Source organism: Wolbachia endosymbiont of Litomosoides brasiliensis, assembly GCF_013366805.1.
Taxonomy (GTDB): Bacteria; Pseudomonadota; Alphaproteobacteria; order Rickettsiales; family Anaplasmataceae; genus Wolbachia.
In genome coordinates this window covers 1-53405 of the sequence record NZ_WQMO01000006.1, presented here as the reverse complement: position 1 = coordinate 53405, position 53405 = coordinate 1, and the positions used below count along the sequence as shown (strand labels likewise).

General features: G+C 34.1%; 43 protein-coding genes, 1 tRNA gene and 7 pseudogenes. 18 read left to right on the top strand and 33 right to left on the bottom strand.

Annotation, left to right across the window (positions count from 1 at the left end):
* Positions 1-45: 45 nt before the first annotated feature.
* From GO684_RS05740 to ubiE, 7 genes and pseudogenes are all read right to left on the bottom strand, one after another.
* Positions 46-226, bottom strand: a pseudogene (locus tag GO684_RS05740) (IS630-like element ISWpi10 family transposase); the annotation flags it as partial.
* A 146-nt stretch (positions 227-372) separates the two neighbouring features.
* Entirely contained in the window at positions 373-537 is a 165-nt protein-coding gene (locus GO684_RS02105; RefSeq protein WP_175938487.1) for a hypothetical protein, read from the bottom strand.
* A 435-nt stretch (positions 538-972) separates the two neighbouring features.
* On the bottom strand, positions 973-2679 hold the full coding sequence (locus tag GO684_RS02100; protein ID WP_175938484.1) for an ABC transporter ATP-binding protein: 1707 nt from the start codon (positions 2677-2679) through the stop codon (positions 973-975).
* A 142-nt stretch (positions 2680-2821) separates the two neighbouring features.
* Positions 2822-3058 (bottom strand): FtsW/RodA/SpoVE family cell cycle protein, encoded by a 237-nt coding sequence (locus GO684_RS05545; protein ID WP_255419646.1) that lies wholly within the window; start codon positions 3056-3058, stop codon positions 2822-2824.
* An 8-nt stretch (positions 3059-3066) separates the two neighbouring features.
* Complete coding sequence (locus tag GO684_RS05540) at positions 3067-3201, bottom strand: FtsW/RodA/SpoVE family cell cycle protein (protein WP_255419645.1); 135 nt, start codon at positions 3199-3201, stop codon at positions 3067-3069.
* Positions 3202-3454: 253 nt separating this feature from the next.
* Positions 3455-3649, bottom strand: coding sequence for an FtsW/RodA/SpoVE family cell cycle protein (locus GO684_RS05160; protein WP_246228200.1), 195 nt, complete (start codon positions 3647-3649; stop codon positions 3455-3457).
* 150 nt (positions 3650-3799) lie between these two features.
* Positions 3800-4498 carry a bifunctional demethylmenaquinone methyltransferase/2-methoxy-6-polyprenyl-1,4-benzoquinol methylase UbiE gene (gene ubiE, locus GO684_RS02090; protein WP_175938482.1) on the bottom strand — a complete coding sequence of 233 codons (699 nt, stop codon included), beginning with the start codon at positions 4496-4498 and terminating at the stop codon, positions 3800-3802.
* Positions 4499-5015: 517 nt separating this feature from the next.
* Here ubiE and GO684_RS02085 point away from each other — a divergent pair.
* Positions 5016-6221: a Bcr/CflA family efflux MFS transporter gene (locus GO684_RS02085; RefSeq protein ID WP_458695320.1), complete on the top strand. Its 1206-nt coding sequence runs from the start codon at positions 5016-5018 to the stop codon at positions 6219-6221.
* Positions 6222-6893: 672 nt separating this feature from the next.
* Here the strand turns inward: GO684_RS02085 and GO684_RS02080 are convergent.
* The gene (locus GO684_RS02080; RefSeq protein WP_175938480.1) at positions 6894-7043 is read right to left on the bottom strand and encodes a hypothetical protein; all 150 of its coding nucleotides are present in this window, start codon (positions 7041-7043) and stop codon (positions 6894-6896) included.
* Between the two features lie 418 nt (positions 7044-7461).
* Positions 7462-8814, bottom strand: coding sequence for an alanine:cation symporter family protein (locus tag GO684_RS02075; protein ID WP_175938478.1), 1353 nt, complete (start codon positions 8812-8814; stop codon positions 7462-7464).
* Positions 8815-10193: 1379 nt separating this feature from the next.
* Between GO684_RS02075 and GO684_RS02070 the strand changes: the two genes are divergently transcribed.
* On the top strand, positions 10194-10355 hold the full coding sequence (locus GO684_RS02070) for a hypothetical protein (protein WP_175938476.1): 162 nt from the start codon (positions 10194-10196) through the stop codon (positions 10353-10355).
* 424 nt (positions 10356-10779) lie between these two features.
* Positions 10780-11391: a hypothetical protein gene (locus GO684_RS02065; RefSeq protein ID WP_175938474.1), complete on the top strand. Its 612-nt coding sequence runs from the start codon at positions 10780-10782 to the stop codon at positions 11389-11391.
* Positions 11392-11543: 152 nt separating this feature from the next.
* On the opposite strand, the gene metG is transcribed toward GO684_RS02065, so the two are convergent.
* Entirely contained in the window at positions 11544-13166 is a 1623-nt protein-coding gene (gene metG / locus GO684_RS02060) for a methionine--tRNA ligase (RefSeq protein WP_175938472.1), read from the bottom strand.
* 620 nt (positions 13167-13786) lie between these two features.
* Positions 13787-14962 (bottom strand): bifunctional 2-polyprenyl-6-hydroxyphenol methylase/3-demethylubiquinol 3-O-methyltransferase UbiG, encoded by a 1176-nt coding sequence (gene ubiG, locus GO684_RS02055; protein ID WP_175938470.1) that lies wholly within the window; start codon positions 14960-14962, stop codon positions 13787-13789.
* Positions 14963-15137: 175 nt separating this feature from the next.
* On the opposite strand from ubiG, the gene dnaG reads away from it, so the two are divergent.
* From dnaG to GO684_RS02040, 4 genes and pseudogenes are all read left to right on the top strand, one after another.
* The gene (gene dnaG, locus GO684_RS02050) at positions 15138-16898 is read left to right on the top strand and encodes a DNA primase (RefSeq protein WP_175938468.1); all 1761 of its coding nucleotides are present in this window, start codon (positions 15138-15140) and stop codon (positions 16896-16898) included.
* Positions 16899-17386: 488 nt separating this feature from the next.
* A pseudogene (locus GO684_RS06130) lies at positions 17387-17596 on the top strand (IS630-like element ISWpi10 family transposase); the annotation flags it as partial.
* Positions 17597-17813: 217 nt separating this feature from the next.
* A complete protein-coding gene (locus GO684_RS02045; RefSeq protein WP_175938466.1) occupies positions 17814-18239 on the top strand; it encodes a hypothetical protein in 426 nt (141 codons plus the stop codon).
* A complete protein-coding gene (locus GO684_RS02040) occupies positions 18166-20166 on the top strand; it encodes a hypothetical protein (RefSeq protein ID WP_218939036.1) in 2001 nt (666 codons plus the stop codon). Before GO684_RS02045 ends, GO684_RS02040 begins: the two co-directional genes overlap by 74 nt.
* Here the strand turns inward: GO684_RS02040 and GO684_RS02035 are convergent.
* From GO684_RS02035 to yidC, 5 genes are all read right to left on the bottom strand, one after another.
* Positions 20158-20754, bottom strand: a complete 597-nt coding sequence (locus GO684_RS02035) for a Maf family nucleotide pyrophosphatase (protein ID WP_175938464.1) — start codon at positions 20752-20754, stop codon at positions 20158-20160. The two genes, GO684_RS02040 and GO684_RS02035, sit on opposite strands and share 9 nt — an antisense overlap.
* The gene (infA, locus tag GO684_RS02030) at positions 20732-20995 is read right to left on the bottom strand and encodes a translation initiation factor IF-1 (RefSeq protein WP_175938462.1); all 264 of its coding nucleotides are present in this window, start codon (positions 20993-20995) and stop codon (positions 20732-20734) included. The genes GO684_RS02035 and infA overlap by 23 nt, the downstream gene beginning before the upstream one ends.
* A 134-nt stretch (positions 20996-21129) precedes the next feature.
* Entirely contained in the window at positions 21130-21612 is a 483-nt protein-coding gene (gene nusB / locus GO684_RS02025) for a transcription antitermination factor NusB (protein WP_175938495.1), read from the bottom strand.
* Positions 21612-22040, bottom strand: a complete 429-nt coding sequence (locus GO684_RS02020; RefSeq protein WP_175938460.1) for a 6,7-dimethyl-8-ribityllumazine synthase — start codon at positions 22038-22040, stop codon at positions 21612-21614. Before GO684_RS02020 ends, nusB begins: the two co-directional genes overlap by 1 nt.
* Positions 22018-23736: a membrane protein insertase YidC gene (gene yidC / locus GO684_RS02015; protein WP_175938458.1), complete on the bottom strand. Its 1719-nt coding sequence runs from the start codon at positions 23734-23736 to the stop codon at positions 22018-22020. Before yidC ends, GO684_RS02020 begins: the two co-directional genes overlap by 23 nt.
* A gap of 133 nt (positions 23737-23869) precedes the next feature.
* Between yidC and GO684_RS02010 the strand changes: the two are divergent.
* A pseudogene (locus tag GO684_RS02010) lies at positions 23870-24552 on the top strand (transposase); the annotation flags it as partial.
* Between the two features lie 70 nt (positions 24553-24622).
* Here GO684_RS02010 and secF read toward each other — a convergent pair.
* Positions 24623-25525: a protein translocase subunit SecF gene (secF, locus tag GO684_RS02005; protein ID WP_175938456.1), complete on the bottom strand. Its 903-nt coding sequence runs from the start codon at positions 25523-25525 to the stop codon at positions 24623-24625.
* A gap of 175 nt (positions 25526-25700) precedes the next feature.
* Between secF and GO684_RS05990 the strand changes: the two genes are divergently transcribed.
* A complete protein-coding gene (locus GO684_RS05990; protein WP_410543308.1) occupies positions 25701-25862 on the top strand; it encodes a hypothetical protein in 162 nt (53 codons plus the stop codon).
* A gap of 212 nt (positions 25863-26074) precedes the next feature.
* Here the strand turns inward: GO684_RS05990 and GO684_RS05985 are convergent, their stop codons facing one another.
* The 12 genes and pseudogenes from GO684_RS05985 to GO684_RS01950 form a co-directional block, all read right to left on the bottom strand.
* Positions 26075-26404 carry a hypothetical protein gene (locus GO684_RS05985; RefSeq protein WP_410543307.1) on the bottom strand — a complete coding sequence of 110 codons (330 nt, stop codon included), beginning with the start codon at positions 26402-26404 and terminating at the stop codon, positions 26075-26077.
* A gap of 129 nt (positions 26405-26533) precedes the next feature.
* Entirely contained in the window at positions 26534-28549 is a 2016-nt protein-coding gene (locus GO684_RS01995) for a heme lyase CcmF/NrfE family subunit (protein ID WP_175938454.1), read from the bottom strand.
* 877 nt (positions 28550-29426) lie between these two features.
* Positions 29427-29628: pseudogene (locus GO684_RS06125) on the bottom strand (hypothetical protein); the annotation flags it as partial.
* Positions 29629-29906: 278 nt separating this feature from the next.
* Positions 29907-30746 (bottom strand): peptide chain release factor N(5)-glutamine methyltransferase, encoded by an 840-nt coding sequence (prmC, locus tag GO684_RS01990; protein ID WP_175938452.1) that lies wholly within the window; start codon positions 30744-30746, stop codon positions 29907-29909.
* 197 nt (positions 30747-30943) lie between these two features.
* Positions 30944-31748 (bottom strand): annotated as a pseudogene (locus GO684_RS01985) (winged helix-turn-helix domain-containing protein).
* Between the two features lie 110 nt (positions 31749-31858).
* The gene (locus GO684_RS01980) at positions 31859-33955 is read right to left on the bottom strand and encodes a type IV secretory system conjugative DNA transfer family protein (RefSeq protein ID WP_175938450.1); all 2097 of its coding nucleotides are present in this window, start codon (positions 33953-33955) and stop codon (positions 31859-31861) included.
* Positions 33956-33984: 29 nt separating this feature from the next.
* Positions 33985-34977, bottom strand: a complete 993-nt coding sequence (virB11, locus tag GO684_RS01975; protein ID WP_175938448.1) for a P-type DNA transfer ATPase VirB11 — start codon at positions 34975-34977, stop codon at positions 33985-33987.
* Position 34978: 1 nt separating this feature from the next.
* Entirely contained in the window at positions 34979-36478 is a 1500-nt protein-coding gene (locus GO684_RS01970) for a TraB/TrbI/VirB10 family type IV secretion system protein (RefSeq protein ID WP_175938446.1), read from the bottom strand.
* Between the two features lie 16 nt (positions 36479-36494).
* Positions 36495-37301 (bottom strand): P-type conjugative transfer protein VirB9, encoded by an 807-nt coding sequence (gene virB9, locus GO684_RS01965; protein ID WP_175938493.1) that lies wholly within the window; start codon positions 37299-37301, stop codon positions 36495-36497.
* The gene (locus GO684_RS01960; RefSeq protein ID WP_175938443.1) at positions 37288-37971 is read right to left on the bottom strand and encodes a VirB8 family type IV secretion system protein; all 684 of its coding nucleotides are present in this window, start codon (positions 37969-37971) and stop codon (positions 37288-37290) included. The genes virB9 and GO684_RS01960 overlap by 14 nt, the downstream gene beginning before the upstream one ends.
* Positions 37972-38044: 73 nt before the next feature.
* Positions 38045-39127 (bottom strand): GTP cyclohydrolase II, encoded by a 1083-nt coding sequence (locus GO684_RS01955; RefSeq protein ID WP_175938491.1) that lies wholly within the window; start codon positions 39125-39127, stop codon positions 38045-38047.
* A gap of 30 nt (positions 39128-39157) precedes the next feature.
* A tRNA-Leu gene (locus GO684_RS01950) sits at positions 39158-39245 on the bottom strand.
* A 189-nt stretch (positions 39246-39434) separates the two neighbouring features.
* On the opposite strand from GO684_RS01950, the gene GO684_RS01945 reads away from it, so the two are divergent.
* Entirely contained in the window at positions 39435-40688 is a 1254-nt protein-coding gene (locus GO684_RS01945) for a metallophosphoesterase family protein (RefSeq protein WP_175938441.1), read from the top strand.
* 19 nt (positions 40689-40707) lie between these two features.
* Here the strand turns inward: GO684_RS01945 and dnaA are convergent, their stop codons facing one another.
* A complete protein-coding gene (dnaA, locus tag GO684_RS01940) occupies positions 40708-42090 on the bottom strand; it encodes a chromosomal replication initiator protein DnaA (protein WP_175938440.1) in 1383 nt (460 codons plus the stop codon).
* A 309-nt stretch (positions 42091-42399) separates the two neighbouring features.
* Here dnaA and GO684_RS01935 point away from each other — a divergent pair, with 309 nt between their 5' ends.
* Positions 42400-43128: a type I glutamate--ammonia ligase gene (locus GO684_RS01935; RefSeq protein ID WP_175938438.1), complete on the top strand. Its 729-nt coding sequence runs from the start codon at positions 42400-42402 to the stop codon at positions 43126-43128.
* A gap of 247 nt (positions 43129-43375) precedes the next feature.
* Positions 43376-44168 (top strand): annotated as a pseudogene (locus GO684_RS01930) (transposase).
* Between the two features lie 1218 nt (positions 44169-45386).
* On the opposite strand, the gene GO684_RS01925 reads toward GO684_RS01930, so the two are convergent.
* Complete coding sequence (locus tag GO684_RS01925; RefSeq protein ID WP_175938489.1) at positions 45387-46694, bottom strand: adenylosuccinate synthase; 1308 nt, start codon at positions 46692-46694, stop codon at positions 45387-45389.
* Positions 46695-47447: 753 nt separating this feature from the next.
* On the opposite strand from GO684_RS01925, the gene GO684_RS01920 reads away from it, so the two are divergent.
* Positions 47448-47690: a hypothetical protein gene (locus GO684_RS01920; RefSeq protein ID WP_175938436.1), complete on the top strand. Its 243-nt coding sequence runs from the start codon at positions 47448-47450 to the stop codon at positions 47688-47690.
* Positions 47691-47846: 156 nt separating this feature from the next.
* On the opposite strand, the gene GO684_RS01915 is transcribed toward GO684_RS01920, so the two are convergent.
* Both GO684_RS01915 and GO684_RS05535 read right to left on the bottom strand, forming a co-directional pair.
* The gene (locus GO684_RS01915) at positions 47847-47996 is read right to left on the bottom strand and encodes a hypothetical protein (protein ID WP_175938434.1); all 150 of its coding nucleotides are present in this window, start codon (positions 47994-47996) and stop codon (positions 47847-47849) included.
* Positions 47997-48373: 377 nt separating this feature from the next.
* Complete coding sequence (locus GO684_RS05535; RefSeq protein WP_255419644.1) at positions 48374-48496, bottom strand: hypothetical protein; 123 nt, start codon at positions 48494-48496, stop codon at positions 48374-48376.
* A 194-nt stretch (positions 48497-48690) separates the two neighbouring features.
* Between GO684_RS05535 and atpG the strand changes: the two genes are divergently transcribed.
* The 5 genes and pseudogenes from atpG to GO684_RS01890 all read left to right on the top strand — a co-directional run.
* Positions 48691-49563, top strand: coding sequence for an ATP synthase F1 subunit gamma (gene atpG / locus GO684_RS01910; protein WP_175938432.1), 873 nt, complete (start codon positions 48691-48693; stop codon positions 49561-49563).
* A gap of 17 nt (positions 49564-49580) precedes the next feature.
* Positions 49581-50915, top strand: coding sequence for a TldD/PmbA family protein (locus GO684_RS01905; RefSeq protein ID WP_175938430.1), 1335 nt, complete (start codon positions 49581-49583; stop codon positions 50913-50915).
* 174 nt (positions 50916-51089) lie between these two features.
* The gene (locus GO684_RS01900; protein ID WP_175938428.1) at positions 51090-51344 is read left to right on the top strand and encodes a cold-shock protein; all 255 of its coding nucleotides are present in this window, start codon (positions 51090-51092) and stop codon (positions 51342-51344) included.
* 43 nt (positions 51345-51387) lie between these two features.
* Complete coding sequence (locus tag GO684_RS01895; protein WP_175938426.1) at positions 51388-52614, top strand: DEAD/DEAH box helicase; 1227 nt, start codon at positions 51388-51390, stop codon at positions 52612-52614.
* A 555-nt stretch (positions 52615-53169) separates the two neighbouring features.
* Positions 53170-53405, top strand: a pseudogene (locus tag GO684_RS01890) (hypothetical protein); the annotation flags it as partial.

Sequence of the window (53405 nt, the reverse complement as noted above, 5' to 3'; positions counted from 1 at the left end):
AGTGAACAATTTTTCTCCTCTTGCAAATTTTAGATGCTTCATTCATGAAGTTGGTGCTGTTCTTGAAATGCAACATACTTTTGCTATGGCTGTTGTGCTGCACTTTTTTACTGCAATTGCAGCATTTAGTTTTTTTGCAACATTATGCGTCATTTTACATTTCCTTCAGCATCTCTTTCGCTGATTTCACAACTTTTTCATCCAATAATTTTGATTTCAACGCTATTTTACTCACTTCAGCATGGCTTTTTCCCACTATTATCTACCTGTTCCTTGCATAGTAGAAATTGGTATTAGGACACAGGCTAAAGTAAAATTAGGCAGACAAAATTTTTATCTCTACAGCACAGTTAATCCTAGAAACGGAAAGGGTCACAGTTTATTTGCACTGAATATTAAAATTGACTGCAGGAATATATCTCTTAAACAAATGTCCACAATATTAAGAACACGAGAAGCCTTTTGCGTAATAAAGTCTATAATACAATTGCTTTGCTTGAGAGCGCCTTGTGCAAATTTATCACCTCTCTTTCCCACTCCTCAATTAAATAATTCTACAATGCCACTTATTTAACCTATTAACAATGAAAATCGGTGCAAATTGTTTAAAGCAATCTCTTAGTAAAGAAGTCCTAATACATCGCAAGGGTTGTGATATGTACCATAGTAGTTATAACATGAGTTAAAATGATTATGACATGAGTTAAGAGTACTAAGGTGTGTATGTAGAACAAGAAGGTGTACACATTGGAAAAACTGAGGCTGATAAATGAGAAGCCATACATTGTTGTTATAGTAAAAAACCGTGAGCATAAATCATGACATGCCCTTTAAAAAATAATATCAAGTTATTATAAGTTAAAATAGTTAGGAATTTGATGGCTTTATTCTAAGTTTAGTACATCTATCCAATTGACAGCAGTATGATTTGAATTTTTTTGTTTTGCATGGCACTTTAACAGGTCATGCCTACTATATTTTCGTTAACTTCGCATACAATCCATCTTTACTCATTAAAGAATCATGAGTTCCCACTTCTTCTACCTTTCCATGATTAATTACTATAATCCTATCAGTTTTGAGTGCGGTTGACAGCCTATGCGTAATCATGATTGTTGTTCTGTTTTGCATTAGTTTACTTAGTGCCTTTTGCACAAGGTTTTCACTCTTGTAATCAAGAGCAGAGGTTGCTTCATCCAGTATTAAAATCTGGGGATTTTTTAGTATGGCCCTTGCTATTATAAGGCGTTGTTTTTGTCCTTCAGAAAGTTTTAATCCTCTTTTTCCTACAAATGTGTCAAATTTATCAGGTAGCTTTTCAATAAATTCCATCGCATAAGCACTGATAGCTGCTTGCTTCACTTCCTCATATTCAGCATCTGGTTTGCCATATAGTATATTCTCCAGTATTGAACACGAAAATATCATATGATCCTGTGGCACCAAACCAAACAATGATCTAAGATTACTTAAAGCAATTAATTTAATGTTACACCCATCAATAGTGACGCTGCCTTTGCTTGGATCATGGAAACGGAGTAGAAGCTTTAAAATAGTGCTCTTACCACTACCGGATGGGCCAACGATCGATACTGCTTGGCCCGTCTCTATAGAAAATGACACATTATCTAGCACTGGCTTATCAGGTCGAGATTCATAAAAGAATGTTACGCTATTAAAGGAAATTCCTTTCTGAACACCACAAATTTTTACAGGATCATCGATATCCATTATGGAGCTTTTCATATTTTTAAGTTCAAACAAACGCTCTACTATTCCAAAGCCCCGCTGTAGGTCACTGATGTTATCGCTCAAATTGTTTACAGCTCCTGCTGCAAGTGCTGAATAAAACACAAACGAAGATAGTTCTCCAATGGTTATATTATTACTTAAGACTTCTTTAATACCGAAAAAGAGCAAAACTACCAATGAGCCTATCACACACGCTATAACCAAGGTCACTAAAATAGCACGCAAGAATACTAATTTCACGTATGACCTTGACACTGAATCTAGATGCTCTTTAAAACGGATTTTTTCATTTTCTTCCAATACAAATGATTTGATAGTTACTATAGACCTAAAATTTTCTTCGCTAAATGATGCAAGCTCACTTAGCTTATTCTGAGCAAAGCATGCATAATTGCGCACTTTCCTCCCGAGTGAAGTCATGATAATGAGTAGTATTGGTATTATTGCAGCGGCATATGCGGTTAAATGCAGGTTTGTATATAGTAGCATGGCAACACTACCAATCAAAATTACAGAATTTCGTAATATGGTTAGTAAGCTGCTATTCATTATCGATTGCAGCACAGAGGTATCGGTAATTAGTGCTGAGATGACATCTTGAACACCTGTATTCTCAAAAAAACTTGGTTGCAAATCAGCAATATTTCCATATAAGTCATATCTTATTCTCGCAATAACTTTCTCGCTGCCAATTCCAATGAAATACAATCTAATAAACGCAGTGAGAGAAATGACTAAAACTATGAACATAGTAACTAATAGCTTGGTGGTAAAATTGTGTTCTGTACCAGAATCAATTATGTTACTCAAGCCTCTACCAAAAAGGAGAATTGTTAAAGCTGAAGATAAAACAGCAATAAAAGCTATGATAAAATAATGCAGATTAGGTTTTATGTAATAAAATAATTGCCTGATATTAGATCGCATCTTATTTTGAAGTTTCTGAAGTTAAGTATATGAGTTTTGGTTTTAGGAGAAAGAGGAAAGGTATAGTATAAAGGAACTAGTTTATAGTGTGTCTTTTAAAGAAAGACGCTTACGAAGATTTAATGTGATAGCCTGGTTCCTACTAAAAGACAGCATTATGCCAAGTGCGATGCTTAAAGACATAAAGAGAAGAACCACCGTAGCTAAGTAGAGGTAAAGTTATGCTAGTGGTTGGAAAAACGCTCAACGTTACCCCTATGTTTATTACAAATTGTGTAATAAATTGAATTGAGACACTCAAAATCACCAGCAGATTAAATAGTTCATTTTCTCTATATGCAATATAAAGCAAGCGAGCAGAAATGATGCCAAATAACATCAATGTGATCAAATAATAATCAAACCAAATTCCTCCGCTAAAACAGAAAATACAAAATCTGTGTGATAATCAGGGAGAAAGATCTTTATACTGCCTTTACCAGGCCTAACACCAGTTAACTGACCTTTTTTGAATTCTCCCAATGATTTTATAACTTGAAAATTATCATGCTGTGTAAAGTTATAAATCCTTTATTTCATATGTGGAAAACATAAGCAGGCTGTTGTAATTCCAGTTACGACTATTCCCGCTATACATAGAAAGTATAAAAGTGGTACACATGCAACAAACATTTGACCAATGAAAGAATACACTAAAAGTACAGACATACTGAAATCAGGTTGTAAAAGTAACAACATGAAGATTAGTATAAATATTATAATTGATATGTATATCTTAAGCTTTATTCCACACAAACTCAAAAGGTTGAACTGAAATTTTAATAATATGCAACCAACGTTTTATGCCTTTTGTCTCTATACCAAGTATTAATACGCCTACCATTAAAATAATAAATAAAGTAAGACTTGCAAACGAGAGGTTAAGTATGGTTTTTGTATTGAGAAAAGAAAATGTCACTAAGGTAATCAATGATAGAACTATATAAAGTAATCTTGTGGCAAAGAAAGACGCTGTGCAATTACAGGGCTTGCCGAATAGACAAGAATGAAGCTTATAGTTAATAAAAAACTACTGGAAGGATAAGATAATAATCCAGCGTCCTACACCAAAGTTTAATATTCATTTTGTTCCAGTATGTAATGCCACTATTCCATAGCTTATATTATGAAATTCAACATTCTTAAAGCCCACCTCTTCAATTTCCATTTTGAATTCAGCCTGAGCTGGAAACTCTCTGATGCTCCTCACTAAATACTCATAAGAGCTCTTGTCTCTAGCAACTATGTTGCCAATTTTAGGAATTACTTTGAATAAATATAAGTCATAAAGTTTGGCAAACATCTCGTTTTGATAGTGCATAGGAGCAAATTCCAAGCAGATAAATTGTCCATTGTTTTTTAGTACTCTATATATCTCACTTAAAGCTTTTTTACGATCGGAAACGTTTCGAATACCGAAAGCTATTGTGCAATAATCAAACTCAGAGTTTTCAAATGGCAAACTTTCCGCATTTGCATGCACCCAATTAAAATTAAGCTGATTTGAGTTTATAGCTTTGTCACGTCCTCTACTTAGCATGTTTTTATTTATGTCACATACTGTAACCTGAACACTCGGCTCTCTTCTTACTATTCTCATTGCTATGTCTCCGGTTCCCCCAGCTACATCTAGAACCTTAGATCTTTTTGTAAAATGCACGCTATTTACTACCTTATCCTTCCATAGTCTGTGTATTCCCAGGCTCATTATATCATTCATGATGTCGTAATAATTTGCCACAGAATCAAAAACCTTCTTGACTAATTGTGATTTATTCATACCCCTCTCAATCTTTATTAGATATTACATAAAGTTGTTGAACCTTATCACAAAAATATATCCAGTATCCTATTACTAGAATACCTCCTTGATTTTTAATCACATCTTGCAATATCATATTCAGTTTTGCACCATCTATTATAAAATTCAAGTATACCTAAAATCTCTGTTGAAATAGGTAAAAATTCCTTATAATTGACCCAGGTAAACCTTGATGAACCACTATACTATAGCTTAAGGGCCACAGAAAGAAGAGTTAATGGCTATCCGTGTTATATACATGTAAGCACTATAAAACATTAGATATATCTTTATATACCCGCTTTTTCATATTACTTTTCAACTTAGGCTTTCTTGTTAAGCTCAAAAAAAACTCGACCACTGAAGCTGGAACCTAGAAAAAAAGAATCAGTGTTAGCCACTTGAATAAGAGGGATCTTGAACCAGGTGGTTAAATTAATGTACTAATAAAGAAAATACATTATAATAAAACTTCTGTAGCTCAGCGAATCATTAAGTGGCAATAGTTCTTCCACAGAATATCATCTCTCTTATCATGATACTTTCTGTAGCAATTGTCGATATGGCAACTGACCTGTACTCAGTTGCACTACCAAGTATTGCCAATTACTTCAAGGTAGGAGGCCATGTGGTACAACTTACAATTAGTTTAAATTTAGTTGGATTTGCGATGTCTGGGTTGATTTATGGCCCATTATCGGACTATTATGGTAGGCGTCCGATAATGCTGATTGGTATGACAATTTTTACTTTAGCAAGCATTGCTTGTTACATAGCTGATAACATTGTGCTCTTAATACTAATTCGCTTCATACAAGGGGTAGGGGCTGGGGTTACAGGTGTTGTTGGATATGCAGCAATAAGGGATATGTACTCTGGTAGTGAATACTCAAGGGTAATTTCAAAGTTAAACATGATAGTAGCACTTTCACCTGGAATCGCTCCAGTAATAGGTAGCCATATGATTTCACACGGTTATCACTGGAAATTTTTGTTTTTTATTATATCACTTGCGGCAATTATTATGCTTATTTTTATCTACTTTAAGTTACAAGAAACACTCAATATTAATAGAGATAAAACTAACATAACTAATATAATCATTAATGTCTCTAAGCAATATATATCAATATTTAGGAATTATCGTTTTCTTGGATTTTCAGCTATTCATGGATTAACTTTCATGTGGCTCTGGGCGTATATTGCTAACTACCCTTTCATATTTGAATCCATGGGCATTGAGGTACAACATTTCGGTTATTTCATATCAATCATAGTTATATTTTACATAATTGGAACCTTAATTAACAGAAGATATATACCGAAGGTGGGAGTTAGCAGGATGTTAATGATAGGTTTAGTATTACCAATAATGTCCGACTGTTCGCTGATATACCTTTACTTAATAGACAAATTAAATATATCCACCCTCATAATATTTTGGGTTCCAAACAATATTGGCCTTGCATTGATAATAAGCAACAACGTAGCCTCTGCATTAGAAACGATCAAAGGTATAGGTCTTGGTAGTGCGGTCCTCTCATTCTGCAATATGATGTTTGGAACTATCGGAATATATATAGTAGGAAAATTCTTTTCTTATGGTGTTTTGTCAAATTTACTGCTGACAGTTATATGTTCTACAATCGCAATTCTTATATATGGCTTACTCAAATATGCTGAAGAACACTTGAACAGCTAATTGGTAGTAAACTTTATCATTATGCTGCGCAGTGTACGGTAAGATAACTTATTTAGAAGATCCCCTAAACTATTAGTCCAAATATTACCGGCATTTTGAACATTTTCCTCCATCTTTGCTCTCTTTACTAGTTGCTATGCAATAAGGATAATCTAATACTAATCCCTACTATACAAGAAACTGATAGACAACAATAAAAAAGAAGTTATACTGAATGGTGCTGAAACAAAAATTATTGATGAAAAAGTCATGGAATCAGCAAAAGAAATGGTAAAGAAAGCGCGAAATAATGCATATGTTCTCAAAAAAAACTAAATGCGGCAATTGCAACAAAAAAGCACAGTATAACAACACACAACAAAAATATGTTACATTTCAAGAATAGCACTAACTACTAAAATTTGGAAGAGAAGGAAATTTGTCTCTCCCTCTTCAACGTTGCAGAAAAAACATTGCAGAAAAACAGTGATGCTAATCCTCAGCAATTGTATTATAGACTTTATAGGATTGAGTTTGGGTAAGCATGGTAGCAGATATATAATCTCAATATTTTTAGTACCTTTAAATTTCTTGACTCATGCCAATTAGCAAATCTACTGTTCAAAAAATATATTCATATAATCAGTGTTGAAATTTGGCGCAAATAAGCTAGAACTCTTTCCATTTCTAAAATTAACTGCACTGTAGAAATAAAAATTTTGTTCTATCACCTAATTTTACTCCAACCTGTATTCTAACACCCTTTTTAAACCAACATGTATTCAATTTCTGAAATGTGTGAATTGGCCTTAGCGTAATACACGAAAACTTCATTTTTTGCATATTATGGTACACCTGTAGATTTGCTGATATTCAAGTCAAAATTCTCATTTCTTTAACGGTAATATTAGGGTTTTCTTGCATCTATATTCCAAAGAGCAAATAATTTTTTCTTTTCTAAATTTGAGGTGCTTTATCTATGCAGTTAGTGCTATTCTTGAAATGAAAAACATATTTTTGCTACGGGTTATTATACTGTACTTTTTTGCTGCAATTACCGCATTTAGTTTTTTTTACAATATGCATTATTCCTGTTGTGTGCTTTTAATTTTCATATTCTTCCTTACTAATAACTCTTTGTTTTTTAGCTTTAGCTAACATTATTATGGAGACTGGTTAAATTTTTATAAAAAAAAGGCTATGCTGTTAACGTATGACACGAACTACACAAGTAACAAATATGAGGACAGCCAGCCAGTTCCTAGATTTGTTTTTGTTTAGAACGCTGATTCAACTTCAGGTACCTGCTGCTCACAGTGAACACTTCTGGATCTCGAGAAGTTAGTTTGAGTATAGCTAATATATTGATAAACAATAAAGCAGCAATCGAAATATCAGCAACATCCCATAGTAACTGAACTTTACCTATTGAACCAAGTGGGATAACCACAGTGAAAATTACAACCCAGATTTTAGTGTATTTATCATTTTGAGATACATAGCGTATTGTCTGCTTCGAGCAAAAAAACCAGGTGAAAATAGTGGTAAAAGCAAAACAAAACATTATGGCCATAATTAGATAGTCAATATAAGGCCAATTTATTGCTTTTCTGAAAGCAAATATACACATGTTAGTACTCTCTAAATCAGTAACCCAAGAATCTGTAACAAGCAGTACCATCGCTGTAACAAATATTATGAATGCAACTATAAAAGGCGATATTATTGTGATTAGACTCTGTTCGACAACGAATTTATTATTATTCCTTTTATGGACAACTGAAGAGTGTACAACTCCTTCGAGGCCAAACCCTATGTCTGTTGCAAAAATACCTCGCAAAGTTCCTACTTGAATAATAGTTAACGTTTCTAAAACTAAACCTAAAGATAAACCAAAGTTGAAGCTACTAGTTGTAAAAAAGCTGCTTGTTATTAGCTTTAGAGAAGGAAGAATATTTTCACTAAATTTAAATAATATAATACTGCAAAGTGCGAGGTAACTTACCGTCATTATCGGTATCATAGCTGATATGAAAATTTTGGTTTTCTTTAAGCTGAGAGCTGCAACAACAAAAAATATTATGGCCATTATAATTCCACCAGTAACCACAGGTACATCTATCATATCAAGTGGTATTGATAGAGAATTCACCTGAACAAGGTTACCGACAGTTGTTGAAACCATCATCATAATAACTAGAAATACAACTGTAGCTTTCCTAGAGTTAAATGCACCAGCCATATAGGCCATAGGGCCACCTATAAGCCTTCCATTCCTTTTTTTCCTGTTCTTTATACTCAGGTAACAAGTGATATATTTTATCACAGAAGTAATAACAACAATTATCGCCATCCACAAAATAGAGCCAGGTCCTCCGGTTTTTAGAGCAACAGCAGTCCCTGAAATATTTCCAACTCCTAAATTTCCTCCTAAGATTATAAATAGGGCAGCTATAGAGGAAAATTTATTTTCCCCTTTCTTAACTCCAATAAGTGAAAAGGCATGTGGCAACCTAAATATCTGTAACCACTTTAGCCTAATTGATAGGTAAATACTAGCAACTAGTATTAGTAATATTGTTGGTAGTAATAAAATAGACTTTACTGTATCCATCTACGTGCTGAAGGTAAGCATTTTGACTTAGTATATAAACAAAAGTTTAAAATGCCCAAGCCTATTTTTTATGAAAGTTCGCGTGACTAACGAAGCTTATTTCTGTCATCTTACGGCTGATTATAGGCTAGATTCCAGCACTACATACACGACTGTACAAGCATTGTATTTCGGAAATTCAATCAACTCACAGAATGGCTATTTTAGGCCTAAAATTTACCTTTAATCTTTGTTTAAGCAACAAAAGCACAATATTAAACTAGGCGTGATACCTTATTTCCCTTAATTCATGAAATTGTGGGTATTTATAATTCCAAGGTTGGCTATTTGTTAAGTGTATAGGACACTAATGTTAAGTTCCTAAAAGAGATATTAATTAGTATTTCTTTTGCCTTATTACAATTACAAAAGCGTTCTCTACTAGCAGTAGTGTCATACAAACTATCTACAAATTGCAATGTTTGTGTAGATATAAGCTGAGTGATTCACCAAGATTACTTAAGCATTACCCCCCAAAAAAAACTTAGGTTTAGGTAGTATAGTATCTGGACTTGCGTGCATGTTGCACGGAGATTTCAAATCGCGTTTCAAGATTTATCTGTTTATTATATAACAACTAATTTGAAGGTCACCTTTGCAATTGTCACAATGGCATAAAAATTGTGTGGGAGGATAATCATAAATAAGAATAACATACCTTAATTATATAATCGGCACCTTGGTTACTTTAACCTTATTAGCATCAGGAGCGTTTGCTATAGCTACCTTATGTTGTTTTTTTTAACTTCCCGTTTATTGTTAGCCGTGCTGTGCTTTCTATTGTAACTACTGCACCTTTATATATATGCAGCAATTAGTAAGAACAAAGCCATCCCCAAGAAAGATGCTCAACTTGCTGTAGTTGAAATACAAATTGACCAAAGTGTGCAAAAGCAATTCACTGAAATTGGAATACAAGTTGACAAAGCTTAATCTGGTCAAAGTGAAGCTATCGGTAATAGGAAAATTCAACAGATATATGACGTAGAGGGAAAAAGCAAACAGAACATGTTCCTACTTCTTATACAATATAACAGGTGCTATTATGCCATTATTACCAAGTATTTTCCAATTAACCAAGCAGTCGTTGTAGTACAAGACACATTCAAAGTTCCTTATAATTTATTTGCCTGCTCCTTCTCAAATATATATGCTACCACAAATAATCTCTTATAACATTAATATTAGTTTATTCTTTCAAAGAAACCCCCTTCTTGAAGAGAAAATGGCAAACTCTTTGTCAGGTCAATTATTAATGTGAAGCTACGTTTTAACTTTAATACCAATTCTCATTATTAGTAGGCAAAATAATTGATATTGCAGAGTTGTTTAATTGCGAGGTGAGAAGGAAAGGTAATAAATTTGCACAAAGCGCTCTCAAGCAAAGCAATTGTATTACAGACTTCATCACGCAAAACGTTCTGTTTTATACACAACCAAAGTTTCTCAATTTGTTTAAGAAATATATTCATATAATCGGCGTTGACATTCAGCATAAATAAGCTAGAACTCTCTCCATTTCTAGGATTAACTGCACTATAGAGATAAAAATTTTGTCTATCTAATTTTACTTTAACCTGTGTTTTAACGCCCTTTTAAACCACCAGCGTCCAATTCTTGAATTGGCGCAAACTATAATTCATCAAAGATAAATAACTCTTTTTACATATTACGGTGCACTGTAGACTCACTGACATTTAAGCTAATCTTCTAAATTTTAGGTGCTCTATTCATTAGTTTTGCAACATTATCTGTTATTTCACACTTCCTTCGGCACCTTTTTTATTGATTCTACGACCTTTTTACCCAATAATTTTGACTTCAATACTATCACTGCAATTTATTAGCTTATTAACAAATTTGACACTATCTATTTATTTGTGCTATAATTTTAATAACGGACTAATTATTCTAGTGAGGTATATAATGAAAAATATATTAAAAAAAACTAGTGCACCTTATCTTGTAGGTAGCGCTCTAGCTATTGGAGCTTTACTAACACTAGGAGTGTTTGCTGTGGCTCCTTATGTTGCTTTCTCAGCTCCAGTCGCAGCGTTAAGTGTTATCCTTCCACTTATTATTGGCGGTGCTGTATATTCCGCTGTAGTTATTGCATTTTCATCTGCAGCAATTAGCAAAAACAATACTATTTCTGAGAAAGATGCTAAACTTGCTGGGAAAGATGTTTTAGTGCAGGCTCAAAAGGAAAGGGGTTCTGAACAGGAAATCCGTCTTGCTAATAAGCAAGAGCAATCATTTAAAGAAGAGGGTAATTTGAACTACTTAGATCTTGGGGTTCCTTCTAGCAGACAAGGGAAGAAAGCTAATGGTTTAGATTCTTTAGATCTTGCAACTTCTAGAAATTTAAATGATTTAGAAGATGAATTATATTTTGATGCACAAAGCCAAAATACTGAGGGTTCCAGCACAGAAAATCAGCTAACTGAAGAAGGAACCAAAGTTAATGGTTATTTTAATCAAGCAGTGAGCGCAGTTAATTGGCTTGCTGATCAAGCAATAAAAGTTATACCCTATTAGCTGCGAGTTATTTGCCTTGCGTTTTTCATAACTATGCTATCACTCCTAATATCAGCATCGTTTGATGATGTTAACGTAACTCAACCATTTGTTATTGATTCTGGTATAACTAAATCTTAAAGCAAAACAGTAGAAGGAATATTATGCGATCTCTACTCAATCTTCAGAAAAACAGGCGTAGGTTTAGGTAATGTAGTGCCTGAATTTACGCACGCGTCGCACAGAGATTTAAAATCTCGTTGTTCCTTCGGGATTCGCAATTGGTCGAGTATCACCTCTGCTGACCTCGGGACAATTGGCTGCAATAGAATGCCAATTATCCTTACATATTCCAGTAGTTTATAGATTACTAGATTCATGCGCTCTCTGTCAGTTTTGTTCAGTATCCAAGGTGCGCTTTTATCTATATAAGCATTAGCTTCGGAAGAAATGTTGATAATTAGAAGTATAATATGGTTAAATTCATACTTTGATAAATGATCCATTACTTGATCGGATATAGCCCTATAATTTGGAAGGCCTTCCTCACCTTTAAGTAGGCTTTGGTCAACTATTGGTACAACTCCAAAGCATTGTTTATGTAAAAATGAAATTGTTCTTTGCACTAAATTACCTATATCATTTGCAAGTTCTGAATTTACTCGGCTGATCATGTTCTTCTTACTAAAATTACCATCCTGGCTGAAGATTGCTTCCCGAAGGAGAAAATAGCGTAGCTGATCAACATCAAACTCTTTAGCTAAACCAATTGGATCTACGACATTACCGAGAGATTTGGATATCTTCTTCCCCTCATTTAACCACCAACCATGAACTGCAATTTGCTTTGGCAGTGGCAAATCTGCTGCAAGGAGAATTGCTGGCCAATATACAGCGTGAAAGCGTAATATGTCCTTACCAATTACATGAACGTTAAAGGAGTTATTAGCTAAATTCGATGTCATCCCAGCGCGTGATGCTGGAATCTGTATTTTCTTTTGGACCTCAGTGTCAGCTACTTGGATGACAGACTGTGATTCTACCCAAAATTTTTTATATTCTTCATTTTCCGTGTTAGGAAAACCTATTGATGCAAGATAATTAGTTAATGCGTCTATCCAGACGTAGATTATGTGTCTGTCATTCCCTGGCACTTTTATTCCCCAGTTAAAACTAGTGCGAGAAATTGAAAGGTCAGTTAGTCCTGATTTTACAAACGATATCACTTCATTTTTTCTGCTTTTAGGAAAGATAAAATTTGGCTGATTTTTGTATAATTCTAGTAATTTATCTTGCCAACTCGATAGACGAAAAAAGTAACTCTCTTCTTTTACCCATTCAACCTCAGCCCCTGTTGGTGCTTTGCCATCTATCAGTTCCGATCCCTGATAAAACGCCTCATCGCGGACTGAATACCAACCCGAATAGGAATCCAGATATATTTGTCCCCTCTTTTCAAGCCTATCCCATAAAGCTACAACTGCTCTCTCGTGACGTTCTTCTGTGGTGCGAATAAAATCATCATATTGAAAATTCATGAACTCAGCTAATTCCCTAAACGAAACGCTCATTTCGTCTGCAAATTCCTTTGGATGCATTCCCTTTGCTTTAGCTGCTTTTTCGATTTTTTGCCCGTGTTCATCTGTACCGGTAGTAAATTTAACATTTTTTCCAGCTAGCTTCATAAACCTGGCTGTAACATCACAGATAAGGAAAGTATATGCGTGACCAATGTGCGGCTTGTCGTTTACGTAATATACTGGCGTGGTGATGTAAAAATTTTTGAATTGCTCCATTATCTAGTGCTTAAAGCCCTATTGTATCTACACTAGCAATAAAAATCAATAGGCCACCGGATTTCATTGCAAGTTCTACGAACCTATAATAGTAAAAGCGGTTAAGCATATTCAATATAATCTTTTAAAAGAAGCTATTCACTAAAACTTAATTGAAATAAAAGATAATTAAGTGCAAAATTGAAGATCATGACAAAAATAAAGGGAAATTTCCCTGTTTATCTTGTTCATAATTCTGATTCTCTTTGATATACTTGATGATCAAGCTGATGAGAAATAAACATAACATATAATGCAGTAAGTTACATTCATGGATAGGTAAACTACTTTTTACAATAGTAAAAATTCAGTGCAAGCTTGTTTGCAATACTTGGAAGAATGTCTTAGCCTGCATTTTTCTCGTTTAGCATGTTTGAAGCTTGCTGCCTTTATGAGGAATAAATGATGCAAAATGGAAAGTGTTTTTCTGTTCCTTAGTATGAATTTGGAGTCAAGGTGGTTATGAAATTCCTGAAGGCGGAGTAGACTATATTCCTAGATTAGCGTCCAATAACAAGAAAAAATGTGTTGATTCTTCTTCACCACTTCGTAAATAAAGATGGCACTTTCATAAGTAAAATCTAACTACTCATTACACCACAAAGTATATAGTTAACATCCACACCTTTAGTTAAATTCCACTCACTCTTTATTACGTTATATTCCATACCAGCCATGTCCTGTAGTGTTACATTGCCTTCTCTTAGGTGATTTGCAATCTCTGATGGCTTGAGAAACTTATTCCAATTATGTGTACCTTTCGGCAGCAAGTTTAATATGTACTCCACACCAATTATTGCAAGACAGAAGGATTTAATAGTTCTATTTATAGTTGATATAAATACCAGTCCCTCTGGTTTCAATAATCCTATTGCTTTTTTCATAAAAAATTCTAAATTATCCACGTGCTCAACTACCTCCATCAACAAAACCACATCATACTTTTTGTTATTGCTTAGCTCTTCAATACCGGCGTGTATGTATTCTATATCTAACCCTACTTTTTTTGCATGTGATTGTGCCACTTTTATGTTTTCTTCACATACATCTATTCCTAGAACGTTAATACCAACACGTGCCATCGATTCTGATAAAATACCACCACCACACCCAACATCAAGCAATGATAATTCTTTTAGATCACATTTCTTTAACTCTTTTATCTTCTTGATAATGTAAAGCACTCTCACAGGATTCATCATATGTAATGGCTTGAATTTGCCATTTTCATTCCACCATTCACCTGCCATTTTAGCAAATTTTGATACCTCATTTTCGTTATAAGTTTGTGTTTTTTTTTTCTTACTAGAAGAGACTATATTGCTGAGTTTATCAAGACGTTTTTTATGTCTACTTTCTTTTGAAAATTCCGTTTCAAGGAATTTTTTGACTATATCTTTTGCTAATCCACTAGCAGTAAATCTTGCGCCAAGACACAACACATTTGCATTACCATGTTCTCTAGCTAATCTTGTGATTTCAACACTATTACATAAAACAGCATGTATTCCTTTAAAGCGATTTGCTACGATACTCATACCTAGACCTGTACCGCAGATTAATATTCCATAATCCGCTTTTTTGTTTGCTATATCTTCTACAATTTTAACAGCATAATCCGGATAATCTACACACTTTTGCTCAGCAGCGCAGCCACGGTCTAGCACTTTATAACCCAGAGTTTCCAGGTAAGGCTTTATTTCTGATTTTAATTCATAACCAGCATGGTCTGAAGCAATTGATACTATATCTAACATATAAGAAACTAATCTTGCATGGCTTAAAGACATCTCATATGGGTAATTCATTTTAAGTTTTCTGTCAAGCCATCTAATGCTCCTAATATTTTTAAAACTCTGAAACTTAAAATAAATTTTGAGCCAAATATGAATAAATTCTGTATAATTTTTGTCCTACTACTAATTCAATAAGATGGACTATATAGATAGTATAAAATCAAGATTATTATTATCCGATATAGTAGCCAAGAAAGTCAGGCTAACAAAAAGAGGAGATAGTTTTGTTGGACTCTGTCCATTTCATAACGAAAAAACACCGTCTTTTTTGGTGAGTAATACTAAAGGATCGTATCACTGCTTTGGTTGTTCGGCTCATGGTGACATGTTCAACTTCATTTCACAAACTGAGGGACTGAGTTTTAAAGAAGCATTGGAAAGGCTGGCATCAGTTGTAGGCGTTGAGTTACCTAAAAATCTTAATGTCACTAAAAAGAACGGCAAACTGCTTTCAACGCTAAATTTAGCTGCAAGTTGGTTTGCACAAAAAAATCAAGGAGTTATAGTTTATCTAAAGCAACGCAAGATTTCGCCTGAAATCATAGATAAATTTAAGGTAGGTTATGCACCAAGTTCTGGTTTGAAAGAATATTTAAACTCCTTAGATATTAAGGACGAAATTCTAATTGATGTTGGATTAATAAATAAGAATTCTCGTGATTATTTTTGCAATCGTCTGATATTTCCTATATGCAACATCGCAGGAAAAGTTATCGGTTTCGGAGGACGCGCGCTGAGTTCCAAACAACAGCCAAAATATTTAAACAGCCCAGAGAGCCAGTTATTTAAGAAAAGGGAAAACCTATATGGGTTAAACTTTGCTTTAAGTGAAATACGTAAAAAACAGCATGTATTTGTTGTTGAGGGATATATGGATGTGATAGCACTGCATCAAACAGGAATTAGCAATACAGTTGCTCCATTAGGTACTATAATTTCTGCAGAACAAATAAAAAATCTATGGAGATTTGCCAAAGAAATTTCCATCTGTATGGATGGTGATAGTGCTGGACGCAATGCTGCAATCAGAGTTGCGAAACTTGCTCTGCCAATATTAGAGCTTGGATATACGTTAAAGTTTGTGACTTTGCCAACTGATAAAGATCCATACGATGTATGTAATGAGCTGAAATATAAGAAAGAAAGCATACTCTCTGCGTTCGACCATTCAACAAAACTTCATTCTGAATATTTATGGCATCACATAATCGATAGCAATTTGCAAAACTATGAGAAACTTGTCCCAGAAAAATATTCAACTCTTGAGCACAAGTTCACGCAATATGTCAATGCCATCAGTAACAGCAGTATTAGAAGGTATTATAGAGATTACTTTTACACTAAGGCTAGTGAGCTAAGAAATAACTTTAAAAAGCAGATTTTTAATAATAAAACAAGAGTAAGAAAAAATGAATATCTTTATAATAAATCTCCAGAGCTAATTGAAGCAGAACAAAATCAAGCCATAATTCTACGTATAACCCTAGAATTTCCTGAAATCTTGAACTACCCTATATATTTTGAGCAATTTTCCCACTTTGAATTTACTAATGCGAAAACAAAGAGATTGCAACAGCATATAATTAATGCAGCAAATAGTGGAAGTGAGCTCAACAAAGAGGTTCTATTACAAGAGCTAGAACAGTTTAACATTGATGTAACCATAAAGTTTATACTTGAAAAGACTAGCGTACTAAATAGTCAATTGAACGATAAAAAATCTGCGAAAATTGTATGGAATAACATAATATTACAGAAAGAATTAAATGCATTACAAAAAGAAAGAATCGAAGCAAGGTTAGGAGGTGATTTTGACTTAGAGAAAAGACTAATAGAACAAATAGAGCAAATAGAAAGTAATATACGAGAAATGCAAATGGAGTTTATTCAAAAATAGATTGCTATATTTTTAGATTATTTGCCGTTTTTGTTGCTCTCTATGCTAAGTAATAAAACAATAGACTTCTCATAGAAATGCAAAAAAATCTACTTGACAAATTTCAACAACCCCATTACCGCAGCGGCAAGGGTATTTTTGACTCACAGCTTGTTTTTGATCTGCACAGGTTCAATAACAAAATTCAGTAAAAAATTTAAGAGACTTTTTAGCAGATTACATTAAATCATGGTGGCCGCATGTCTCTTAAAATTTTCCTATGTGCAGCCAAATCGCGCTTAAACTAAGCGTTAGCATTATCACAGCGCTTGTTTTTTTTATCAAGTAAATTTCTTAAATGTTTGCGGCTAAACAAAAATCGTCATTCCGCCACTTGTCACTGATTATGAGATCATGTACAGGTTCTAACACTAATTCTCACTGTACAAGGAACAGATAGACAATAGTAGAGAAAAAGCCGTACCGAAGCGAGTTAAATAGTGATTTAAATGGTATTGAAATCAAAATTATTGGATAAAAAGTTATATAATTAGCAAAAGAAATGCTAAAAAAGTGCGAAATAACACACATGTTACAAAAAAAATAAATGCTGTAATTGCAGCAAAAAAGCACAGTATAATAGCCGTAGTAAAAATATGTCGCATTTCAAAAATAGCATTAACTACATGGATAAAGCACTAAAATTTGGAAGAAAAGAAAAATTGTTGTTCCCCTTCAACGTCGTAGAAAAACTAGATTAAGTCATAGCTAATTTGAATAAGCCAAAGTATGTATACAAGAAAACCTTAAATATTACCCATCAAAGAAATGAGAATAACAATCCAGGAAAAATTTGGCTTGAATGTCAACAAGTTTAAGTACACCGTAATATGCAAAAAACGAAGTTTTCATATACTACGCCAAGACCAACTCACAATGAACAAGATAAAGGTAGACAGGAAGAATTTTAAAAAACTTAATGAGATTATTGATAGCATCCAGAACAAAAGTTATTCATCTTTGATGAATCGCGGTCTGGCACACATTCGAAAGTTGGATACAAGTGCCTTAAAGGGCATTAGGACATGGGTTGAAGTAAAATTAGGTAGACAAAATTTTTACCTCTACAGTGTAGTTAACCCTGAAAATGGAGAGAGTTCTATCTTATTTGCACTGAATGAGAATGCTTTGTACAAATTTATTACTTCTCTTTCTCACTCTGCAATTAAACAACTCTGTAATGTCACTTATTTAACCCACCACAATGAGAATCAGTATAAGATAGTCCATGGCTATAACATCTGCAATACAACCTCTTTTAACAAAAATTCAATTAATTCCTGTAATAACTATACTAGCTGAAGTAAAAAGCGGAGGGTTATTAGTGAGGAAGAATATAAACATTGAAAATATACAGCAAGAATTTTTTCCTTTATTTGATAAAGTAAAAAGGGAATGTGATCCTATTCATAATGCTAGGGTTAGTTTTAATATAGCAAAGTCTTTAATAGAACGTGGTGCCAATTGGAACAAAGATGAAGTATATGAAGTTCTGCAAGAAGAGTTCAACAAGATGGAAAGAGCTCAGCAAGAACTTGAAAAAGAAGCAGAAAGAGTGTTAAGTAGATATATTATTGATGATGATGTTAAAGGCATCGTTAAAGGAGTTTCAATATACGGTAACCACGCAAGTATTACGCTGGGAGACAATAAGAAAGAGTTTAAAATAAGCGAATTTTTAAATAGTGGTTTTTGTCAGAAGAATGGGATTTCTGGGTTTTCAACGTTGCACAGTAATGGAAAGAGTGAAATGCATGGTTTTGTTACTGAGGAAGGAGAAGGAAAAGATAAGAGAAAAGTAAGGCATTATGTCGTAATCGATGGTTTATATGAAATGACTTTGAATTGGTATGATAAGGAAGGGAAAAAGTGTACTATCAAGATTAATATTGATGCCAACGGCATAAAATTTATTGAAGGTAATATGACCCAAGAGCAATTAAAAGATTCGTCAAAAGCAAATTGGGCTGTAAAAATAGGTGGTTTATTCTTACATGAGATAGAATTTAGGAAAACAAGAGAGAATGAAATTAATACGTCATTTAAAACTGCAACAAAAATTGTTAATAGAAGCATTCAAGTTACTGATATAAATCGAGAGGTTGGGTCTCAGAATGCAATGACCAGTACTACAAATTCTCATGCGCCTGCTAAAGGAAATACCCTTACATTTGGGTATACTTTACCTAGAAGCCAAAGACCAGATGATTTGCATAAGAATGAGCAAATACTTGATAATCAGCAACAACCCGAAACTCAGCAACAAGATCAGTCATACTCTAGACTACAATTTGGTAGCAAAGATGATTTAGACGCAAAAGGTATACAACCTAGTGCATTTTCTGACGATGGTGACAAACCTATCACAGTACCAAGTAAATCAGTTGGTAAAGAATCGAAAAGTATTCAATCTACTAATCCATCTGATCAAATGATAGATGAGCTAGAAAAAGTGTTGAAAAAACTAGATAAAGAATCAGAAAAAACAGCGCAACAAGTTGCTGAAGGAAGCATCTCTATTGACAAGCCTCTATCTTCAGTTAGCATTAATGGAAATAATGTAAATAACCTAACCTTATTTAAGGAGCTTGAGCAAAGACTAAGTCAAAAGAATTATGGGTTAAAACAAATCAGCTCCAAGGTACGCTATGTTAGTCCACAAACTAAAAAATACCCAATAGAAGCTGTACTGCTGAAAGACAGTTCAACAGGCGTGAAAACAATGGCAGAAGCTGCCACTAGTGCACAGCCACTTTCTACTTATTCGCCAAAAAATGTAGGTGATTCTGGTTATTTAGCATCAACTTATACTAACCACTATAATTCTCAGGTTCCTGAACAGTTAAAAACGAGTCTAATGAATGCTAAAAAAAGCAATAACGCTCTACTTACAGAATTTGCCAGCAAGTTGGATAAGGAAACTCAAAAGTTTCCATTCTTAGAAACTGAATTGCTAAAAGACAGTTTTACGGATATAAGAAAAGCGGTAGAACTAAAAAATGCTAACACTAGTTCAACTATTAAAAATAGAGAGCTATATAAATTGCTAGAAAAAGATAAGGCACAACTGAAAGTTGGAGTAATAGAAGAAATAGTAGAAGGTGCTTCAACAGAATACACTGATATTTATGATCGAAACAGAATCACATTAGGCAATAAAAACAGAGAATTACTTTGGACTAAATATGTTAAGAAACGACAAGAAAAAGGTAAAAGTATGTCAATATAAATTGAGGTTAAAGTAATTACTTAGCAAACAATAGGTTTCATGTAATGGTAATCCTATAATAGAGGAATAGGAGCCACGTAGAAACAATACGAATATTCCAGCTAAGCCTTGCATATTGCACCCCCCTGCCCTATTTTTCCATTCTTCTGATGCTAAATAGTACTTAATTTCTTGTTCACTCAGACGTTTAAATTTTACTATTGTAACTACAGTTCTGACATGTTGTCTGGATCGATCGGGAGTTAATAAACACACACTGGTATATACCCTATGCCTTCGTCCTGATAACAAACGAATACATTTCTCTGCTTGCTCGATGTCTTCGGCCTTGCGCAAGATTCTTCTACCACAAGCAACTACTGTATCAACACCGAGCACAAAATAACTTGGATTTGAACTTTGTATTTTCTCAGCTTTGCTTTTTGCCATGCGGATTGAATAATCCTTTGGAAGTTCCTTTTTTAAAGGAGTTTCATCTATATCTGCTGGCAAAGTTAAACCTGGCTCAACATTTATTTGTTTTAGTAAAGCTATACGCCTTTCTGATGATGAAGCAAGAATAAGGTTATTTAGAGATTGTTCTATCACCTATACCTTTAAGCCTTCTGGTTATCCTACCCTTTTTCACATTCCTATCGTAAATGCTCATCTCTACTAACACTTTATCTCCAATAACGATGCGCACTTTACTTCTTCTTACTTTTCCCGATACATGACAAATGATCTCATGTCCGTTGTTCAACTTCACTCTAAATTCTGCTGCGGGTAATAAAGCAGTTACTGCTCCTTCCACTTCAAAAAGTGTTTTCAATTTTTCGTCTTTTACCATTTATTACATTATAGTTCAACAATCTATGTCAGTCTATCATAGATCTCAAAGAATATAAAAGACCTTTTGGACTATTCTTCTACCATTTAAGTTTTTCTCCTCTGGCTATTAGTGGCTCAGGTACTAGCACGCTATCAAGAATTTTCACTTAGCTTAACTGCACCTTTTGCCTTATCCAACAACCCATTGATGAAACCAATTTCACTTAGTTTATCAAGTAAATCAGATGCAATATTAGTATACTCATTGATAACAACTGGAGCTGGCGTATCACAATTGGCCAATTCACATATTGCAGCACGCAAAATAGATAAGCTTATGAGATTTAACCGTGAAAGAGACCAGCTTGGATGTAAATAATACTCTATTATTTTATCATATTCTTCACTGTTCCTTATAACTTTATATAACAGTTTTTCTAAGAATTGATGATCAAATTCTTCGCATTCAAAAATATCTGCTAATTTACTCACACAGTTTCTAAGCTCACAGCTTTCCAAGCCAAAAGTGTTTTTGTCGTAACCTATAAAAATATTTGAGTAAGCAACTTGCACAGCAAGAAATCTCGCTGCACTTCTTTTTGTACGCCACTTTTTTTCCACATGTTCTTCCTCCATCATCTCAATCTATCATATAAATCCACCATATGCAAAACAGCCGAGGCTGCGTGACCACCAATGTTTTTTTTACCTTTATCAGCCCTTACTAGAGCTTTGTCTTTACTATCAGCGGTGATTATACCCATACCAAGAGGTACTATGTTATGCATAACAACTTCGTTCAAGCCTTCGATCACTCCTTTACAAACATATTGATAATGATCTGTCTCACCACGAATTATACACCCGAGAGCTAAATAACCATCATAATTAACGCGCTTACTCTTGACTGCAAAAAGAATCGCTGCCGGTATTTCAAATGCACCAGGAACCTTAATTATATTGTAACTGACATTGCTGCCTTTTAATTTATCTGTTGCACCTTCAAGCAAAAGGTTTGCTATTTTAGTATAATAAATTGAATTAACTATTAGTATTTTCAACATTTATTTCCGCCCTTTTTGTTAAAAACAATTTTATCAATGACTGCTGAATTAAAGTTATAACATTACTAAATATCCAATATGTTATCAAGCCTGCAGGAAAAGAAGAGAAAATGAAGATAGAAATGTAAGGAAAAAACTCCATAACACTTGCTTGAATATCATCTTTGTTGGTCTGATCTTTTTTGCTGATCTTCTGCTGAATTATTATGGTAATACCCAAAATTATAGGCAAGATACCTATAGAAATAGGGAAGTTATAATTAAATAACCCAAATAACGTAAAAATGTTCGTTGGATCAGGGGCTGAAAGATCCTTGATCCATAAATAAAAAGGAGCATGTCTCATTTCTATAGTAACAAATAATACTTTGTATAAAGCAAAAAATACTGGTATTTGTATTAATATAGGAAGAATGCTTGACATTGGGTTCACATTGTTCCTTTTGAACAATGCAATTGTTTCTTTATGTTGCTTTAAGCTATCATTTTTATATAACTCTTTTATACGAGCTACCTCAGGTTGCAAGCTTTTCATCTTAAACACTGAAATATGTGATCTATTGGATAAAGGAAGCATAAAAAGCTTAATTACTAAAGTCAGCAACAATATTGCTAAGCCAAAATTCTTTAAAACGAAGTTAAAATATTCAAGCAGTAAAAACACCGGCTTGGTTATAAAGTAAAGAACGCCAAAATCTACAGCTTTATCAAATAAAGGTATGTTGAGGGTGCTTTTATAGTAATCCAGCAAATTCAGCTTTTTTGCTCCAGCAAAAAAGTAATTCACATTAGAAGCACTGGTACCAGAAAGTATATTCTTGTAAGGTTTAGCAAAATCCACTTGAAATTTATCAATACCGTTAGCACTCGTATGTTTAATGCTTACATTTGTTTTGTCAGACCTTTCAGGTATGATAGCTGTAAGCCAGTATTTATCAGCAAAACCAAACCAGTTTTTTTCACTTGTGCTTGTTTTTATTAAATGTTTCTTAGCAATATTTTTATATGTCCACTCTTCTAGTTCATTATCAAATGCACCTAGCACTCCCTCATGTGATATCCAATAAGACTCGTTAATACTATCACGTTTACGGTTAATCTTACCATAAGGAACCAAAACTATATCACCCTTTGTGTTATTTTCAACAACTTGCTCAACTTTAAACATGTAGTTATTATCAAGGCTAACTCTCATCCTAAACATAATACCATTTTCATTATTCCAAAATAAATTGATTGCCTTTTGGTTAGTCAGTTCAGTTTTATCTGCTTGCCAGACCGTCTTGGAATCTGGAACTTTGACCTTACCACTTGGATCAAGCCATCCAAACTCTGCAAAATATACATCTTTTGATTCTGCAGGTGACAGCAATACTACCTGTGGGGAAGAAAGATCTGGTTCTAAGTGGTAATTCGTTAAAATCAAGTCATCAAACCTTGCACCTTTTAAAGAAATTGACCCCTTGACCATATTATTGGTCAAATTAATCCTTTGTCCTCGAGTAGAATCAATAATTTCGGAACGGCTTTGATGTATTATAGGAGCAAGATCGTTAAAAGACTCTATGTGTTCAATATTTTCAATTGATGGGTGATTTTGGTCTGCATTGAGAAAGTTATAGTAAATAATGCGCCAAGATATCATAATCAATATGGAAAGGATAGCTGCCAAAACTAGATTTCTTGTTTCTGACATAAAACTTAAGCTAAATGTATCTCCTTAAAGTGTATACTAAATATTGTACCAAGACAATAAAATCTACTTATTTTTAATAATAACTTTTAACGCTAATCTTTGAAATTTATTTTAATGGCTCAAATTTAATAGGAAGAAAGTACAAAATAACGCATATGTGCAAAAAAAAAACAAATGCTGTAATTGCAGCAAAAAGCATAGTATAACAGCCGTAATAAAAATCTGTTGCATTTCAGAACAGCACTGACTACATGGATAAAGCACTTAAAATTTAGAAGAGAAGGAAAATTGTTTGCCCTCAACGTTGTAGAAAAACTAGATTGTGAATCAGATCTAACAAGTTGAAGTATGGATACAAAAAAGCCCTAATATTACACACATTAAAGAAATGAGAATAAGAATCCAGGAAAAACTTAGCTTGAATGTCAGCAAGCCTATAGTACACCGTAATATGTAAAATTTGCACACATTTGAGAGTCGGACACAGGTATTTTAGAAAGGGCGTTTTTGCACCGAAATGTCACCACTGATTATATAAATGTATTTCTTGAATAAGTGTCACAATATTTAAGAACACGAGAAGCCTTTCTTGTCACGAGTTATACTAATTAGCATAAGTCAAAAGATTTAAAGGTACCTAAAAATATTGAGATTATATACCTACCACCATGCTCGCCCGAGCTCAATCCTATTGAGCGATCTTGATTGTATATAAAACAGAACATTTTGCGCAATAAAGCCTGTAATACAATTGCTTTGCTTGAGAGCGCTTTGCGCAAATTTATTATCTCTCTTTCCTACTCCGCAATTAAATAACTTTGCAATGTCACTTATTTGACCCATTAATAATAAGAATCAGCATTACTTCAGCATAGCTTCTTTCCCATTATTGCTTATCCGTCCCTTGTATAGTGGGAACTGGTATTATTAAGACCCTACAAGTTAATATAGGAGCAGAGATAAACATTGCAGAACAAGTGCCAATTAAAATACCAAAAAAGACAATCAAGCTAAAATCCCTGACTGCATCCGTACAAATTAATGTCAAAGGGATAGCAGCAAGAAGGGTTGTACCTGAAGTTAAGACAGTGCGAAACAATGTAGCATTAATACTTGCATCTACTATATCACTCATCTGCCTATTTTTACCACTCTTTTGATATTCTCGAATCCGATCATATATAACTACTGAATTATTGATTGAATAACCAATCACAGTAAGGAGAGCTGCAACTAATGAAATATTAAATTCAATGCCAGTCAGGCTGATAAAACCAACAGTTAAAATCACGTCATGAATCAGTGCTATTGTTCCACCAAATCCACACTGCCAATTAAATCTAAACCAAATATAAAAAAATATTCCAACAACTGCAATGAACATGGACAAAACCCCTTCAAGTATCTGCGTTGAACTTATTTGTGGGCCAACGTAGTCTGTTCTACGGTAGCTTATTGAGCCACCCAGCCTTTCTTCCAGTATACCTTTGATCTTTTTAATTTTATTCTCATTTCCTTCTTCTTTAAAACGCATGACTAAATTACTACCAGCTTTTAAACTCTGCACCGTAAAACCACTTTCTTTTAATACATCAAAAATAGCATGATCTTTGCTTGAAGATTTTATTTCCATCAAAATTCCACCTGTAAAGTCTATACCTAAATTCACTCCACGTAACACAACAATAAAAAGCGAAAAAATGACAAGAATAATGCTAGTTAATGTAGTCAATTTTCTATATTTACTGAACTTAATATTGAGATTACCTGGAGTGAATCTAACTGCCATGTTCTTTATTTAAAATTGAATTTTATATACTTTTAAAAAGATTCACTAGTATATTCTGTAGCTTGGCCATACTAAATCTTGTTTTTCTTACAGTTAAGCACCTCAAGTCATACAATTTTATCAATTGATAAGCCAGATACCAATTTCTCATTACTAGTTAGTCAAATAAGCTGCATTGCAGAGTCGTTTAATTGCGGAGCAAGAAAGAGAAGATAATAAATTTGCACAAAGCCGCTCTCAAGTAAAGCAACCAATAGAATTGAGCTCGGGCGAGCATGGTGGTAGGCATATAATCTCGATATTTTTAGGTACCTTTAAAATTTTTAACCTATGCTAACTAGCACAATCCATGACAAGAAAGGTCTCTCGTGTTCTTAAATATTGCGACACTTATTCAAGAAATACATTTATACAATCAGTGGTGACATTCCCGGTGCAAACAAGCCAGAACTTTCTTTATTTCTAAGATTAACTGCACTGTAGAGATAAAAATTTTGTCTACCTAATTTTATAACCTGTGTTTTAACACCCTTTCTAAAATACCCGTGCCTAACTCTCAAATGTGTGCCAACTTTGCATACTACGGTGTACTATAGACTTGCTGACATTCAAGCTAAGTTTTTCCTGGATTCTTATTCTCATTTCTTTAATGGTAATATTAGGATTTTCTTGCATCCATACTTCAACTTGCTTAAATTGACCCCAATTCAATCTAGTTTTTCTACGACGTTGAGGGAGAGTAAACAATTTCTCTTCTCTTCCAAACTTTGGGTGCTTTATCCATGCAGTCAATGCTGTTCTTAAAATGCAATATATTTTTGCTAAGGTTGTAACACTATACTTTTTGCTACAATCACAGCATTTAATTTTTTTGCACATGCATTATTTTGTACTTTCTTCAGCGTTTCTTTTGCTGATTCCACGGCTTTTTACCTAATAATTTTGATTTCAATGCCATTTAAATCACTATTTAACTCACCTCAGTACGGCTTCTTTTCTATACATTGTCTATCCGTTTCTTGTACAGTGAGAACTAGTACAAGATCTTCTCAATAAGGGTAAGGCAGCAAGGAATGAGCCAAAAGCGATAAGAAAGGATCCAACCCAGATTATAGGCATTCCAGGCTTGTAGTATACTTTAGTGGCAATCTTGTTCTTATTTTTATCAATCTCGCCAATTACAACATAAATATCAAAAAATAAATTGTGGTAAATACTGCTTTCAATATTTTTCTGACCCTCCACAAGATAAAATCTATATTCAGGAGTCACCTCACCCAGTATCTTGTTGTTCAACAAATTCCTAATATCCATTGTGCCTCTCACTGCATGGAAATTCCTCTTTCTTACAAATTCAGTATTTCGTAAAGTAACTTTGAATTTATTGACTGTTATGCTATCCCCTATTTTGAGGTAATCTTCTTTTTTTTCTTGCCAACCAATTGAATAGGCTATACCGAGCACTAGAACTGCTACTCCAGCATGAGCTAACATCATGCCATAGTAAGACTTAGAAACTCTTTTTGCTAATGAAATTGATTCACCAAACTTCACCTTAAACAAATGAATTCTTTTGCTGTATGCTTCCAAAACAAAGACTAATAGTGCCATAGAGATGGTAATTGATAGCACAATTATTAGGTCCATGTGAAAGATAAACGGTAAGCTGGCTGCAGCACTACAGAACGAGAGTCTATATTCATGGAATATTGGCAACAGACTATTTCCCTGCCAACGGCAGTATTGTCCTATCATGGTGAGCACTAGAATAGCCAGTACAATAGGGTTAAATAAAGAATTGTAGTATGGTGCTCCAACTGAAATGAGTTCACCGGTTAAATACTCAAGCATTGCAGGGTATAAAGTGCCAATAAACACGATAAAAAAGGCAGTAATCAATAATAAATTATTCATCAGCACCATCGTAAAGCGGGAGAAAACAGGAAAGTTTTGCTTTGGTGTGTTCTTTGGTGTCATACCAGCGCATGATCGCATATTTCTTCCCTTGATCTCAATATCAGCTACTTGAATAATAGGTGGTAACATAAGAGATCCACTCTTTTTCGCAAATACCACAAATATTGCTAAGCTACTGGCTGTAATGACGCCAAGTAAAGCTAGTATATACAGGCCATATTTTGGATCATTTGCAAACGTGTGAACTGAAGCGAGTAGTCCAGAACGTACTAAAAATGTTCCAGTTACACTCAATATAAAAGTTGTGAGCGTAAGTAAAATAGCAAAGTTCCTTAAAACATTAAAATTTCGCACCACGAGCAACAGATGTGTCAACGCTACTGCAATTAACCATGGCATTAAAGAAACGTTTTCTACTGGATCCCAAAACCAAAATCCACCCCAACCAAGTTCACGGTATGCCCACCAACTGCCAAGGCTAATGCCCAAGGTAAGCAGTGACCAAGAAATAAGCACCCAGGGTCTGACAATTTTAGCCCAAATATTTCCTTTGATGTTTGTAATTAACCCGGCAATAGAGAGCGAAAAGGGAACGCTAAATCCGAGGTACCCCAAATATAATATTGGCGGGTGAATGGCAAGACCTATGTCTTGCAATATTGGATTAAAACCAAGGCCATCTGTTTCCATGCTTGGCATTTTAGTAAAAGGATTGGACTTAAGTGAAGTAAACAGCAAAAAACAAAAGCAGATCAAGCCTTGAGTGATCAAGGATACTTTCTTCAATCCGCTATTATCACCAATAAAAATATCCATCAGAAATAGGTAAAAAGTAAGCACCAAGGTCCAAAGCAACATGGACCCCTCTTTATTTCCCCAAACGCCACAGATTTTATAGATCAAAGGTTTTGTCGTATGAGAGTGGTAATATGCATTTTCGAGTGAAAAATCATTTGCAATGTGGCAGTAAATCAAAATAGCCATTGATGCTGATACACAGAAGAATATGGCAGTGGTAATGAATAGGCAAGAATTGAGTGGTAGAAATAGATATGTTAAGGATAACAAGCAGGATAATAGTAGCAATATATTCCCAAACTCAGGCATAAATCATAGTTATTTGTATAAACAATATTACTAACAACAAGCTACAAGTTAAAGTTTTAATATAGGAACAAAGTATGAAAAAAATTCCTCGACAAACCTTGTCAGCTTTCTCACCGCAATACTGAAGCCACTTATTTATCTTCAACCTGTGTAGATAAAATGACAAAAAAACTTAACGTAGCTGGTGCCCATATGTACCTCATGTTTTCTACATTGTCAGTTAGTGCTATAAATCACACCTACTGAGCGCTTAAAAAACATTGAAAAACGCCAACATTATAAAATAGTAGTGAGTAATTAGTTAACGAGGTTCCTTTCCCCTTTTTCGCTTGGTAAATTTCTTAAGCATTCATAGCTAAAGCAACTTAAAAGTACCTAGCGTTTAAAACTTCTAAAAACTAGTTTGCCCTGTTTTTTGTTTGGCTCAGGTTGTACAAGAAGTCTATATAATAGCAAGTAAAATTAAATATTAATACCAATTATCAGAGATAAAAATTTTTTCTACCTAACTTTACTTTAAATATGTGTTCTAACGCCTTTTTTAAACTACCCGCATCCAATTTCGAATGTGTACCAAATCGCAATTCATCAAAGATAAATAACTTTTATTCAGGATACTTACCAACAGTCTTATTAAGTTTTTTTTAACTCTTCCTACCTACCCTTATCTTGTTTTTTATGAATTAGTCTTGACGCAATACACGAAAACTTCATCTTTTGCACATTAAGTGTAATATAGACTTACTAACATCCAAGACAAATTTTTCCTGGATTCTTATTTCTTTAATGGTAATATTATGGTTTTCTTGTATCATCCATACTTTAATTGTTCAAATTGACTCTAATTCAATCTAGTTTTTCTATGATGTTGAGGGAGAGTAAACGACTTTTCTTCTTTTTCAAATTTTAGGGCTTTATCCATGCAGTCAATACCGTTCTTGCTACGGCTGTTATACTGTGCTTCTTTGCTGCAATTACAGCATTTAGTTTTTGTGCAACATATGGACCATTTAACCCTTTAGCACTTCCTTCGCCAATTCCACGACTTTTTCATCCAATAATTTCAATTTCAAAGCCATTTAAACCTTGCTATTTTGCTTACTTCAGCATGGCTTCTTTTCCATTACTGTATATCTGTTCCTTATACAGTGGAAATTGATATTAATACGGAAACAAAAGGAGCTAAACTTTTTTCACAATTTTCTATCTACCATCCCTCACACCGCTTAGCTGAACTGATACATAGCTAACATCGGAAATCTAAGAAAAAAGAAATATGAATGCCAGTGTCAAGCGCTGGTATAACAGAGTAGAGGGTGCAGTACAGAGTGACGGAGACAATACAAGAAAACATTAGCTATGTTCTTTTTACAACAATACACCTTTTCATCCCTGCTAAATCATACATGTATTCCCGAAAAGCTAGCTCGTATGAGGGAACTATTTTGTCAATATCACTTTGATCTTCACCTATTTCTAATATTGCAAACCCATTTTTCTTAAGGCACCTTCTTAACATTGGAAAAATACTCAAGTAACAGCTTAAGCCGTCAATTCCACCATCAAGAGCAACTTTTGGCTCCTTTCGCACTTCAGCTTGCAGGTCTTTTAATCTGCTTCTTCTGATGTATGGAGGATTGCTAATTATAAGATCGAATAAGCCTCTGCACTCTGTCCACAAACTTGGAAATACTTTAGCTCTGCCAAGTAGATTATGTTTTTTTATGTTCTGATAGGCAACTCTATATGCTTTCAAGCTTTTTTCAAAACCGACACCAATAGCATGTTCATATTCACTAAGTACGGATATCAACAAACAACCTGTGCCTGTACCAAAATCTGCAACTTCTATTTTCTGTTTCTTGTTTGGATAATATTTTAACACTGCTGAGACTAGTACTTCACTATCTGCTCTTGGGTCAAAAACATGACGATTGACTATAAAATTTTTACTCCAGAATTCACGTTTGCCTATTATTTGTGATATTGGGTACCTTTCTGCTCTTTTTTTCGTTAATTTCCAAAATAGCTGTTCTTTCTCTATCGGCACTTGATCAGCATGGTTCATAACTATGAATGACCTTTCTACGCCAAGAACATGTTGCATGATGACTTCACAATCCAAATACGGTGACTCAACTTTATGCGATGATAATAGCTTTGATCCCTCTTGAATTAGAGTGCTGATTGTTTTCATTATTCTCAAAATTTGGCCTTTTTAATCATATGCAAACATTGTAATTTGAGCCTACTAGAAAAATATTGCTTTTTTCTTGTTACCCTAGTGTCACATACAATAGGTGGCGCACCTTGTGGGAAGTATAAAATCTAAGTTAGAATAACTGTATTAGATCTCAGTGTCAAACAGGTTACACCAATTCTCATTGTAATGAGTCAATAAGTAACACTGCAGAGCTGTTTAATTGCGGAGTAAGAAAGAGAGGTAATAAGCTTGCACAAAGCGCTCTCAAGAAAAGCAATTGTATTATAGACTTTATTACGCAAAACGTTCTATTTTATATACAATCAAAGTCGCTTAATAAGCTAGAATTCTCTCCATTTCTAGGATCAACTGCATTGCAGAGATAAAAATTTTTTCTACCCAATTTTACTTTAACATGTGTTCTAACGCCTTTTCTAAAATATTCGAGCCCAACTTTTAAATGTGTGTCAACCGCAATCCATCAAAGATGAATAATCTTGTTTATAATATTTACCAACAGTCTCATTAAGTTTTTTAAAACTCTTCCTATCTATCTCTATCTTGTTTATTGTGAATTGGTCTTGGCGTAATATACGAAAACTTCATTTTTACGTATTATGGTATACTACGACTTGCTAACATTCAAGCCAAATTTTCCATAGATCCTTATTCTTATTTCTTTAATGGTAATATTATGGTTTCCTTGTATCCATACTTCAACTTGTTTAAATTGAGTCCAATTCATCTAGTTTTTCTACAACGTTGAGGGAGAGTAAACAATTTTACTTCTCTTCTAAATTTTAGTGTTTTATCCATGCAGTCAATGCTGTTCTTGAAATGCAATATATTTTTGCTAAGGCTATAATACTATACTCTTTACTACAATTACAGCATTTAGTTTTTTTTTGCACATATGCATTTATTTTGCACTTTTTTCAGCGTTTCTTTTGCTGATTTCATGACTTTTTTATCCAATAATTTTGATTTTAACGTCATTTAAACTTCACTATTTTACTTACTTCGGCATGACTCTTTTCCATTGCTGCCTATCCGTTCCTTGCGCAGGTAGAAATTAGCATGAGCTAAAAGAGCAGACAAAGTTAACTTTATTTTCCATTACTTTTTGGTTTATCGTTATCACCTTCATCTTCAAATTCATCATCATATTCATCATCATATTTTTCTTCTTTAAGCCCATCATCTTCTTCAAATTTGTCATCTTCATCATCGAACCCATCATTATATTTTCCCTCTTTAGGTTCATCATCGCCTTTAAATTTGCCATCATCTTCCTCATCATCAAATCCGTTATCATCTTCTTCATCAAACTTGTCGTCAACATCTTCATCATCGATCTCTAATTCATCGTATACTGTATCTTTAGTTTGAGCCTCAATAGGATAATTAGCAGTGTTAGGCCCTTCAATAGTGTTGTTTCCTTCATTATCAACCTTACCTTTGTTAGCATCAGAAAAAACTTTGTTTGGGTCATATGGCTCCTGTGTAGGCACACGAGTCTGTTTGAGTAACTTTTTTATGAAGGCGCTATCACTGTAGTACAAGATTTTCTTTGATTTAACTGGATAAGTCGACTCTATCAAAATTATCTGTTCATCACGTGGCAACATAATAATTTCTTGAGGCAACAGCAATGCTCTCTGCGTTTCAGAGATATGTAACGATCTTGATGCAGGATTTAAGTCTAAAAACTTAGGTCTATTCAAGGATTCTTGTTGTACAGTTTTGTTTCCTATAAGTTGTGATATTAAGTTAGCTGTCTCAATGTTATTAGCTGCAAAAGTTATTCTATAAGTTGAGTTTGATAAAAAGGAGTTCATCCCTGCTTCCTCGTATATTCCTTTAAGTTGCTCAGTATCTTGAACAATTAGGAACAATCTAACTCTATAGCCACGAAAATATGCAATACCAGTTTGAAATTGCTCCATTTTTCCAAGTGTTGGAAACTCATCCATTAAAAACAACACACCATAAGGCTCATCATCCGACGGCAATTTCCTACACAAGAATTCAGTTGCTTGCTGGTAAAAAACTTGCATTAAAGGCCTTAATCTGTTTAAGTTATCCGGAGTTAAACCAACATAAACCGTAACTTTCCTCCTCTTAAAATCTAGAATATTAAAGTCACTTGATGCAGTTGCGGTATCAATCAATGGGTTTGCCCACAGCTCAAGAGATGAGTTCATGGTTGAAACGACACCTGACCTTTCTTTGTCAGCTTTCTGCAAAAAAGCAGCAATGTTCATATATGCTACAGGATGTATTACTTTGCCCATTGTGTCCAAAACAACAGCAAGATTGTAAACTACGTCATCGCTACGCATCGTACGTACAACTTCACCAAAAGACTTAACTTTTTCTGGTGCAGCAAGTAGGTACAATACTACTCCAACAAACAAGCTTCTTGCTTCGTTTTGCCAAAAGTCTTGTTCAGGCATAATTAAGTTAGCTATTTTTTGCACATCGTCAACCATTTGTCCAGGTTTTTCACTAATCCATTCTAACGGATTATAGCAGTGGCTTATTCCGTCTGGCTGTGCTGGATTCCATACGTACACTTTTTGCCCTTGTCGTTCCCGCCAACCACTCGTTATTTCATAGTTTTCCAATTTTATGTCGTGTACAATTACTGAGTCAGTCCAAAATAACAAATTAGGAATTACAAAACCAACACCCTTACCGGAACCCGTAGGCGCAAATAGCAATGCATGTTGATATCCATCAGCAATGAAGTAGCCTCTTTTATCCTTACCAAGCAGTAGCCCCTTTTTACTTCTTAATCCTGCCTTTCGTATCTCTTTCTCTGATGCCCATTTTGAGTCTCCGTGGAGTGATTCCTTCTTTCTAAATGGCCGCCACTCGATTATTTTTTCTCTTAAATTCCACAAAATAATCATTAAAATAACAACAGGCAATGCAGAAGATATAATTAATTTGATCTTAAGCTCGAAGCTATACAACCCTGGATGATGCCAACAATTTTGCATATGATCAAAAATTGTTGGCCAAAGAGCTTGAGGAAAAGGCGTTAAGCTAGGATGGATTGCCTTAAAGTTCACACCATCTGGACCATCAACAAATAGATAAAACAGTATACCAGATAAATAGAAACAAAACTCTAGTATACTAAAAGCTACAATACCGCCTATCAAAACATTGCGTAGATGGTTACCGCTATGACTCATAAATTACTTTTTCTTAATTATATATAAATTTAAGCATTTTCATTCAAAGATCTAGTAAACAATATTTCAGAAACACTCCTTTTTCCCCCACTAGTTCTTTTTAGCTGGATAACAACATCAATCACATTTCTAATATAGAGCATAATCTGATTTGGAGGAATACCAAGGTTTGCTTGCATAACCATCAATTTTATTTGCTCGAGAGCCATTGCTGGACTATCTGCATGAAGGGTTGATATTGACCCAGGGTGACCAGTATTTATTGCTCTAAGAAAACTAAAAGCTTCCGCTCCACGGAGCTCACCAACTATTATTCTATCTGGCCTCAAACGTAAGCACGCTTCTATCAAGTCTTGAGTAATCACTTTTGCCCTACCTTGCCCTCCTTTTGAGGCAATAAGGTGCACTCTGTTTGGATGATCATTCAAAACAATCTCTCTTGCATCCTCAACAGTGATAATTCTTTCTTCAGTCGGAATGGCGCGCAAAGTAGCATTAGTAAAAGTGGTTTTACCGGTAGAAGTTCCACCGCTAATTATAATGTTTTTCTTGTTTATTACAGCGTATTCCAAAAATTCTCTTATCTTCTTTTGCTTTAACAGTGAATCCAGGTGAAGGTTCACTGGACTATCGATTGCTTCTATAGCAGTTTCAGAAAAAGCTCCCATTTTTTCATAATCGTCCAATGCTAATTGGAGACCAGAGGGCTTACGAATTGACATGACTACTTTATCAGACTCACATGCTGGCGGAAATACTATCTGTACACGATAGCCATTCGGCAGTGTGGCTGAAAGCAAAGGTGCTTCTTCACTAAGTTTTTGTTCCGTAGCTTGAGCAATTAGTCTACCAAGAGATTTTAGATGGTTCAGATCGAATATTTCTAGTTTTTCACACCTTGTTTCACCGCAATTTTCAATCCAGACTTCCTTTGGCTTGTTTATTGATATTTCATTTACGCCTTCCTCTTGAAATATGCCTTGTAATGGCTCCAAATACGTGTCAAGTGCAGCATGGTTCATTTCATTGATTTAATATTGCTTGTGGAGGAAATACTATATCTTGATTAACAAATACCTTCAATGCAGTACCTTGATCAACGTAAACAGTTAGGTTTTTGTCTGTAGATCTGTTGACTATATCTCGCATATCTTTAGAGAAATCATCGGTTGATTTTCCAACCGTCTCTTTATAAAGAGACTTGTTTTTTCTCTGAATAGGTCTTAACAGTTGGTTTACATCTTCTAGGCTTATGTTTACCTTGTCTTCTCCAATTTCTAGTGATTCTGCCATTTCCTTTCTCAATATTCTCAACAAATCTTGCTCGTTTTGAGCATTGCGAATTCTTCCAATAGCCCCAAGGTCCAATTTCCACTTTCCTCTTACCGCGTTCTCAACTGTACTTTTAGCTATGCTATCGTTCTGTAGCCCCTTGATAATAGTACCTTTGAGTGGGAAAGTATCTATTTCAGTTGCAGTGATGGATTGTATTGCATCTATGGCAGTTAACGTATCGATAAGATTATAGGCCTTTTGCCCTATAACAGCTGAACTAATTGAGACACCTGCAAGCAATATTGAAGAGAATAATGCACTTGCTATTTTGTTATCAACTATTCCAGCTATCCCTGCTCTGCCAAGCTCATCAGTACCAGGTGACGAAACAGCAACATCTATTCCATGAGGAAGAATGATCCTATTCCAGTTTATGTTTATGCGGGCTTTTGTAACATTCGAATCAAACGAATAACTGCCTATTAACCTTGAACCTTTGGGTATTAAAACCGTATCACCAGTTTCTGCATAAACGTTGCTACTAACTACAGCACGCAGCATTCCTTGTAGATCAGAATCTATCGCAGTTTCAAGAACAGCATCAATAATCTTGCCTTGAGTGATCATAAATCCGAGTTTCCCCACTCTGGTAGCTATGCTCGGCTGTACTGAAGTGTCAGATAAAATAGCATCTGCAGTCTTGTCCTCTTTATTATTACTAGCTGAAATTGCTAACATTTGTGCGCCACGCCTATCTTTAGGATAACCACCGCTCCCTGTTATAGGAAACGTGGTAGGTAAGTTGCCAGTAATATTGCTATAAGGAAAGTTTTGCTTTGGTAAGACAGGTATACTGGATACAGGAGTTTCTTTTGGCTTTTCTTCTTCTTTTTTTACTACTTTTCCTTTTTTAGTTTGTTTCACTTCTGGTATAACTTGTGGCACAGTAAGAGGAGGCAAAGGTGGCAAGGAATCAGTGATTGCTCTTTCAGGAACTGTTATATTCTCTGGAACTTGTTCCAACTTTTCCTTCAACCCTTGAACATTTTGCTTTGTTTCTTCTTTTTTAATGATCTCTACATTCTCTTTGTTGGAAGAAGGCCTAAAATAGAGATAATATACTCCGCCAACTAGAATCACTAAAATAATAACCATTAATGCTCTATGACCTTGATTAGAGCCAACTGTTACCACCTTGCTCTCTATTTCTGATTCATCTTCCGAACTATTACGCCCTTCTTTATTCATATTATATGTACCACAACTAAAGTGACCTGTTCATGATTTCAACTTCATCGTTCTCATAACGCATGAACAACTTCTTATGCACCCCTTTTATTATAACATAACCATCAAACAATAACCGTCTACAAGGCAGTCTAGTTTTACCCTCTTCTACAAAAATCTGAGGTATCTTATTACTATCTCTAAATTTAAAATAGGTTAAATAGCCATCATCAAATAATTTGATCGGCATCATGTCCGCATTGCCATCTCCGTCAATATACGTATAATTGTACTTCGTATCATTTTCCTGTATTATCTTTTCTGGATTATCTACAACATATTGCATTTGAGTAGGTGATGATATTTCATCCAAATCAATATCAAATTCATCCTCCTCTTGAGGGTAATAAAAACGTACTACGTAAGATATATCTTTTTCAGCAGAACAATCATGACTTACTTCCTCAGCATCAGTATCTGGGTATTTATCATAATTTGGCCTTGAGATTAAATCAAAAATATAATCCCTCTTTTTAGTTGTCGTAATAATCATATTAGTGCGGCTACTAGCTTCAAATGGCATAATAAGCAACTTGTTGTCATAAGGGCTAATTTTCCAACTTGATGCGTCGCCAACAGCAATATTTTTAACTTTCTCTCCTTCTGCAAACTCAATATAAGAATAGTAACCTTGACTAAAAACAACCGTGAACACTTCGTTAGGGCTGTACACAAAAGTTTTTATTCTACTGTCTATGGAAACAGGCTTACTGCAATTGATTAATGCATTCAAGTTGCTACTTATCACTAAAGCTAAAACTAATAATATTCTATACATATTCATCATCTACTCTATAAGAAGTAACTTGAAACCCTAACGGGTTAACATATCTTTGCTGATCATTCATTTCAAGTGGTGCATATCTGTACGACATGATAACTATCTTGTTTTTTCTTATAGAACTTCCACCTTTTTGTGTAAATTCCACAGTAAACCTTACCTGAAAAGTATCATCATCCAATTTCTGAGTCGAGCGAATCTTAAAATCATTTTTGACAAATCCTGAATATAAATTAAAAAGGTCATCTATATTTTGTGATCCTATATAATTTTTAAATTCATTATATACATTAGGTGAGGAAAATAATCTAACTTTTGTATAATAGTTATAATTGTAGCTATATGGATCAAAAACTTCTCTTGCTTTTATGTATTCTGCAATAAAATGATTGTTTAGCACCTCATCCGCAGAATATTGTTTTACTGTAACAGGGTTAACTAATTGCACTATTCCTGATTTTTTTTCAATTTCTATAACGAATGGTTCAATAGTGCTGCTGGTACTAATCTTAAATATAGCTAATATGCCTACAAAAATTGCTACTAATAATACTAGTGTAAATAGAAGCAAAATATTTCTCTGAACAATAACTGTGCTGTAGCGACTTGAATTCCAATCTATATCCTTATCTAATGACCCACTACTTTTTCCGCGTTTAAAAAATTTCAGCATCTTAATATCCTTAAAAACCCTAACCTACATTAACAAACATAGTCAATTAACTAAAGCAGTTACAACAAAAAAGCTAAAGAACCCTTAACTCATGACCTAGCCTGCTAAATTTTGTTTCCATATATGAATTATTATATCTGTTACGCTCTATAATAAGTGGTAGACGCCTTGTAACCTCTATACCATTGTCTTTCAACTCCGATAGCTTTTTGCCGTTATTTGTAAGTAGCTGGATTTTTTTGATGCCCAATTTCTTAAGCATTTCAGCTGCAACAACAAAACTTCTCTCATCATCTTCAAAACCCAATATTCTATTTGCGTCCACAGTATCGAGGTTATATTTCCTTTGCATATCGTATGCCCTTAACTTGTTAGTTAACCCAATGCCTCTACCATCTTGCATCAGGTATAGTATAATGCCACCTCCAGAGTCAGTCATTATTTGAATTGCTTGATGTAACTGGCTTCTGCAATCGCATGACAAGCTATCTAATAAGTCGCCCGTATAGCATGAAGAATGAATTCTTACTAACGGTTCACTATTTTTACCTGGATTGTTAATAACAATTGCATAATGTTCCTTTCTGCCATTATAGGTTCTATAAGATATGATATTTACTCTTTGAGTCTGTTTTAAAAACAATGATGTTCTGCATACTTCATATACATCCTGACTTTGTTGAAAGTTATTTATAAATAGCATGTCTAGTGCAATGACATCATTTTCCTCACACCAACCTTGCATTTCATTTTTATATTTGAAGTCCATGTCAATCACTAATGCGTATGGCAACAATTCTGAAGATTTTAGCAAAGCAATAGCGCATCCATCTATTGCTCTTGAATACTCCAATTCCTTTGTATGATCTTCTTTTGAACAATTTATCAACTGAAATAGTTCATTAAAATTGTTTATCAGTAAGCGTTTGTTGTCATGCTCTGCATTTTGAGACATACACGTTACCTTACTTGAAGGCAGAGTAACATATACCTTGCCTGAGATAAGCTTGTACTGATTAAATAAGTCTCTCTCTAAAGTTTCAGCAGCAGCAACCAATAGATAATTACTTTTATCATACAATATAACTGGCATGCCACGCCTAATCTCGCTGATAGCCCTCTCTACTTTATTTTTATCTCGATTCCCTATAGACATTTCACCTACATTAAACAACGACAAAAAATATGGTGCGGCCGAGAAGACTTGAACTTCCAAGGCCTTATGGGCCACAGCAACCTCAATGCTGTGTGTCTACCAATTCCACCACGGCCGCACTTATTCTAGTTTTTATATAACTACTTTAAATTACTTAAACATTTTAGAATTTTTCATCTAAAGTGTCAATCTGATGCTAGAATAATTTAAGAACTGCCTGTATAATTCAGTTATGAGCTTTATGAGCATAAATTTCAATTATTTGAGACAATTCTACTACTAATTTTTAACTTAAGTTTCTATACAAATGAATATAGCTAACATCCTTATTCTTTTAGCCTTATCTTTTGTAACCAATTTTCATTCTATCCAAGCACAAATATTATACACGTGGTCTCAGGTTATTCCAGATAATGAATTAAGCATACGTGTAATTATAGACAATGATACCTGCCCTGTTGCTTATGTTGATGGCAAAGAAGTAGAGATGTTAAACCGCAGCTCAATTAACAATGACGATCATATTGAAATAATTTGTGAACTAACAGTAGAAATGGGTGCTCAAAACATCAGTATTGATGGTATACAGGTTCCTATATTACCAGAAAAGATTAGCAGAATCGCTTTTATTGGTGATACAGGCTGTAGAATAAATGCATTATTTCAACAGGAATGTAATTCAGTAGATAGCTGGCCCTTAAAAAAAAATTTAGATTCTATTGCTCTTCATGAACCAGACTTAATTATCCATGTTGGCGATTATCACTATAGAAAAACGAAATGTAGAAATACACAAAAGTGTGGTGATATTTATGGATACAATAAAGAAGCTTGGTACGCTGATTGGTTTGAGCCTGCAAAAGATATTTTATTACAATCCGCCTTCCTTTTTATTAGAGGAAATCATGAAAATTGCAATAGAGCTTATGAAGGATGGTTTAGGTACCTAGACTCACATCCTTTTTCACCTGAAAAATGTGAAAACTTTGTTCCTGGCTGGTTTTTAGATATTGGACCGATGAAGTTTTTTGTCTTTGATTCTTCGTCTGGTGAGGATATTTTTATAACTCAAAGTACAATTGATTCTTTTGAGAAACGGTTTGATAAGTTAACACAAGATAGTTCTGGCAAGCCCACGTGGTTTTTAACTCACAGACCGCTTTGGAGATCTCCAAAAAAGGAATTTCTGATACTAAAAAGCCATGGCAATCTTACACAGATTGAAGCTTTTGGGGATAAATTTCCAAACAATGTTACTACCATAGTTTCTGGACACATTCATATAGCTCAGATTTTATTAATGAATAATGTGCCAGACCAGATTATAGTTGGAAATGGTGGTGCATTATTACACGCTCAAGATCAAGAGCCTGTTTACCAAAACATAGAGTTTAGTTACTCAAATGGCAAAAACTACTTAGCACATGAAGTTAAAAACTTTTTTGGCTTCGGTTTTTCAATATTAAACTTAGACGATCATGAATTTACTTTCTATGATCAAAATAACGAGGAAATATATTCTGCAAAGCTAACGAAAGACTTCAAGCTTGAGATAGATTGAAGTTACAACTTTAAGTACTCTACTTAAACATTTTTCTTAACTGATTGATTTCATCAGCAAATTCCGAGTCGGTTTTTATAAAGTTTTCTATTTGTTTCACTGCATGTATAACAGTAGCGTGATCTCTACCACCAAAGCTTCTTCCAATGTCAGGCAGGCTTTTGTGTGTAAATTTCTTAGCAAAATACATAGCTATCTGCCTTGGTCTTACAAGACCACGGAGTCTTCTATTGGAATGCATGTCTGTAACCTTTATATTAAAAAACTCAGCTATTTTTTTTTGTATTTCTGCTATTGTAATTGACCTATGATTTGATCTAAGAAGGTCCATTAGAGTTTCACTAGCTGACTCTACTGTCATACTCCTTCCAATCAGTGAAGTATGGGCAACCTTATTTAATGCTCCTTCTAATTCTCTTATGTTAGACCTTATATTCCTCGCTAAAAACTCCAGAACATCTTGTGGAACATACATATTCATTTGCTCCACTTTGGCTTGCAGTATACCAAGTCTTAACTCGAAAGTTGTTTCATTAATGTCTGCCACTAACCCCCAACCTAGCCGTGATTTTATTCTTTCTTCTACTCCATCAAGATCACTAGGAGACCTATCAGCTGATATAACCAATTGTTTGTTTTGATCTATCAATGCATTAAAAGTATGAAAGAATTCTTCTTGTGTGCTATCTTTACCACTAATAAATTGTACATCATCTACCATCAGTACATCCACCGATCTAAACTGTTCTTTAAATAACATAATGTCTTTGCTTCGTAGTGCTGTAATATACTGATACATAAATTTCTCTGCTGATAAATATACCACCTTTCTTTTTGCTGATGGAGAATTAACTATGTGCCAAGCTATAGCATGCATTAGGTGTGTTTTACCGAGCCCCACTCCACCATATAGAAACAGAGGATTGCTACCTGGTATCGGATCTATGGACTCTGCCACACGCCTTGCAGCTGTAAATGCTAATTCATTTGGCTTTCCCACTACGAAGTTATCAAAAGTAAATCTCGGATCCAGTGGCGAACCAAGATTATTAACACTTTCCTCTTTGCTTTTTAATATGATGCCAGAGCTTGAATTCTTTTCTTCGGTTACTTGAATATCAATAGAACATACACTTTTATCTTCATTCTGCCATAATAATAATATTTTTTCCATGTAGTGAACTGTAATCCACTCTTTTATGAATCTTGTTGGTGCAGATAACAAAACTTCCCCATTGCTACTACTAACAAATTTAAGTGAACTTAACCAGCTGTTATACGTTGCTTCCCCATAAAAGTTATAAAGGAGATTTTGGATTTTTTCCCAAGCAATATTATGATCTGTTGCTGTAACAATTTGATCGAAAAACATAGCAGAAACCTTAGGCTTAATTAAGCTCATACACTATACCAAGACAAAAGCAATAATTAGAAAAGTAATAAGATAATCAACAGCTTGCTGCAAAAAGCTAGTACTACTTAATACACACTAAAAATTATGGTGATTTTTAATGAGTTGTAAAGGGTATAAAAGCACTAAAATTGATCATTTTTATTTCAACAAATAAAGCGTTACTTATGTCAAGGATTAGCGCTATACTAAAAAAGTAATAATATATTATGCGTAAAAAAGACATTAAATCTGTTGGTAAAAAAGTAAAGCACTTGTATAAATATGACTAACCCAATGTGAATTTACTGAAACAAATTTATGATTATATTAAGTAACTTGAATTGTTGCGCTGAATTTGGCATTGAATTAGAATTCTATATTGAAGGAATAGAGAGAGAGCATTTATTTCTTAATAGTATTAAAAGCAAAATAGCTTTACTTGGGCTTTCCTGCGAGAAAGAGAGTTCTATACATCAATATGAGATAAAAAGTGGTTGTTATAATGATTTCAACAACTTAATTAAGCATTTTGAGTTAGCAAAAGAATTACTTACTGAAACAGCACAAAAACTTGGCGGGAATGTTTCTTTTAAAGCAAAGCCCTATTTGGATAGAGCAGGCAGTGCATTAAATGTGCATGTTAATTTGGTAGATTCAACCAACAGTAATTTATTTAACTGCAATGAACAAAAGTACAGTGATTATTTGATTCATGGTATTGGTGGGTTATGCGCTATGATGAAAGAACACATGCTATTTTTCGCTCCAAGCGATGATTCATATTTAAGGTTTCAATATCCGGATATTCACACGCCAACTACAATTAGTTGGGGCGTGAACAATAGAACTGCTGCAATAAGAATTCCCTGTCTCGGTAGCAAGTGCCGTCTAGAACACCGTGTTCCTGGGGCAGATTGCAACCTTGAAAAAGTGCTTACAGCAATAATCGAAGGTATTATTTTTGGCATAGGGAACAAAATTGCCCCACCAAATAGAGTATATGGTATTGCATCTGACCCTCAATACAAGATGGAGAATTTAGTATAAACTCCAACTACCAGATATAGATCCAACAAAAAAAGTTACACTACTTGCTCTTACCACACCCTGGTTCACGTGCATTATAGCTATTATTAACTCGACTGGTATAATCAAGCTTATACCAATTCCTACCGCACAAGGACAGATAGACAACAACGGAAAAGAAGCTATGCTAAAGTAAGCAAAATAGCAAGGTTTAACAGCATTGAAATCAAAATTATTAGATGAAAAAGTCGTGGAATCAGCAAAAGAAATGCCGAAGGAAGTGCGAAATAATGCATATGTTGAAAAAAAAACCGAATGCTGTAATTGCAGCAAAAAAGCCAGCATAATAGCCGTAGCAAAAATATGTTGCATTCCAAGAACAGCACTAACTGCATAGATAAAGCACCTAAAATTTGGAAGAGAAGAAAAATTATTTACTCCCACCAACGCCGTAGAAAAACTAGATTGAGTTAAGTCAATTTTAACAAGTTGAGTATGGATACAAGAAAACCCTATATGCAAAAAATGAAGTTTTCGTATATTACGTCAAGACCAATTCACAATGAACAAGTAAAAATAGATAGGAGGAGTAAAAAAAACTTAATTAGACTATTGGTAAGTATCTGAACAAGAGTTATTTTCCTTTGATGAATTATGGTTTGGCACACATTCAAAAGTTGGAAATGAGTGGTTAAAAAGGGCGTCAGAACACAGGTTAAAGTAAAATTAGGTAGAAAAAATTTTTATCTCTACGGGCAGTTAATTTTAGAAACAGAGAGAGTCTTAGCTTATTTACACCAGATGTTTACAATAATTGTATGAATATATTTCTTGAACAAATGTCGCAATATTTAAGAACTCGACAAGATTATATATCTACCACCATACTCACCTGATCTTAATCCTGTTTAGAGGCTTCGGTTGTATATAAAACAGAACATTCTGGTAATAAAGTCTATGATATAATTGCTCTGCTTGAGAGCACTTCATGCAAATTTATTACCTCTCTTTCTCACTCCGCAACGAAACAGCTCTGCAACGCCATTTATTTGACCTATTAACAATAAGCATAAGCATCACCACTAAACTTTGCTATTTTGGTTATGCCTTCACTATCCACATATCCATAACCATGGTACAAATTAAAACCATCCTCCCAGACTCATCTTTTATGGGTTCATGGGTCACTTGCTTATTACTTTATAACACGCATCTTCTTCAAATTCATAATATCTTTATCTTCTTGACAAAAGTATATGTTATACTTTTTATTGCAATAGATCTTTAACTCACTAACATTTTTCTCTTGCTGCGAAATATCATTGATTCTTATTAGCTCATTTCCATTTTGGTTAATAAGATTAACGTTTAAGGCTCTACCAGCATTGTCATTTTCTTCACAGCGGGCTTGAAAAGCTACTTTTTTCTCTCTAAATACCTATTTGCAACACTTTTTCCCTCCTGTATTAATTTTACATATTTATTCATATTCCTCCTAAAGTTTTCACTAAAATATTTAACTTCTTCATCCACTGCTTTTTTCTATATGAGCTTGTTTAAAATCCGTATCAGTTATTAGATTATAAACATTCCACTTAGAGTTTTTTTTTAAATTAGACAATACAATATCAAAGCTCGTTTTCCCTTTTAAAAATTCTAAAAAACATACTTTGTACCATAGATTTTCTAGTCTAAAACCTGTCACCATTTTTTTGATTAAGAAGACATAACCAGGCATGTTGCTAAAACTTTTAACAAGATTATCTAACTTTTTACGTAAATCGTTATTTTCTATGCTTGGACAGCAAAGTTTTTACCAAAGAACTTCCTTTCATCCTTTTGATCTTTTCTTCAAGACGTGCAAACGCAGGCAGCACAATAAAACTAACATGTTCCCTTAGTTCCTCCTCATCATGAAAAACAAGATCCTGCAATACATATAAATTATCTGCTAAAGAATAGACACCTGTAAAGACATATTCTTTACTAATCTCTACAGCTCGTCCAGTATCTATAGGCTGATTGTTATTTCTTCTGCTTTTGTTGCTCTGCTTTCTTTAAAGAAAGCCTTAAAATAACTAGTAATTGTATTCAGCACATCACACCTGTACATCATTCTAAAAATATACTCCCCTTTAAGAGCAACCAGGCTATTAAAGCCTTGCCTTATATTAACTTTAATGATGAAGTGCTGAAAGTAACTACAAGTGTTGGAATTGAATTTAACTTCTTTGCTTTTCTATACAAAGCTATGCAAGCGTTTTTTTATTAGGCAATAGTTAATAAGATACAAGAACGCTCTCAGAAAATTTAAAATCTTTAAGTTTAATAATATCCTCTCTTTTTGGACCAGTTGAAATCAGATGAATTGGTATACCTATTAATTCTTCTACTCTTCTCACATATTTTATCAAGTTAACAGGTAACTTCTCAGCTAACTTTTCACCTCGAGTACTTTTTTCCCAGCCAGGAAATTCTTCATATATTGGCTCTAATTCTTCCTGTATTGAATGTGATGCAGATAAATAATCATACATTTTTCCACTGTACTGATAACCAGTACATATCTTAATTTTATTAAGAGAATCAAGGACATCTAACTTAGTTAATACAATGCCTGAAACTCCAGAGAGTTGTACTGCCTGGCGCACTAAAACTGCATCAAGCCACCCACAGCGTCTTTTTCTATTGCTCACTGTTCCAAGTTCCTTGCCTATAGTGAATAAGCTATTTCCTATTTCATTCCTTTGCTCAGTAGGAAATGGGCCATTACCTACTCTTGTTGTGTAAGCTTTTGCTACACCAATAACATAAGCATCGGAGAATAATCCCGAGCCTATCATTGCTTGTGATGCTATGGTATTACTTGAAGTAACAAAAGGATATGTTCCATGGTCAATGTCTAAAAACGTCCCCTGGGCGCCTTCAAATATTATTTTCTTACCTTCTTTCACAAGATTACCTAATATTTTCCAAACTGGCTTTCTATATGGAAGGATTTTTTCTGCAATTTCTTTAATTTCCTTTAACATTTCTTCTTTCTTTATCACCCGATAGCTTAGGCCTTTCCTGATAGCATTGTGGTAATTTAAAAGAGTATCTAACCTTTTGTTGAGTTCATCCGCGTCTTCTAAGTCACAAAGGCGTATAGCCCTTCTCCCAACCTTATCTTCATAACATGGCCCTATCCCTTTGTTTGTTGTACCAATTTTGTAATTTTTATTTAGATCTTCAAACAGTTTTTCCTTTTCTTTGTGTACACTGAGTACTAATGGGCAGCTTTCCGATATCATTAAATTGTTAGGATTGACATTCATTCTTTTAATTTTCAATGACTCTATCTCTGAAATTAGAGCATGTGGATCAAGGGCAACGCCGTTCCCTATTATGGATATTTTACCTGTCCTTAAAACAGCAGAAGGTAGCAAATTTAATTTATAAACCTCATCATCTACTACTATGGTATGTCCTGCATTATTTCCTCCCTGGAATCTTACAACTACGTCCGCATTTTCGGAAAGATAATCTACCACTTTACCTTTACCTTCATCGCCCCACTGTAGGCCAACAATTACAATATTATTCATCAACATCTTCTGAGTTAACATGCAAATATTAATGTAGCATTCTATAAATAACAAGGAGTAATGTTCTGAGCTTCTAGATTTTAGTAATTCTTTAAACAATTACTCGAATCATTTTAGTGACACTTAGCCCACATTTATAAGAATATCGTGATTCCAGAAATTCAAGTAGCTTACAGAAATGCAAAAAACTACTTAACAAACTCGACAGCCCTTTATCATAAGCCATGAAGGTATTTTCAGTTATCTTCAACTGTACAGATTAAACAACGAGATATTACGTAGTTGGCGCCTTATATTTAATTTTTTGCACTACGTGCACCTTATGCCTTCACAACACTTCTAGGTTTTTCCCTATATAAGCCGAAACGCACCCATAAAGCGTTCAAGGTATAGTATGCCGATTTGTAGGATCAGAGAGCGAGCAACTTCTACCACGCACCACGGAATATCTTTAGCAAAAATGTGTTGCATTTCAGAACAGCATTGACCACATGGATGAAGCACCTAAAATTTGGAAGAGAAGAAAAATTGTTTGCTCCCCTCAATGTTGTAGAAAGACTAGATTGAATCAGAGTTAATTTGAACAAGTTGAAGTATGAATACAAGAAAACCTTAATAATTGATATTAAAGAAATAAGAATAAGAACTCCAGGAAAAGTTTGGCTTGGATGTCAGCAAGTCTATAGTATACCTTGAATATACAAAAAATGAAGTTTTCGTATATCACGCCAAGATCAATTTACAATAAATAAGATGAAGATAGGCAGGAAGAGGAAAAAAAACTTAATAAGACTACTGGTAAGCATCCTAAACAAGAGTTATTTTTCTCTGATGAATCGTGATTTAGCACACATTCGAAAGTTGAAAATTAGGTGGTTTAAAAAGGGCGTTAGAATACAGGTTAAAGTAAAATTAGGTAGAAAAGATTTTTATCTCTACATTACAGTTAATCCTAGAAATAGAGAGGGCTCTAGCTTAATTTATACCGAATGTTAGCACTAATTATATAAATATATTTCTTGAACAAATGTCGCAATATTAAGAATACGAGAAGCCCTTCTTGTTATGGATTGTGCTAATCAGCATAAGTCAAAAAATTCAAAGTACCTAAAAATATCGAGATTATATATCTACCCGTACTCACCAATCCTATTAAGAAATTTTGGTTGTATATATATAAAATGGAACACTTTGCACAATAAAATCTATAATACAATTGCTTTGCTTAAGGGCAATTTGTGAAAATTTATTACCCCTCTTTTTTACTCTGCAATTAAACAACTCTACGATTATTTGACTCACTAATAATGAGAATTGTTATTACAAATAGTCTCATTAAGTTTTTTTTCACTCTTCCTGCCTATCTTCATCTTGTTCATTATAAATTGATCTTGGCGTGATATACGAAAACTTCATTTTTTGTATATTCAAGGTATACTATAGACTTGCTGACATCCAAGCCAAACTTTTCCTGGAGTTCTTATTCTTATTTCTTTAATGTCAATTATTAAGGTTTTCTTGTATTCATACTTCAACGTGTTCAGATTGACTCTAATTCAACTTAGTTTTTCAACAACGTTGAAGGGGAGCAAATAATTTTTCTTTTCTTTCAAATTATAAGTGCTTTATCCATGTAGTTAGTGCTGTTCTTGAAATGAAATATATTTTTGCTATAGCTATTATGCCGTGATTTTTGCTACAATTATAGCTTTTAGTTTTGCAACATATACGTTATTTTGCATTTTCTTCAGCATTTCTTTTACTGATTCCACAACTTTTTCATACAATAATTTTAATGCCATTTAAATCTCGCTATTTTACTTATTTCAGTATGGCTTCTTTTCCATTATCGTCTATCTGTTCTTTATGTGGTGGAAATTAGTATTGCTAAAAAATTAAAGAGAAATGTGAAAGCACTATATCTCTTCACATCAAAAGAACTTGCTTTTTAACATGAATAATTATATATTTTCAATAAACCAGAGTTGTATTCAAAATGAAGAGCTTAAAGGAATTATCCTTAAGAATTAAGAACATTAGGTCTGTACAGAAAACTACAAAAATAATGCAAATGGTTTCTGCAGTAAAGTTACTACAGAGCCAAAAAAAGTTATCAAATTCAAAACTGTATATGTCCAAGCTACATGGCATTATTTCTTCACTAATATTATCAGCTGACCAGGAATTACTGGCAAAAATCTTCAACACTGGTGATAATGATCCTTATCTAGTGTTTATCATTGTATCTGATTGTGGCTTGTGCGGCAATTTTAATTCCTCTATTATAAAATTTAGCCAAGAGTATATAAATAAATTGATTGCGAGTGGTAAAAGAGTAGATATTGTATTTCTTGGTAAAAAAGCTTTTGATATAGGTAAAAGTAGGTTCGACTCTAAAAGTATTTTAAAAATTGAAAATAGTAAGGAGGTCACGCTAAAGCGCGTAGAAGCTTTAGTTGATAGTATAAACCTTAGTAAATATAATAAGGTTAAAGTTTTCTATAACAAATTTTTCAATACCTTCACACAGAAGCCAATTTTAGAAATGATAAAACCATGGAGTAAAAACTCATCTTTGATTGATGATTCTCTGACCAACTCAACAATAGACTACAGCTACGAATACGAACCACCAAATACTGAATTCATTTTACGATCTTCGATTCAAAATCACGTTGTAGCTGCCCTTTACTCTGCTTTACTTGAAAGTGCAGCAAGTGAGAATAGTGCTAGAATGGTTGCTATGGAATCGGCGAATAGAAACACTAAGGAGATGCTGAATAATCTGGCATTACTTTACAATCGTTCTCGTCAAGCAGCAATTACAACTGACTTGATCGAAGTGATAGGTGGCGCAGAATCTTTATAGAAAGTTCAGGAACAAAAATGAATATATTAAATATTGCAGCAGACATAATTAAGCTAATAAAAAAGCAAAATCAAGACGCAGAGGTTGTAATATATGAAACTAACAAAATCTCAGTTTCTCAACGCCTATCAAAAATTGAACAAATATCACAATCTAAGAATTGCACTATAGGAATTAGAGCTATAGCAGGTAAAACCAAAGCTGCGTATATTTCTACAAACGATTTAAATAATCTTAGTGATACAGTAAGCAAAGTAGTAGAAATGGCAAAAAATGCACAAGAGGATCCTTACATTAATTTTGCTATAGATAGAGATAATTGCACCTCTTCTAAAGATTTATGTGTCTTAGATAATAATGTTGTAACTATTGGTAATCTAAAAGAAACTGTTAAAGTTGCAGAAAACTCAGCTCTTGCGCATAAAAACATCATTAATTCTGAAGGAGCCTCTTCTTCACACATTTTAGTAAATACAGTATTATCTACTATTTCTGGTTTCATCGGCTCATTCAGTAAGTCAATCTTTGCTAATCAGGTTTCTGTTGTTGCTGGATGGGGAAGTGAGATGAAGGTTGGATATGACTACGATATAGCATGTAACTTTGGTGATTTAAAATCGCCAGAGTTAATAGGAAAAGAAGCAGCAAAAAGAGCAATTGATCAATTGAATTCACGCACAATTAAAACTGGTAAATTTCCGGTTATTTTTGAAAAAAGAGCAGCAAAAGAGCTAATAAGAAGTTTTGCCTCTGCTATAAATGGCAGCAGCATTGTGAACGACAGCTCTTTCTTAAGAAATAGTTTAAATACTCAGGTTTTCAATGATAGAATCAACATTATTGATGACCCATTGTTACCAAGGGGAATAGAATCAAGACCATTTGATGGAGAAGGAATAACCAGCAGGAAAAATACATTTGTAAAAAACGGAGTACTACAAAATTGGATTTTGGATCTATACTCGGCTAAAAAGTTAAACTTAGAAACAACTGGAAGTGCAACTCGTGCGAGTAATGCTGCAATTATTCCTGCAGCTAGCAACTTCTACGTCGAAAATGGCAATATATCAGTCAAAGAATTAATTGAGGGAGTGAAAGAGGGAGTATATATAACTGATTTATTTGGCTTTGGTGTCAATTTAATCAATGGTGATTACAGTCAAGGCGCGTCAGGATTTTTCATAGAAAATGGCAAAATAACGTACCCAATACACGAGATTACTGTTGCCAGCAATTTAAAAGAAATGTTTAGCAACTTAGTCGTCGCGGATGATTTAACTTTCTGTGGGCAATTTAATTCACCCACGATTAAAATTAGTGAAATGACAGTTGCAGGTTCACTTAACAATTAGAAAATTTAGTTGCATCAAGTATAACAATTGTGTATTGTGGTTATGTAATGTTAAAGATAGACTATGAAATATGGAAGTTTAGTTTCAATAACTGAGCTTCAGCATTCTCAATTGTAATTTCAAAGTTTTTCATCACATTAGTAATGTTAGTTAATAATTTGAGGAGTTTTTTTAATGGAATTCGGTAATATAAAGTGGTTTAATGCTGAAAAAGGTTATGGTTTTATTAAGCCAGAAGTTAATGGCAGTGATGTTTTTGTACATATCAGTACGCTAGAACGTTCAGGAATAAGACCTGATTCACTCAGAGGAGAAAATAAGGAAAAAGGAATAAAAGGAGAAAGAGTAAGCTATGAACTTAAAGAGGAACGCGGTAGAAATGGAGAAGGAAAAAAATCTGCAATAAATTTGAAGCTGTTAGGAGATTAATTCGCGTTCTGATAATAAAAATTCTTAGTAAAGTTAGTATACCATGAACGACTTTTACGAAATGGGTCTTCCACTATTGCTTGGGCAAGCTCTAGATAAAAATAGTCTTTCTATTCCAACTCCAATTCAAGCACAGGCAATTCCCTTAGCTCTAAAGGGTAAAGATATCCTTGGATCTGCTCAAACGGGAACTGGAAAAACTTTGGCGTTTGCTATTCCGTTAATTGCTAAGTTGCTAGGTGAGTCTAACGCTAGTTCAGCTTTAGTTATCGTACCAACCAGAGAACTTGCGCAGCAGGTAACGAATGAAATAAGGAAGCTTTTGTTTCAAAACTCTGTGCTAAAGATTGCTTTATTGATTGGTGGTGAGCCTATTTTCAGGCAGCAAAATCAGCTTCAGAGAAGGCCACAAATTATAATAGGCACTCCTGGCCGTATTATAGACCATATTGAACGCAAAACTCTGATGACTAGCAATGTCAGCACTCTTGTGCTTGATGAAATAGATCGTATGCTTGATATGGGTTTCAGAATTCAAATTGAAGGGATTATGAAACATCTCCCAAAAATGCGGCAAACCCTTATGTTTTCTGCAGCTCTTCCTGGTAATATAGTTAAACTTGCCGAGAAGTACTTGAACCAGCCAGAACGTGTTTTTGTTGAGCACGAAGCTACAACTCCTGCAAAAATTAAGCAAGAAATTGTTTATGCATCAGAGTTAGAAAAGTATGGAAAGCTTGTTACACAACTATGTCAACGTGAAGGATCGACCATTATTTTTGTCAAGACAAAACAAGGAGCAGATCAACTGGCCTACAAATTGCGCAAGGACAACCATAGTGCTTTGGCAATTCATGGTGACTTGAAGCAGCACAAACGCGAGAGGGTTATTAATTCCTTTCGTCGTGGCTACAATCAAATTATGGTTGCAACAGATATTGCTTCTCGAGGTCTTGATATTTCCCACATCCAACACGTTATCAATTATGACGCACCACAATCACAAGCTAACTATATTCACCGCATAGGTAGAACTGCACGCGCTGGAGCTGAAGGGCACGCACTCTCCTTTATCACCCCTCAAGATAAAAAAAGGCTGCCTGCACTAACAGACAAAAAAGGAGAGCTGAATTTTGATTGCAATGTGCAGTTTAAGAAACGTAGCAGTAAAAAGGTTTCTAGAAGGCTAAGCACACTAAAAATTAAATACGGTAGAAAAAAAATTAGTACCTTTAAAAAGAAAAGTACAGCACTAGAGAAGATGTATTAATATATTTAACCACCCTTTCCATTCTTAAAAAATCCCAGAGTAAAAAATGCTTTGGAAAATTGACACCAATTTTTATTACTAGTGGGCCAAATAAGTGACATTGCAGAGTGAAAAAGAGAGGTAATAAACTTGCTACAAAGCGCTCTCAAGCAAAGCAACTGTATTACAGACTTTATTACGCAAAACATTCTGTTTTAATACAATCGAAGTCTCTCAGCTCACGCTCTTAAATAGAGCAACATTTGTTCAAGAAATATATTTATATAATCAGTGTTAACATTCAATACAAATAAGTTAAAACTCTCTCCATCTCTAGAATTAACTGCACTGTGGAAATAAAATTTTGCCCATCTAACTTTACTTCAACCTGCGTTCTAATACTAATTCCCTCCGTAAAAGTTATATTTCAAGAACAGCACTAACCGCATGGATAAAGCACCTAAACTTAGAAGAGAAGATTGTTTACTCCCCCTTCAATGTCACAGAAAAACTAATAAGAAAACCCCAATATTACTATTAAAGAGATGAGAATAAGACATTCAGGAAAAATTTGGCTTGAATATCAGCAAGTCTACAGTACACCGTGATACGCAAAAAATGAAGTTTTCATATATTACGCCAAGACCAATTCACACATCCGAAAGTTGGACAGGGTGTTCTAAAAAGGTGTCAGAACACAGGTTAAAGTTTAAATTAGGTAGACAGAATTTTTATCTCTACAATATAACTAATTCTGGAAATAGGGAGGGTTCTAGCTTGTTTGTGCCGGGTGTTAACACTGATTGTATGAA

What these genes read in the sequence shown, in the direction of transcription:
- GO684_RS02100 (WP_175938484.1), bottom strand. Translation starts at nt 2,679, where the DNA reads ATGCGATCTAATATCAGGCAATTATTTTATTACATAAAACCTAATCTG.
- GO684_RS05545 (WP_255419646.1), bottom strand. Translation starts at nt 3,058, where the DNA reads ATGTTATTTGGCATCATTTCTGCTCGCTTGCTTTATATTGCATATAGA.
- ubiE (WP_175938482.1), bottom strand. Translation starts at nt 4,498, where the DNA reads ATGAATAAATCACAATTAGTCAAGAAGGTTTTTGATTCTGTGGCAAAT.
- GO684_RS02080 (WP_175938480.1), bottom strand. Translation starts at nt 7,043, where the DNA reads ATGCAAAAAATGAAGTTTTCGTGTATTACGCTAAGGCCAATTCACACA.
- GO684_RS02075 (WP_175938478.1), bottom strand. Translation starts at nt 8,814, where the DNA reads ATGGATACAGTAAAGTCTATTTTATTACTACCAACAATATTACTAATA.
- GO684_RS02065 (WP_175938474.1), top strand. Translation starts at nt 10,780, where the DNA reads ATGAAAAATATATTAAAAAAAACTAGTGCACCTTATCTTGTAGGTAGC.
- metG (WP_175938472.1), bottom strand. Translation starts at nt 13,166, where the DNA reads ATGGAGCAATTCAAAAATTTTTACATCACCACGCCAGTATATTACGTA.
- ubiG (WP_175938470.1), bottom strand. Translation starts at nt 14,962, where the DNA reads ATGTTAGATATAGTATCAATTGCTTCAGACCATGCTGGTTATGAATTA.
- dnaG (WP_175938468.1), top strand. Translation starts at nt 15,138, where the DNA reads ATGGACTATATAGATAGTATAAAATCAAGATTATTATTATCCGATATA.
- GO684_RS02045 (WP_175938466.1), top strand. Translation starts at nt 17,814, where the DNA reads ATGAACAAGATAAAGGTAGACAGGAAGAATTTTAAAAAACTTAATGAG.
- GO684_RS02040 (WP_218939036.1), top strand. Translation starts at nt 18,166, where the DNA reads ATGGCTATAACATCTGCAATACAACCTCTTTTAACAAAAATTCAATTA.
- infA (WP_175938462.1), bottom strand. Translation starts at nt 20,995, where the DNA reads ATGGTAAAAGACGAAAAATTGAAAACACTTTTTGAAGTGGAAGGAGCA.
- nusB (WP_175938495.1), bottom strand. Translation starts at nt 21,612, where the DNA reads ATGGAGGAAGAACATGTGGAAAAAAAGTGGCGTACAAAAAGAAGTGCA.
- GO684_RS02020 (WP_175938460.1), bottom strand. Translation starts at nt 22,040, where the DNA reads ATGTTGAAAATACTAATAGTTAATTCAATTTATTATACTAAAATAGCA.
- yidC (WP_175938458.1), bottom strand. Translation starts at nt 23,736, where the DNA reads ATGTCAGAAACAAGAAATCTAGTTTTGGCAGCTATCCTTTCCATATTG.
- secF (WP_175938456.1), bottom strand. Translation starts at nt 25,525, where the DNA reads ATGGCAGTTAGATTCACTCCAGGTAATCTCAATATTAAGTTCAGTAAA.
- GO684_RS05985 (WP_410543307.1), bottom strand. Translation starts at nt 26,404, where the DNA reads ATGTGCAAAAAAATTAAATGCTGTGATTGTAGCAAAAAGTATAGTGTT.
- GO684_RS01995 (WP_175938454.1), bottom strand. Translation starts at nt 28,549, where the DNA reads ATGCCTGAGTTTGGGAATATATTGCTACTATTATCCTGCTTGTTATCC.
- prmC (WP_175938452.1), bottom strand. Translation starts at nt 30,746, where the DNA reads ATGAAAACAATCAGCACTCTAATTCAAGAGGGATCAAAGCTATTATCA.
- GO684_RS01980 (WP_175938450.1), bottom strand. Translation starts at nt 33,955, where the DNA reads ATGAGTCATAGCGGTAACCATCTACGCAATGTTTTGATAGGCGGTATT.
- virB11 (WP_175938448.1), bottom strand. Translation starts at nt 34,977, where the DNA reads ATGAACCATGCTGCACTTGACACGTATTTGGAGCCATTACAAGGCATA.
- GO684_RS01970 (WP_175938446.1), bottom strand. Translation starts at nt 36,478, where the DNA reads ATGAATAAAGAAGGGCGTAATAGTTCGGAAGATGAATCAGAAATAGAG.
- virB9 (WP_175938493.1), bottom strand. Translation starts at nt 37,301, where the DNA reads ATGAATATGTATAGAATATTATTAGTTTTAGCTTTAGTGATAAGTAGC.
- GO684_RS01960 (WP_175938443.1), bottom strand. Translation starts at nt 37,971, where the DNA reads ATGCTGAAATTTTTTAAACGCGGAAAAAGTAGTGGGTCATTAGATAAG.
- GO684_RS01955 (WP_175938491.1), bottom strand. Translation starts at nt 39,127, where the DNA reads ATGTCTATAGGGAATCGAGATAAAAATAAAGTAGAGAGGGCTATCAGC.
- GO684_RS01945 (WP_175938441.1), top strand. Translation starts at nt 39,435, where the DNA reads ATGAATATAGCTAACATCCTTATTCTTTTAGCCTTATCTTTTGTAACC.
- dnaA (WP_175938440.1), bottom strand. Translation starts at nt 42,090, where the DNA reads ATGAGCTTAATTAAGCCTAAGGTTTCTGCTATGTTTTTCGATCAAATT.
- GO684_RS01935 (WP_175938438.1), top strand. Translation starts at nt 42,400, where the DNA reads ATGATTATATTAAGTAACTTGAATTGTTGCGCTGAATTTGGCATTGAA.
- GO684_RS01925 (WP_175938489.1), bottom strand. Translation starts at nt 46,694, where the DNA reads ATGAATAATATTGTAATTGTTGGCCTACAGTGGGGCGATGAAGGTAAA.
- GO684_RS01920 (WP_175938436.1), top strand. Translation starts at nt 47,448, where the DNA reads ATGAAGATAGGCAGGAAGAGGAAAAAAAACTTAATAAGACTACTGGTA.
- GO684_RS05535 (WP_255419644.1), bottom strand. Translation starts at nt 48,496, where the DNA reads ATGGCATTAAAATTATTGTATGAAAAAGTTGTGGAATCAGTAAAAGAA.
- atpG (WP_175938432.1), top strand. Translation starts at nt 48,691, where the DNA reads ATGAAGAGCTTAAAGGAATTATCCTTAAGAATTAAGAACATTAGGTCT.
- GO684_RS01905 (WP_175938430.1), top strand. Translation starts at nt 49,581, where the DNA reads ATGAATATATTAAATATTGCAGCAGACATAATTAAGCTAATAAAAAAG.
- GO684_RS01900 (WP_175938428.1), top strand. Translation starts at nt 51,090, where the DNA reads ATGGAATTCGGTAATATAAAGTGGTTTAATGCTGAAAAAGGTTATGGT.
- GO684_RS01895 (WP_175938426.1), top strand. Translation starts at nt 51,388, where the DNA reads ATGAACGACTTTTACGAAATGGGTCTTCCACTATTGCTTGGGCAAGCT.